Origin of the sequence: Rhodococcus sp. NPDC057297, from assembly GCF_042667435.1 — a bacterium.
In the GTDB taxonomy this organism is placed as follows: Bacteria; Actinomycetota; Actinomycetes; order Mycobacteriales; family Mycobacteriaceae; genus Rhodococcoides.
In genome coordinates, this window is the sequence record NZ_JBHUZE010000004.1 from 371490 (window position 1) to 429160 (window position 57671).

Sequence of the window (57671 nt, forward strand, 5' to 3'; positions counted from 1 at the left end):
AGCGCCCGAGCCGTAGCGGCTCGGGCTGTCGGAGAGGCGGGCGTCGGATGATCGCATCCATCCGCGGGGAAGTACTGGACATCGCGCTCGACCACGCAGTCCTCGAAGCGTCCGGGGTCGGCTATCGAGTCAACGCGACACCCTCGACACTTGCGTCGTTGACTCGGGGAGCCGAGTCGAGACTGCTGACGACCATGATCGTCCGCGAGGACTCGATGACCCTCTACGGGTTCTCGGACACCGAGTCACGGGACCTGTTCGTACTGTTGCTGACGGTGTCCGGTGTCGGGCCTCGTATCGCGATGGCCACCCTCGCCGTGCTCGATCCGGCGGCATTGCGGACCGCGTTGGCGGACGGCAACGTCACCGCGTTGACGCGTGTACCCGGAATCGGAAAACGCGGTGCCGAGCGGATGGTCGTCGAACTGCGGGACAAGGTCGACGCCATCGTCGGTGGAGGGGGAGCGTCCGCGACGCCGACCGCAGGCGCGAGCGGCGGCGCAGTGCACGACCAAATCGTCGAAGCCCTCACCGGACTCGGGTTCGCGGTCAAACAAGCCGAGGACGCGACAACATCTGTGCTGGCCGCTCAGCCCGATGCGTCGACGTCGGCTGCTCTACGCTCCGCGCTCGCGTACCTGGGTAAGACGAGATGACCGACGACGCCGACCTCGAGGAGTCGCAGGTGACTGCCGAGGTCACCGCGGACGACGTCGACGTCGAGACCAGTCTGCGTCCGAAATCGCTGACGGACTTCATCGGTCAGCCGCGAGTGCGCGAGCAACTCCAACTCGTCCTGACCGGTGCGAAGCTTCGTGGCGGCACACCCGATCACATCCTGATGTCGGGCCCACCCGGACTCGGCAAGACATCGATGGCGATGATCATCGCCCAGGAACTGGGTACGTCGCTGCGGCTGACGTCGGGGCCTGCGCTCGAACGGGCAGGTGATCTCGCCGCCATGCTCAGCAACCTCGTCGAGGGCGACGTTCTGTTCATCGACGAGATCCACCGCATCGCGCGCCCGGCGGAGGAAATGCTGTACCTCGCCATGGAGGACTTTCGAGTCGACGTTGTGGTGGGCAAGGGGCCGGGCGCAACCTCGATTCCACTCGAAGTCGCGCCGTTCACACTGGTCGGAGCCACCACCCGATCGGGCGCTCTGACCGGACCGCTGCGGGATCGCTTCGGTTTCGTCGCGCACATGGATTTCTACGAACCCGAGGAACTTCAGCGGATACTCGTGCGCTCGGCAGGCATCCTCGGCGTACCGATCGACGCGGCAGGATGCGCCGAGATCGCCGGACGCTCGCGCGGCACCCCTCGTATCGCCAACCGTCTGCTTCGCCGTGTGCGTGACTACGCCGAGGTGCGCGGGGACGGCACCGTGACCAAACAGACGGCGCAGGAAGCACTCGTCGTGTACGACGTCGACCAGTTGGGTCTCGACAGGCTGGACCGTGCAGTTCTCAGCGCACTGATCAGGAGTTTCGGCGGCGGGCCCGTCGGGGTGTCGACACTCGCAGTCGCCGTCGGCGAGGAACCGTCGACGGTCGAAGAGGTCTGCGAACCGTTCCTGGTCCGCGCGGGCATGGTCGCACGGACTCCCCGGGGACGGGTCGCGACCGCCGCAGCGTGGCAGCATCTCGGTCTCGTACCGCCGCCGGACCTCGCCATCGGCGGCATTTCCGTCCGGACGAACGAAGCTCAGCAGGGATTATTCGAATAATTGCGCGGCAAAGCTCAGGAGCCGGACAAGTCGGCGGTGAGGTAATGGCACACTGGACCCGACGCACGGCACTTCGACGGTGAGCGACGAACTCTCTGTCGGACGCCGACACGACAAGAACAACGACACCTCTTAGGACTGACGTAGAAGATGGAACTGCTATTTCCGCTGCTGATCGTGGCGCTGCTCGTACCGATGTTCCTCAACGTGCGCAAGCAGAAGAAGGTCCTCGCCGACACCCAGGCTCTGCAGGACTCGCTGAAGGTCGGTGACGAGGTCGTGACGACCGCAGGCCTCTACGCCCGCGTCGCATTGGTGGAAGAAGACACCGTCGACCTCGAGATCGCCGACGGCATCATCACCACTTGGTCGCGGGCAGTCGTCCGTGAGGTTCTCCCACCGGAGACCGACGACGAGTTCGACAATCATCCAGGCGACGCGATCACCGCACCCGACGACCTGTCCGGTGTGGAGGGCGCAGGTCCGTCGCTCGACAAGACCGTCTCGTCGCAGCCCTCCGCCGACGAAACCGTGGAACAGAGCACGCGTCGCCTCGACAAGGAGTGACTTCGCGATGATCGCAGCCGCTGTCGGACACGGTCCGGCAGCGGTTTCGCGTGCGAGGGTCCAGGCGTCCGGTATGCCCTGAACCTCCCGCGAGTTACTTTTCGTCACTCACCCTCAAACGCCAAGAGGAGAATCACACACCGTGGCACCTTCAAGCGGATCGGTGCATCCATCCCGCTATCTCGCCGTGTTCGGCGTCCTGATGGCCGTTGTGTACGCCTTGGTCTTCTTCACCGGAGACAAGTCGCCCGAGCCAAAGCTCGGTATCGATCTCGAAGGCGGCACCCGTGTCACGCTGACGGCGCGAACACCGGACGGCAGCGCGCCGAGCCGTGAGAGCCTGATCCATGCCCAGCAGATCATCACCACTCGCGTCGACGGTCTCGGTGTCGCGGGCTCGGAGGTGCTCATCGACGGCGAGAACCTCGTGATCACTGTTCCCGGTGACGACAGCTCGCAGGCACGCACTCTTGGCCAGACCGCGCGGTTGTTCATTCGCCCGGTGATTCAAGCTGCACAGCCCGCGGCAGGCGCTCCCGCGGGGGGAACCGAGCAGGCCCCGGCAGGCGGAACACCGGCCGAGACACCTGCTGCCGACACTCCTGCGCCGTCCGGAGATGCGGTGCCTCAGGGTCGCCCGTTCCCGGCACAGGAACCCAGCGCGGTCGATCCGACACCCGCGCCCACTCCCGCGGCGCCGGCGGCCGACCCCGCAGGCGATCCTGCTGCTGAGGACCCGGCTGCGGACGAGCCCGCGGGCACCGAAGCCGAGCAGGCTGCGGACCAGATCGCCGAAGCGAAGGCGCTTCGTCAGAGCGAGGACCCTCAGGTCCAGCAGGCTGCGCTCGCGACGATCGACTGCAACGCTCCCGACCCGTTGCAGGGCAACGACGACCCGGCCTTGCCGTTGGTCGCATGTTCCACCGACGGTGCCGCCGTGTACGTCCTCGGGCCGAGCATCATCGACGGCCAGCAGATCTCCGATGCGACCTCCGGATTCAACTCCCAGCAGTCACGTCACGAGGTCAGCCTGAGCTTCGATTCCGAAGGCAGCAACACGTGGGCGCAGTTCACCGGAGCCAACATCGGCAGCCAGGCTGCGTTCACACTCGACTCCAAGGTCGTCAGCGCACCGGTGATCCAGGGCGCGACGCCCGCCGGTAGCGCGACGTCCATCACCGGGCAGTTCACCGCCCAAGGTGCGTCGGATCTCGCGAACACCTTGAAGTACGGATCGCTTCCGTTGTCCTTCGCATCGTCGGAAGCAGAAACGGTGTCCGCGACGCTGGGGCTGGCTTCGCTCGAGGCGGGTCTGCTCGCCGGAGCGATCGGCCTCGCTCTCGTGCTGGTCTACTGCCTCGTCTACTACCGTGCGCTCGGATTCCTCACCGCGTTGTCGCTCGTGCTCGCGGGTGCGATGGTCTACGGGATTCTCGTTCTGCTCGGCCGATGGATCAACTTCACCCTCGATCTCGCCGGGATCGCCGGTCTGATCATCGGCATCGGCATGACGGCCGACTCGTTCGTCGTGTTCTTCGAGCGCATCAAGGACGAAATCCGGGAGGGCAGAAGCTTCCGATCCGCCGTTCCACGAGGCTGGACGCGTGCCCGCAAGACAATTCTGTCCGGTAATGCCGTGAGTTTCATCGCCGCAGCGGTGCTCTACGCACTGGCCGTGGGGCAGGTGCAGGGCTTCGCGTTCACGCTCGGCCTCACCACGATCCTCGACGTCATGGTGGTAGTCCTGGTCACCTGGCCATTGGTGTACCTGGCGTCGAAGTCCAAGTTCTGGTCCAAGCCCGGTGTGAACGGGCTCGGCGCCGTCGCGCAGATCGCGCAGGAACGCAAGCGTGCCGCCGCACGTGCCATGGCAAGCAAGTCCGCATCCGATGCTGCGACGAAGGGGGCCTGAGATGTCCGATTCATCAGAGAACACCGAGGGCACCGGCTCGGTCCTGCTGCAGGACTCCGGCGTCGATCAGAGCGCGCAACCCACGCGTAGCTGGCTCTCGCGGCTGTACACCGGAACGGGCGCGTTCGAGGTCGTCGGTAGGCGCCGGTTCTACTACATCCTCACCGCAGCGATCGTTTTGGTGTGCCTGCTCAGCATGGTCTTCCGTGGGTTCACCCTCGGGATCGACTTCGAGGGCGGCACCAAGATTCAAGTACCCGCCGACGGCGGTGTCACCTCCGAGCAGGTGGAGACGGTGTTCACCGACACGCTCGGCTTCGGTCCGGAAGCGGTGCAGACCGTCGGCTCCGGAGCGGCTGCCACGGTGCAGGTGCGTTCCGAGGCACTCGACGCAGGACAGGTCGACCAGGTACGTCTTGCACTGTTCGACGCCTTCCAGCCGGTGGACAGCACAGGAACGGCGAGCCCCAACGCCATCAGTTTCTCCGACGTCAGCGAGACGTGGGGCGGGCAGATCACGCAGAAGGCACTGATCGCGCTCGTCGTGTTCCTGGTCATCGTCAGTATCTACATCGCGATCCGATACGAGAGGGACATGGCGATAGCTGCACTCGCCGCGTTGTTCTTCGACCTGCTGGTCACCGCCGGTGTGTACTCGCTCGTCGGGTTCGAGGTCACGCCCGCGACGGTCATCGGCCTGCTCACCATCCTCGGGTTCTCGCTGTACGACTCCGTCGTGGTCTTCGACAAGGTCGAGGAGAACACGCGCGGAATCCTGCACCTGGGCCGCAAGACCTACGCCGAGCAGGCCAACCTGGCCGTCAACCAGACCCTGATGCGGTCGATCAACACCACCGTCATCGGCGTTCTGCCGGTGTTGGCGCTGATGATCGTCGCCGTCTGGCTGCTCGGTGTCGGCACTCTCAAAGACCTCGCGCTCGTGCAGCTCGTCGGCATGATCGTCGGCGCGTACTCGTCGATCTTCTTCGCGACGCCGTTGCTGGTGTCCATCAAGGAGAAGTGGGGTCCCGTCGCGGCCCACACCAAGAAGGTGCTGGGCAAGCGTGCCGAAGCTGCGAAGCGCGTAGGGTCGGACACCCCGGTCGTGGCAGGGTCGGGCACTGTCCCCGACGCGCCGGTGACCCCTCGGGTGGGCTCGCGGCCTACCGGAAAGCGTGCCAAGAAGAGGCGTTGATGAACGTGCGAGTCCAGAGGTCGCGGACGACGGCAGCCGTGGCGGTCGTCGCCGTCGCGGCAGGCGCTCTCGTCGCGTGCTCGACGGCAGAGGACCAGGTTCCGTCCATCGGATACGCTGTCGATACGGTGTTGACCACGTACAACGCCAATACGGTCGACGGCGCAGCGTCGGCGGCCCGGCAGGCTTTTCCTCGGGTCCAGACCGGCTTCGGCTACGTCGGACCCGAAGGCGAAGCGCTGGCCGACAACGACGTCGGAGGGATGTCGGTCGTACCGGGCGACGTCCTCACGGTGTCGTACACGATCGCGCCACAGGCCACCTATTCCGACGGCGTTCCGATGACCTGCGACGACCTGGTTCTGACCTGGGCGGCGAACAGCGGACGCTTCGTGGCGGGGGAGAACGACCTGCCCCTGTTCGATGCTGCGTCGAGCGCGGGATACCGAGACATCGAACGCGTCGACTGCGTCCCGGGAAGCAAGGACGCCACGGTCGTCTACCGCGCGGGTCGCAACTACGACGGCTGGCGGTCCTTGTTCGGCGCAACCGACCTACTGCCCTCCCACGTTGCAGCTCGCGTCGCCGGGGTCCCCAACGTCGTCGACCCGATCCTGTCCGGCGACCTCGCGGCCGTCGGGAGGATCGCCGAGTTCTGGAACACGGGATGGAACCTCGTCCCTGGACAGATCGACACGTCCCTGCTGCCATCGAACGGCCCGTACCGAGTCGACTCGTACACCCAGGAAGACGGTCTGGTACTCGTCGCCAACGAGTCGTGGTGGGGAGTCCCGCCCGAGACCGAACGCATCGTCGTGTGGCCGAAGGGAACCGACGTCGCCGCACGCGCAACCGAAGGTGACCTCGAGGTCGTCGATCACGGTGCAGGCGGCGACATCCCGTCGGACGGCTTCGAGCGCACCGACTTTCCGTCCCACGGCGTGGAGCAACTGACGTTCGCGACCAGCGGTTCGCTCGCGTCGTCCGCAGCGCGCCGCGCACTTGCCGCCTGTGTGCCGCGGGAGCAACTGTTCGAGGGCGTCGGCCACCCGGGATACGACGAGTCCGCAGGCATCGGCTCGGCCGTCGTCGATTCCCGGCTCGTCCGTCCGAGCGCGCTGCTCTACGGACCGGTGGCCGCTACCGCGGACGGCCGCTACCGGCAAGCGGACGTCGCGGCGTCGACGACCGAGCGAAACAACGCCGATCTGGACAGCCTCGCCGTTCGAGTCGGCTACCTCGCTCCCGATCCGCGCCGCGCACAGATCGTCGCCGACATTGCGGCCGCATGCGAGCCGGCCGGAATCACCGTCACCGATGCAGGGTCTCCGGACTTCTCGCCGAGTGCACTACGCACCGGGGCGGTCGACGCCGTTCTCGGAGCCACTGCGTCTGCCTCGGGACCGTCGGGAGCGGTGTCCGAGGAAGCGGCGCGTTACAGCGTGCACAGTGGGAACGGCAGCAACGTCGGTGGATACACCAACGGCAGAATCGATGCGATCGTCGACGAGCTGGCCACAGCGCCGTCGGATGGGACCGTGCTTTCTCTCGCGACCGAGGGGGAGCGGATCCTTTGGAACGAGATGCCCTCGCTTCCACTGTTCAACCAGCCGCGAACACTGGCCGTGGCGGACGGCATGACCAACGTCGTCGCGAATCCGACGGTGGCGGGTGCGGGATGGAACATGGATCGTTGGATACTGCACAGGTGAACAGAGTTTCGGAAGAGAGAGCGTCGATCGCGTCGGACCACATCGACCGGCTCACCCGTTGGGCCGATGATTTCCCGGTCGACGGGGTGCGGTTCGCCGATCTGACGCCGGTGTTCGCAGATCCGGACGGTCTGAAGGCCGTGGTTGCGGCACTGGCCGAAGCCGGTTCGGGGGCTGACCTCGTTGCGGGAATCGATGCGCGCGGCTTCTTGCTGGGCGCGGGTGTCGCGTTGGAACTCGGCACCGGCATTCTCGCGGTCCGCAAGGCAGGCAAGCTCCCGCCACCCGTGGTGGCGCAGAGCTACGAATTGGAGTACGGGTCGGCGGAACTCGAAATCCCGGCCGACGTCGACATCTCGGGCCGGAAGGTCCTGATAGTCGACGACGTTCTCGCCACCGGTGGCACCATCGCGGCCACCGCGGAGTTGTTGCGAGCGTGCGGTGCCGAGATCGTCGGTGCCGCGGTCGCGCTCGAGATCGCGGTCCTCGCGGGTCGAGGCAAGTGCGAGGGCTACCCGCTTGTCTGCCTTCGACAGGTCTGAGGACTAAAGTTGGTGAACACTGCTGTTGTCGAAGATCCGTAACCGAGGTCGATGCCAGTCGACCGAGGGGCCATGAGCCAAGCGAACGAGAGCAGACCACGCGGCAGGAGGCGAACATTGTGACCCGTTACCTCGACCAACCCTTGCCGGATCGACCCGCGTCCGAACCGGAATCGGGTAAGGCGGCTACTGCGGAGACGCCGCAAGCAACACCGGACTCTGCTCCACCGGTCGTCGGAAAGGGCTCGGCACCTGCCGTCCCGACGTCCGCGTCCCGACGCGTCCGCGCCCGCTTGGCCAGGCGCATCACGGCCGGCCGCAACGCCGCAGTCAAGCCTGTCCTCGAACCTCTGGTGAGTCTGCACCGCGAGCTGTATCCCAAAGCGGATCTCGCGTTGCTTCAGCGGGCGTACGACGTCGCCGACGAGCGCCACGCCACTCAGATGCGCAAATCCGGGGACCCGTACATCACGCACCCATTGGCGGTCGCGAACATTCTCGCCGAGCTGGGCATGGACACCACGACTCTGGTCGCGGCTCTCCTGCACGACACCGTCGAGGACACCGGGTACTCGCTGAAGCAGCTCACCGAGGAGTTCGGTGAGGAAGTAGCGCACCTCGTCGACGGGGTGACCAAGCTCGACAAGGTGGTTCTCGGCACCGCGGCCGAGGGCGAGACCATTCGCAAGATGATCATCGCCATGGCCCGCGATCCTCGCGTTCTGGTCATCAAGGTGGCCGACCGCCTGCACAACATGCGCACCATGCGCTTCCTGCCGCCCGAGAAACAAGCGCGCAAGGCGAAGGAAACCCTCGAGGTCATCGCGCCGCTCGCACACCGTCTCGGCATGGCGACGGTCAAGTGGGAACTCGAAGATCTCGCATTCGCGATTCTTCACCCCAAGAAGTACGACGAGATCGTTCGACTCGTCGCCGATCGTGCACCCTCCCGCGACACGTACCTCGAGAAAGTGCGCGCCGAGATCAATGCGTCGCTGTCGGCGTCCCGCATCAGTGCGGCCGTCGAAGGACGCCCCAAGCACTATTGGTCGATCTATCAGAAGATGATCGTCAAGGGTCGCGACTTCGACGACATCCACGATCTGGTGGGCGTACGCATCCTGTGCGACGAGATCCGCGATTGTTACGCCGCCGTGGGCGTCGTGCACTCGCTGTGGCAGCCGATGGCAGGCCGGTTCAAGGACTACATCGCGCAGCCCCGGTACGGCGTCTACCAGTCGCTGCACACCACGGTCGTCGGCCCCGAAGGCAAGCCGCTCGAGGTGCAGATCCGCACGAGGGACATGCATCGCACGGCCGAATTCGGCATCGCCGCGCACTGGCGGTACAAGGAGACGCGCGGCAAACACGGCAACGACAACGCCGAGGTCGACGACATGGCGTGGATGCGCCAGTTGCTCGACTGGCAGCGTGAGGCAGCGGATCCGGGCGAATTCCTGGAATCGTTGCGCTACGACCTGGCCGTCAAGGAAATCTTCGTCTTCACTCCGAAAGGTGACGTCGTCACGCTGCCTGCGGGTTCGTGTCCCGTCGACTTCGCGTATGCCGTGCACACCGAGGTGGGCCACCGCTGTATCGGAGCCCGTGTGAACGGTCGACTGGTGGCGCTCGAACGCACGCTCGAGAACGGCGAGGTCGTCGAGGTGTTCACCTCGAAAGCCGTCACCGCCGGTCCGAGCCGCGATTGGCAGGGCTTCGTCGTCTCGCCCCGCGCGAAGACGAAGATCCGCCAGTGGTTCGCCAAGGAACGTCGCGAGGAAGCGCTCGAAGCAGGCAAGGACGCCATCGCGAAAGAAGTGCGCCGCGGTGGACTACCGCTGCAACGGTTGATGAACGCCGAGTCGATGTCCACGATCGCGCACGAACTGCGTTACGTCGACGTCTCGGCGCTGTACACCGCGGTCGGCGAGAGTCACGTGTCCGCGCAGCACGTGGTGCAGCGGTTGGTTGCTCACCTCGGCGGCGTCGGCGACGTGGAAGAAGAACTGGCGGAGCGGTCGACACCGTCCACCATCCCGACTCGTCCGCGTCAGGTCGGTGACGCCGGTGTACTCGTGTCGGGCACCGAGGGGGTCGTCGCGAAGCTGGCCAAGTGCTGCACCCCGGTTCCCGGCGACGAAATCCTCGGGTTCGTCACCCGCGGGGGGTCGGTCAGTGTGCACCGAACCGACTGCACCAACGCGAAATCGCTGGGCGAGCAGTCGGAACGGTTCATCGACGTCGAATGGGCCCCGTCGGCGTCGTCGGTGTTTCTGGTCGCGATTCAGATCGAGGCACTGGACCGGCATCGCCTGCTTTCGGACGTCACCAAAGCACTCGCGGACGAGAAGGTCAACATTCTGTCCGCGTCGGTGGCTACGTCGGGGGACCGTGTGGCGATCAGCAAGTTCACGTTCGAGATGGGCGACCCGAAGCACCTGGGCCACGTCCTGAACGTCGTGCGCAACGTCGAAGGGGTGTACGACGTCTATCGCCTGACGTCCGCTGCCTGACCACCCTACGTGAGTGGAAATGTAGGTCGGGACCTACATTTCCACTCACGGTCACTGAGCGGCGACGACCGACTGAACGGTGACCTCGGCGTTGGGTGGTCCGTCGTTGCCGGGTGTGGAGACTCCGGCCTCTGCCACCGCGTCGAGCGTCGCCAGCCCGGCCTCGTCGATCGTTCCGAACACGGTGTACTGCGGCGGAAGGACGGAATCCTCGTACACCAGGAAGAACTGGCTTCCATTGGTGTCGGGTCCGGCGTTCGCCATGGCGACGGTCCCGCGGGGGTAGACGACGGGGCTCGACAGTGCCGGGTCGCCGGCCGGGAACGCCGTCGTGGGGTACTCGTTGGCGAACTCGTAACCGGGACCACGGTTTCCCTGTCCGGAAGGATCACCGCACTGCAGGACCTGCAGGCCCTCGGTGGTGGTCAGCCGGTGACAGACGGTGTCGTCGAAGTAGCCCTGCGTGGCAAGCGACGTGAAACTGTTGACGGTGCAGGGAGCTTCGGTGCGGTCGAGCGACAGGCCGACGGGGCCCTGGCTCGTCGTCACGGCAACGTCGACGAGTCCGACGGTGGACACCCCGTACTGCTGCGGCGCGGTGTTCTCGCGAATCGCAGGCGTCGCTTCCGGGTACTCGCAGGTGGTGGTCGACACTTCCTGCGCAGGAACCGGGGGAAGGACCCCGAACAGGCTGAGATCCAGCGGCGGCTGAGTGGTCGGGGCCGCGGCACTCGTAGTCGCCGTCGGTGACTCGGTCGTCGCCGCAGTCTCGGAGTTATCCGACGAACAGCCTGCCGCGAGGAGAACGGCCGCGCTCGACACGGCGAGCACCGCTAGCGTGCGCTTCACAGGTCACTCACGAGACTGGTGATGTCCACCGGAAGCGCAGGCTTGCCGTCTGCAGCGCCACCTTCGACGCCTGCCGCGGCGACCTTGTCCAGTGTCTGCAGACCGGTCTCGTCGATGGTGCCGAACACCGTGTACGCGGGCGGCAGCGTGGAGTCGCCGTAGACGAGGAAGAACTGGCTGCCGTTGGTGCCGGGGCCCGCGTTGGCCATCGCGATCGTTCCGCGCGGGTAACTGATCGGCTGCTCGGCGGCCGGGTCGTCTTCTGCGTATTGATCGGCCGGGAACTCGTCGGCGAACTGGTAGCCAGGCCCGCCCATGCCGGTGCCCGCGGGATCGCCGCACTGCAGAACCTGCAGACCCGCGCCCGTGGTGAGGCGGTGGCATTGCGTGCCGTCGAAGTAGCCCTGGTTGGCGAGCGAGACGAAACTGTTCACAGTGCACGGCGACTGCGGATTGTTCAGCGTCAGGCCGATGTTGCCCTGGGTCGTCTCCATGCTGTAACTGAGTGCTTCGTCACTCGTCGGCACGCCATCGGTGCGCGGCGGAGTGTTTTCCTTCGCAGCGGGCTGCGCGGCCGCGGGGTAGCTGCAGTCGACGGTCTCGGGCAGTGCCTCGGCCCGACCGTCGGCGATCAGTGTGTCGCCGTTGGGCGTCGACGACGCCGTCGTCTCGGGTTCGTCTCCGCCGCGAGTGAGGGCGAACACGACGGCAACCGCGCCGACCACGACCACCACACCCAGCACCGAACCGGCGATGGTCAGCTGTTTACGCTTCTTCGCTCGTTCGGCTCGGCGTTCGAGTTGTCGCTCGAGCTTCCTCTTCGCTGCCTCGCGCCGCTGCTCGTTGCTGGGCAATTGCGTGTCCTCCCGCTTGTGTCGTCCACCGGCTCGGCCTACGTGTCTTCCTGCCGGTCGGCGAGCCGAAACCGACCGTGAGTGAGTGTGCCATCACTACCTGAGAAGTTCCCGACCGGCATGGCGGCGTCGCACGGTCGGCCGACTGCACACGCGCAGGTGAACACGGTCCAACTAGGGTGGAACGGACCTTGGCGTACGACAACTAGGAGCGGCAGCTGTGCTCGTCACCGGATTCCCGGCGGGAATGTTTCAGACGAACTGTTACGTGCTCGCGCAGGAGGGCTCGTCGGACTGTGTCGTGGTCGACCCGGGACAGGATGCGACGGAACCGCTTCTGCGGTTCCTGAGCGAATCCAGCCTGACTCCCCAGGCGGTGTTACTGACGCACGGTCATCTGGACCACACGTGGTCTGTGGAACCGGTGTGCGAGAAGTTCGGTATACCCGCTTACATCCACGACGAGGACAGATTCATGCTGTCCGATCCACTGCGCGGCACCGGACCGACCCTCGCCGCCCTGCTCGGCGACGCGGAGTTCCACGAGCCCGAACGTGTGGTCGACCTGAGCGGCGAGACCTCGCTCGAACTGGCCGGAATCCATTTCGGTGTGCTTCACACTCCCGGCCACACGCAGGGGTCGGTCGTGTTCTCCATCGACGTCGAGACACCGGACGGCACACTGGCGATCGCGTTGACCGGCGACACGCTGTTCGCAGGGTCCATCGGGAGAACCGACCTTCCCGGTGGAGACCACGAACAGTTGCTTCGCTCGATCGCGACGACGCTGCTGCCGCTCGACGACGCCACCGTGGTGTTGCCGGGACACGGCGGGCAGAGCACCATCGGCCAGGAACGCGCCTCCAATCCCTTTCTCGTTGGACTCGCAGGCCCCGAACAAGGAAAACTGTGACCGTGAGCAAGCCGAGTACCTTTTCTGCGCCCAAGGGCATTCCCGACTACGTCCCCCCGAACTCCGCGGAGTTCGTCGCCGTCCGTGAGGGGTTGCTGACCGCGGCTCGCAACGCTGGGTACGGGCACATCGAACTGCCCATTTTCGAGGACACCGGGCTGTTCGCCCGCGGTGTCGGCGAGTCGACGGACGTGGTGAGCAAGGAGATGTACACCTTCGCCGATCGGGGCGACAGATCCGTCACCCTGCGCCCGGAGGGCACGGCAGGCGTCATGCGCGCCGTCATCGAACACGGCCTCGACCGGGGAGCTCTCCCTGTGAAACTCGCGTACGCGGGACCGTTCTTCCGCTACGAACGCCCGCAGGCGGGACGCTATCGGCAGCTGCAGCAAGTCGGAGTCGAAGCCATCGGAATGGATGATCCCGCGCTCGACGCCGAGGTCGTCGCTGTGGCGGACAACGGATTTCGGTCACTCGGTCTGACGGACTTCAGGTTGGAGATCACGTCGCTGGGGGACGACACGTGCCGCCCGCAGTATCGAGAATTGTTGCAGGAGTTCCTCTTCGGCCTTCCGCTCGACGAGGCCACCCACACGCGCGCACGCATCAACCCGCTTCGAGTCCTCGACGACAAACGGCCGGAGGTGCGCGAGATGACAGCGGACGCCCCGCTGATGCTCGACCACCTGTCCGACACCGCACGGGCGCACTTCGACGAGGTGCTCGCACACCTCGACGCGTTGAAGGTTCCGTACGTCGTGAACCCACGGATGGTCCGCGGACTCGACTACTACACGAAGACGACGTTCGAGTTCGTGCACGACGGACTGGGCGCGCAATCCGGAATCGGCGGCGGTGGCCGATACGACGGGCTGATGGCGCAACTGGGCGGCCAGGAACTGTCCGGCATCGGATTCGGGCTCGGGGTCGACCGAACCATGCTGGCGCTCGCAGCCGAAGGAAAGTCGGCCGGATCTCCCGCGCGCTGCGCCGTGTTCGGCGTACCGCTGGGAGCCGACGCGAAAGCGCGCATCGTGGCGATCGCAGGCGAACTGCGCAGCAAGGGAGTCAGCGTCGATCTCGCCTACGGCAACCGTGGAGTCAAGGGCGCGATGAAAGCCGCCGACCGTTCCGGCGCACAGTTCGCCCTGGTCCTCGGCGACAAGGAACTGGCCGACGGCAACGTCGTCGTCAAGGAACTGGCGACGGGAGAGCAGCACGACGTGGCGTTGTCCGAGATCGTGTCGCACCTGGAGGCTCGACTTGGCCGGTGACGAGCTCGTCGACCTGGATCTGATACCTACCGAGCTGATCGTACCGCGGCTCAGGAAGGTAGCGATCGGTTCGCTGGTGGTCGGCATCCTCGTCGCCGTGATCAGCTCGTTCTTTCTGCCCACCGCCGTTGCAGTCGTCCTCGGCGTCGTCGTCGGGTTACCAGCCACGGCGTCGGCGTGGGTGGGCATCCGACGTCGAACATGGCTCGACGGCAACATCGTTCACGCCCGCGGTGGACTGCGCACACGCGCTCTGTCGGTGCCCGACTTGGTGTCGGCGGAGCTGCAGGTCAGAACGGCGAGGATAGATCAGATTTCGCTGCGGTTGTACGACGGCAACGTGAAACTGACTCTCGCGTTGGCGCTGTACACGAACGGCGGGGGCCGTGAGCTCCCCATTCTGTCGCTCCGCAAGCTCGCCGACGCATTGTGGACGAGCGAACTGGTGCCGGCTGCAGCGATTGCCTCGCTCCTCGTCGACCAGTTGAAAGCCGAGGCCCGCGACGCTGGGCTGGGGGAGCGGCCGCTCTATCGAGCGGCGGAGCTCGTCAAGGCGGCGGGCAGAACCCCTCTCGCCACACTGACCGACCGCGAGGTCGCCGAGTTGGGCAACTAGCGGCTACGTGACCAGGAAAGCATCGAGGACGATCGATTCTGCGGAGCGAGTGCCCGAGGTGACGACCAGGGCGCGGTTCAGATAGGTGAATTGCGGTACCGCGGTGGAAATTTCGAGGGTGCCGCGGAAGTAGTACGTGGCGGGGTCGACCTCTTCGGTTCCGGCGAGCGACTCGACGACTTCAGCAGGGCCGAACTGAAATCCGCGGAACGACAGAGCGAGATGCCCGCCCTCGGCGAGTTCGAGGACGATGTCGGCAGTGAACTCGGTGCGGCCGTCGGCGCGCGTCACCCCGGCGAGGGACGTCGAAACAGCAACCGTGCCTTCGATGTCCGGTCCTGGAGCGGCGCCGCCGAGGATGGGCGTCACCACTCGTTCTCCGTCGGGTACCGTGCCGACGTCGATGGCGCTACCCAGGCTGAGTCCGAGGCGGAGAATCGGTTCGAGTGTCGGGGCGATGGGTGCGGTCACAGCTCTACCGTAGCGGCAGGGTCGACAGGTGTAGCAGCGGCTGACGTGAGCCGGGTGTCGCCTTGACACCGATATAGAACACATGTTCGACTGTATGCATGCGATGGGCGGGACAGACACTCGACGCCGCGGACGACGGCGCACTGCCGGGGCTCGAACGCGCCGGTCTGGTTCGCAGCGTACAGACCCCCGAGTTCGAGGGCATCACGTTTCACGAGGTGCTGTGCAAGAGCGCGCTCAACAAGATCGATGGTGATTCGCTGCCGTTCTCGTGGACGGTCAATCCTGCGCGGGGGTGTTCGCACGCATGCACGTACTGTTTCGCCAGGCCCACCCACGAGTATCTCGACCTCGATGCGGGTAGCGACTTCGATTCGCAGATCGTCATGAAGACGAACATCGCTGCAGTGCTGCGTAAGGAGCTCGCCCGTAAGTCCTGGAAGAGGGAACCGGTTGCGTTGGGCACCAACACCGATCCTTATCAGCGTGCCGAGGGGCGCTATCGCCTGATGCCGGGAATCATCGGCGCGCTTGCGGAATCCGGCACGCCGTTCTCGATTCTGACCAAGGGAACGCTCCTGCGCCGGGATCTGCCTCTGCTAGCCCTTGCCTCCCGTCAGGTGGACGTGCACATCAATATCAGTCTCGCTATCCACGACGCCGGTTTGCAGAAGCAGATCGAGCCCGGTACGCCGAGCCCCAAGGCTCGTCTCGACCTGATCCGAGCAGTCCGCGACGTCGGGTTGCCGTGCGGCGTTCTGGTGGCGCCGGTGATTCCGTTCCTCACCGACGGGGCGCGGCAGCTCGAATCTCTGATCCAAGCGCTCGCCGATGCGGGAGCAACCTCGGTGTCCGCGATGCCGATGCACCTGAGGTCGTCGACGAAGGACTGGTTCATGTCTTGGTTGGCGGAACAGCATCCCGCGTTGGTTCGTCGCTACCGGCAGCTGTACGGCCACGGCGCTTACGTGACGCCCGAGTACAAGACGTGGCTGCGAGGACGGATCGATCCCATGCTGGAGCGCCACGGGTTCGACGTCGGCGACGAGCGTTCCATGCCCAAGAATTTTCCCGCTGAATCGAGTTCATCCACGTCGAAAGCGAGCGATCCCGCCCTCACCCTCTTCTGAGATCGCGCCGTTCGTGGGTCAGCGGGTCAGTGCAGATGGAGTGTTCAGATCGCGAGCCGCGAATGTGTCGCAGGCGCTTACCTGCCCGGTCCTGTAACCAGCCACGAACCACGCCTGGCGTTGGTCCGAGGAACCATGAGTCCAGCCCTCCGGGTTCACTCGACCACTCGATGCTTGCTGGATCCGATCGTCACCCACCGACGACGCCGCCGAGAGTGCGTCGCGAATGTCGTTGTCCGTCAGCGGTTCGAGGAAGGGTTCACCGGTGTTCGGGTCGGGGATGAGGGCGGCGTGGTGCGCCCAGATGCCGGCGTAACAGTCGGCCTGCAGCTCCACCCGCACCGCACCGGATTCGGCGCCCTGCGGATCGGCTTGTGCTCGTCCGATGTCGCCCAACTGATTCTGGATGTGATGGCCGACCTCGTGGGCGACGACGTATTCCTGCGCCAGCGGACCGCCGCTGGATCCGAACCGATCGACGAGGACCTGGAAGAAACTCGTGTCGAAGTATGCTGACGAATCTGCGGGGCAGTAGAACGGTCCGACCGCACTGGTCGCGTTGCCGCAGCCGGTGTTGATCGAGCCACTGAACAGCTGAACTGCGGGCTCGACGTACGCCACACCAGTTTGGGCGCCGAGCTCGGACTGCCAGACATCGTCGAGGCTCCCGACCGTTCCCACGATGCGGCAATCGACGTCCCTGTTGGCGTCGGCTCCTGTCTGGCACTTGTCGAGCACGCCGTCGGTCCCGGTGGATTGCGACGAACTGTCCGTTCCGTCGGTCAACTGCCCCAGGATCGATCCCGGGTCTCCGCCGAACAGCAGCGCCAGCACCAGAATCACCAGGCCGCCCGCACCTCCTCCGAGCGCGATCTTGCCGCCTCGTCCACCGCCACCGGAGGACACACGCTTCGAGTCGAGTCGAGCGCCTTCTCTGAACGTCATGCCTCGTCATCCTTCCAGGAAGAACGTCCCCCCGGGCGAGTTGCGCGGCCCGATCCGACGTTTGTCGATCAGCAGCTTCCCATGCCTAGGCGGTATCGCGTTTCCTGTCCGGGGGTCGCCTCCGTAGGATTGGTGACCGACGAACACGCTTTGTTTCATTTTTGTGAAAGGACACCAGTGCTGCGCACCCACCTCGCCGGCTCACTTCGATCCGAGCACGTCGACCGAACAGTCACCCTGACGGGTTGGGTTGCGCGTCGCCGCGATCATGGCGGTGTCATCTTCATCGACCTGCGTGACGCGTCGGGCGTCGCCCAGGTCGTGTTCCGCGAGGGCGACGTGGCCGAGAAGGCGCATCGTCTGCGCGCCGAGTACGTCGTGAAGGTCACCGGCAAGGTCGAGGGTCGCCCCGAAGGCAACCAGAACTACGAAATCCCCACCGGTGCGGTCGAGGTCGATGCCACCGACATCGAGGTTCTGTCGGAAAGCGCGCCGCTTCCTTTCCAGCTCGACGATCAGCCGGGTGAGGAAGCGAGGCTGAAGTACCGCTACTTGGACCTGCGTCGGGAAGGCCCCGGTCATGCGATCCGGCTGCGATCGCAGGTCAATGCGGCGGCGCGTGGTGTCCTGGCGCATCACGAGTTCGTCGAGGTGGAAACACCGACGCTGACGCGGTCGACGCCAGAAGGTGCCCGCGACTTCCTGGTCCCTGCGCGTCTGCAGCCCGGCAGTTTCTACGCGTTGCCGCAGAGCCCCCAGCTGTTCAAGCAGCTGCTGATGGTCGGCGGTATCGAGCGGTACTACCAGATCGCGCGCTGCTACCGCGACGAGGACTTCCGCGCCGACCGTCAGCCGGAGTTCACTCAGCTCGACGTCGAGATGAGCTTCGTGACCCAGGACGATGTCATTCTGCTTGCCGAGGAGATCCTCGCCGCGCTGTGGAAGCTCGTCGGACATGACATCACGTCGCCCATTGCGCGCATCACCTATGCCGACGCGATGCGTCGCTACGGGTCCGACAAGCCCGACCTGCGGTTCGACATCGAACTTGTCGAATGCACGGACTTCTTCTCCGCCACGGAGTTCCGCGTGTTCCAGGCGCCGTACGTCGGTGCCGTCGTCATGCCGGGCGGGGCGTCGCAGCCACGTAAGCAGTTGGACAAGTGGCAGGAGTTCGCGAAGCAGCGTGGACACAAGGGTCTGGCCTACGTTCTGGTCGCCGAAGACGGAACGCTGGGTGGGCCCGTCGCGAAGAACCTCACGGATGCCGAGCGGGACGGAATCGCTGCCCATGTGGGCGCGAAGCCCGGTGACGCGATCTTCTTCTCCGCCGGTGCCGTCAAGTCTTCGCGAGCTCTCCTCGGCGCTGTACGAGGCGAGATCGCTCGCAAGCTCGACCTCATCGACCCGAAAGCATGGGCGTTCGTGTGGGTGGTCGACGCACCGCTCTTCGAGCCGACGTCCGACGCCACCGCGAGCGGCGACGTCGCGGTCGGCTCGGGTGCCTGGACCGCGGTCCACCATGCGTTCACATCCCCGAAGCCGGAATCGATCGATTCCTTCGATACCGATCCGGGTTCGGCACTGGCGTACGCGTACGACATCGTGTGCAACGGAAACGAGATCGGCGGCGGAAGCATTCGTATCCACCGCAAGGACATTCAGGAGCGAGTGTTCGCGATCATGGGCATCGGCCACGAGGAAGCGCAGGAGAAGTTCGGCTTCCTGCTCGACGCGTTCAGCTACGGCGCGCCTCCGCACGGCGGAATCGCGTTCGGGTGGGACCGCATCACCGCGCTGCTGGCAGGTGTCGACTCGATTCGCGAGGTCATCGCCTTCCCGAAGTCCGGCGGTGGCGTGGACCCGTTGACGGATGCCCCGGCACCGATCACCCCGTTGCAGCGCAAGGAATCCGGCATCGATGCCAAGCCGGAGAAGGTCGCACAGGAGAAGAAGGACGACACTGCGGACGCGCCTTCCGCGGAATAGAAGCCCAGCGCAGCAGAAACCCCCGCAGAAGAAACCCCCGCAGCCGCCGGAGCTGCGGGGGTTCTTTGTTCGAAGGCCTACGCCGGCGAGACAGCTCCCGCGGACAGAACGCGGTACGCGTAGGTCACCGCGATCACGCTCGCGGGAATGGTGAACAGAAGTCCCAGCCCACAGGGTACTGCTCCGACGATGTTGATTCCGGCCACCGCCAGGTACAGCAGGACGAGCTTGCCCGGGCTGACACCGAGCAACCTGATGTTGGCGGTCAACGCGATCACCGCCGATGCGCCACGGTCGATGATGAAATGCGGACCGAACCAGATCAAAATACCGAGTAGCAGACTGATCGACAGGGATGCCAGGGTGGGCAGCGACGGGGCCACTGCGCTGATCAACGAGACGACGACTCCGAACAGGGTCAGCTGCACCAGGTTGGGCAGACGCCAGAACTCGCCGAAGCCGGGCTTCGCACCGTCCAATTCCAGCAGCGCACCCCGGATGAGCAGGGCTCCCGCATAGAACCCGATGAGGCCGGCCACGAAGGTGACCACGATCAGGGCGAACGACAACTCACCGTCGCCGGCCGCAGCGAACATGGTGTCCTCGAACTCGGTCGAGCTCGAGGTACCGGCGATGATGACGGCGAAGAACACGACATATCCCAAGACGGTCACCGCCGCGAAGAGCCCCATGACGCCGAGCCACACACCGATGTTGGCGCCGAACTTCTTCCAGCCGTAGCTCAGAGCCGCACCGACACTCAGTGACGTCGGTGGCGTGTAGTGCTGTTGTGGATACTGCTGGTGCGAGTACGGCTGTGGAAACGGGGGGCCACCCCAGGGCTGCGCCGACGGGTACGAGGGATACCCACCGCCGGACGGTCCGTAGCCAGGCTGTTGGCCGTACGCGGGTGGCGGCCCGGAACCCGGTTGCGACTGGTAGTACTCAGGCTGTCCTGGGTACTGGGGCTGTCCTGGGTATTGGGGCTGTCCTGGGTACTGTGGCTGGCCCGGATACGTGGGCTGGCCCGGATACGTGGGCTGGCCTTGATACGGGGGCGGCGTCGGATGTACGGGCTGCTGAGGGTAGCCGCCGATGCCTTGCTGCCGGGCGTCGTACGGTTGCTGGGTGTACTCCTCTTGCGGGTTCTGATCCTGCGGTGCGCCCTGCTCTGGATCCGGTCCGCCGCCCCCGGTGTTGCTCGTACCGCCGCCGTCGTGGTCGTTCAACATCTCCCTCTCGCCGGAATCTACTTGTGTGTCGTCGCCTGGACCGGCCCGTTCTCGGACGGTGGACCCAGGCGACGACAGAACAATACGGCGAGTGACCGACGATTTCGATACCGAGCAGTCTGATGCTCGGTACAGCGCCGGGATCTAGACCGCAGCCGTGCGGGACACGATGCGATACGCGTAGGTCGACGCGATGGCCGAGATCGGAATGGTCACGAGCAACCCGAGGAAGCAGGGGATGGCTCCGAGGATGTTGATTCCGATGATTGCGAGGGCCAGGAGGAACAGTTGTCCTGCGTTCGAGGAGATCGCTCGGAAACTGGACTTGATGGCGGTGACGGCGTCCTCGTTGCGGTCGATGACGAATTGCAGTGTCCACCACGACAGGAAGGTGAGGACGAGTCCCGGGATGACAAGCAGGACGAACCCGACCAAAACCATGATGGCGACGAGAACACTGGCGATGATTATCGAGGCGACGTTGGCGAACTGGAAGAAGGACCCGATGGCGGGCTTGTTGCCATCGACCTCGTGCAGTGCGCCGCGGATGAACGCCGCATTGATGATGTACCCCACGATCGCGGAGACGACGGTACCGATGATCGACCAGATTCCGAACAAGGCGGACACGTCACCCGAACTCCCCGAGCGGCCGAAAACGAGGTTCAGGATCACCTGAATGACTGCGGCGATGACGACGATGCCGATCCAGACGCCTGCATTGTCCTTGAACTTGTTCCAACCGAACGAGAGTGCGTCACCGACGTTCAGCGTCGGCGGCAGGCCGACGCCGTGTCCGCCGTAACCCTGTCCGCCGTAACCCTGTCCGCCGAAACCCTGTCCGCCGAAACCCGGTCCGCCGAAACCCGGGGGCGGTGGGTAGTTGCCGGGCGGCGGGGGATAGCTGCCCGGAGGTGGCGGGTAGTTTCCGGGCGGTGGCGGGTAGTTTCCGGGCGGTGGGGGGTAGCCGCCGGACGGTGGTGGGTAGTTGCCGGGCGGCGGGGGATAGCTGCCCGGAGGTGGCGGGTAGTTGCCGGGTGGTGTTTTGCCCGGGTCTCCGGACTGCTCGGGATTCGTGTCCTTGCCGTCCTGGGGTCCGTTCGGTGGGTTCTCGCTCACGATTCTCCTCATCAGTGGTTGATCGATTGTGCCGCACCGATCCGCGTCCGCGGACCGAACCGGCAGGTGAATCGAAGGGTGAAACGCAGCGAGCGGGCCCGCCGATGTGTAGGCGGGCCCGCTCGCTGATCGTTCAGCAGGTCATCACCTGGCGGTGATGACCTGGGTTCCGCCGGCGATCTCGTCGTGCTTGCCCTGCTTCGTGGGGCTGGAGTTGATGGTCACCGCGATGACGATCCATGCGATGAACACCAGCACGCTGCCGATCAGGAACGGAATGACGCTGAGGAGTACGAAGGCGTTGCGTCGCGCCGCTTCCGCCTGAGTGGGGTTGCCGCCTGCGGCACCGACGGTGCGTAGGCCGAGCAACTGCTTGCCCAGCGTCTGACCGCGGGACGATTCGAGGTAGACGAAGTATCCGAACGTGGCGGCGGCCGAGAGAACGCCGTAGACGAACGTTCCGACGAAACCGGAGGGCAGGAACAGCCCGATGATCAGGACTGGGATCGCGACGATGATGCCGTCGATGAGACGTGCGCCGAAACGTAATCCGAGGCTTCCGGGTTGTCCGCCTCCGGGCAGCTGCGAACCGGACCCGTATGCGGCGTTAGCGCCGACCGGCGGCGGCGGGTAGTTGCCCGGAGGTGGTGGGTAGTTGCCGGGGGGAGGGTAGTTACCGGGAGGCGGGTATCCGCCGGCGTTTCCGGGAGGCGGGTACCCACCGGCGGGGTTCTGGGGATACTGAGGCTGATTCGGATCCGAACCGTACTGCGGTCCGTTAGGCGGGTTCTCGCTCACTGATGTTCCCCTCGACTGACGTGATGTTGAGTCGTTGACAAATGTCTGGATTTCGACGCTGAGCGAACCGCACCCGGGGGTGCGTGTCAAGCACTACGCGCTCACCGCGCATTTCGTTCCGTGGCCGTTTCTCCACCGAGCGGGCACAGCTGGGGACCTCTAAGGTTGGTAGTTCTTACCGATTCGAGATTTGTGAGGGGCTCGCCGTGGGCATCAAGGTCGCTCTGGAACATCGAACAAGTTACTCGTTCGACCGCACCGTCCAAGTGTTTCCGCACGAGATCCGGCTGCGGCCTGCGCCGCATTCTCGGACACCCATCGAAGCGTATTCGCTGAAGATCGAACCTGCCGAACATTTCGTGAATTGGCAGCAGGACGTATTCGGAAACTTTTTGGCACGCGTCGTTTTTCCGGAACGAACCGACCACATGTCGATCACTGTCGGGCTCGTCGCCGACATGGCCGTCATCAACCCGCTCGATTTCTTCGTCGAGGACTGGGCGGAGCATTTCGGTTTTCGGTACGACAAGGCCGACCTGCCGGATCTGGAGCCGTATCTGCGGCCCGTCGACGAGGACGAAGAAGGAAGTGGCCCAGGGCCGGTCGTGTCCACCTGGGTGGAAAAGCTGGAGGCGGCGGTACGCGAACGCGGGGACACACTGCGCACCATCGATTTTCTGGTGATGGCGAATCAAGCCGTCCTCGGCGACGTCGGTTACTCGGTGCGGATGGAACCGGGTGTGCAGAGCCCGGACCACACGTTGACCACGGCGGTCGGTTCGTGTCGAGACTCGGCGTGGTTGCTGGTATCCGTTCTGCGCCAGATGGGATTGGCCGCGCGGTTCGTCTCCGGGTACCTCGTGCAACTCGCGTCCGACGTGAAGTCTCTCGACGGTCCGTCCGGGCCTGCAGCCGACTTCACCGACCTCCACGCATGGACAGAGGTCTACCTCCCTGGTGCAGGGTGGGTCGGGATGGACCCGACCTCCGGATTGTTCGCGGGCGAAGGCCACATCCCACTGTCCGCGACACCCCACCCGTCCACGGCGGCAGCCATTTCCGGCGCCACGAGCAAGTGCACTGCAGAGCTGGACTTCTCCAACACCGTGGTTCGGGTACACGAGGACCCACGCACGACGTTGCCGTACACCCGAGAACAGTGGGACGCCATCCGGCGGACCGCATCGACGCTCGATGCGCGAATGAGTGCGCAGGACATTCGATTGACGGTGGGAGGTGAGCCGACGTTCGTCGCCATCGAGAATCAGGATGCGCCCGAATGGAACACCACCGCCGACGGCCCGCACAAACGCATATTGGCCAGCGCACTCGCCGAGCGTCTGCGCAGCATCTACGCACCCGACGGGTTGGTCCAACGCAGCCAGGGCAAGTGGTACCCCGGTGAGCCTCTGCCGAGGTGGCAGGTCGGTCTGTATTGGCGGACCGATGGTGAATCGCTGTGGAGCGATTCCGATCTCATCGCCGATCCGTGGCTTCCCGCCGACGAGCGGCCCGCCGATGTCGACAACTCTGCGTCGCGGGCTCTGGTGGAAAAACTGGTGGAAGGCCTGGGGTTACCGGCCGAGCAGGCACGACCGGCGTTCGAGGATCCGTTGGTGCGGCTGCTCGACTACGTCCGGCAGCCGTACGGTGATCCACCCGTCGACGCCGACATCGAACCCGGCACCGACACCCCGGACGCCCGTGCGGCGTTGCTGGCGAAGCTCGAGTCCAGTACCGACGAACCAGCGGCGTTCGTTCTGCCCATCGGCAGGACGCCCGACGGAACGGGGTGGCGCAGCGCCGATTGGACTCTCCGCCGTGGTCGCATCGTGCTTCTGGAGGGCGACTCGCCTGCAGGCTTGCGGCTTCCGCTCAGTGCCATCTCGTGGACCGGTGGTCCGCCGGAGAATCCGTCGGACCCGACCGACCGCAAGGATCCGTTGCCCGCGCGTCAGATGACGCAGCGCCCGCCTCGGCCCGTCGACCCGGCCGAGGCGCGATACGCGCGACTCGCACAGGCGAACGAGTCGAATCGGGGCGTCGTCGGCGGCAACGGCGTGACGGCGCTCGTCGCCGAAGTGCGGGAGGGCGTCCTGCACGTGTTCATGCCTCCCGTGGACCGGTTGGAGGACTTCGTCGATCTGGTGGCTCGGGTGGAGGACGCCGCGTCGGCGATCGAGACTCCCGTCGTCATCGAGGGCTACGGGCCTCCGTCGGACCCACGCGTGCAGACATTGACCGTCACCCCCGATCCCGGCGTCATCGAGGTGAACGTTCAGCCGTCGTCGTCCTGGGCGGAACAGAACGAGCTGATGGAGACGCTGTACCGCGAAGCACGCCGATCACGGCTGAGCACGGAAGGATTCGACAACGACGGCACGACGCGGGGGACCGGCGGCGGAAACCACATCACTCTGGGCGGCGTCACACCGTCGGATTCGCCGATTCTGCGCCGGCCGGACCTCCTGGTGTCGCTCCTGACCCACTGGCAGCGGCACCCGTCGTTGTCGTATCTGTTCTCGGGTCGCTTCATCGGAACGACGTCGCAGGCGCCGCGCGCCGACGAAGGCCGCGAAGAGGCGCTGTACGAACTGGAGGTCGCATTCAGCGAAATCCGAAGGTTGACGGGGTCGGACCGAACGGCATCGCCGTGGGTGGTGGATCGCGCGCTTCGCCACCTCCTGACCGATATCACCGGGAACACTCATCGTGCGGAGTTCTGCATCGACAAGCTCTACAGCCCGGACAGCACACGCGGGCGGTTGGGTCTGCTGGAACTGCGCGGATTCGAGATGCCGCCGCACCACCAGATGGCGATGGTGCAGTCACTGCTCGTGCGGTCGATGGTGTCGAGGTTCTGGGACACGCCGCTCGACGCACCGCTGATTCGGCACGGGTCGAACCTGCACGGCCGATACATGTTGCCGCACTTCGTGATCAGCGACATCGGCCGAGTCGCGGAGGACCTGCGAGAGCACGATATCGAATTCGACACCAGCTGGTTGGACCCCTTCACCGAATTCCGGTTCCCGCGGCTGGGGACCACCGTGATCGGTGATGCGGAATTGGAACTGCGCGGCGCGATCGAGCCGTGGAACACACTCGGTGAGGAGTCGACGTCGTCCGGCACCGCACGGTACGTCGACTCGTCCGTCGAGCGACTTCAGGTGAAGATCGCCGGCGCGGACGAGGGCAGATACATGGTCACGTGCAACGGCGTTCCGGTGCCGATGCTGCGAACCGAACGGCAGGACGTTCAGGTCGCCGGCGTCCGCTACCGCGCGTGGCAGCCACCGAGTGCACTGCACCCGACCATCGAGGTACAGAGTCCACTTCGGTTCGACCTCGTGGAAAAGCAAACGGGACGAGCAGTCGGTGGCTGCACGTACCACGTGGTCCACCCAGGTGGACGGTCGTACGACGGGCCGCCGGTGAACTCCGTCGAGGCCGAGGCGCGTCGCAACGGTCGTTTCGAGGAGGGTGGGTTCACCTCCGGCAAGGTGGACGTAGCAAGATTGCTCGAGTTGCAGGCGCGCCAATCGATCGACGTGACGGCGCCTGGGATGCTCGATCTCCGGCGTACGGGTGTCTACGCCGGCTAGTGGCCCGCGTGGCCACCCGCGACGCCCGACGGAAGGAATGACGACTCGATGGTGCCCGTGGATGCGACACCGAGCAGCGCGGCCCCGGTCGGCTCGTCGTCCGGTTCGTCGACAACGCCAGTTCAGCCCGGTTCGGCGGACGAGTTCGGTTCGATGGAAGCGATCGAGGCCTATCGGACCCGTCGACGTGAGCTTCCGGGAACGGAGGGACGGTACGACGAACTGCTGAGCGACGCCGGCGGCGAAGAACATACGCACGTTGCGGGTCTTCGGCGGCAGTGGTCGGAACTGATCGCCGGTCTCGACCGGGCCGGTCGCGGAGGCGAACGCGCTCTGCAGAATCGAGTTCGCAGTCTCGTCGACGAACACGGGATCACGTACAACCCAGTTTCGGTCGGCGGTTCCGAGGCCCTCACGACTCCGGTCAGGTGGGGCCTCGACGGGATTCCCCTTGTGCTGGCCGCAGGGGACTGGGACGTTCTCGAAGCCGGTCTGATTCAGCGTGCACGTCTGCTCGATGCGGTTCTCACCGATCTCTACGGCGACATGCGCACAGTCACCGGCGGGGTGATTCCTCCACAATTGGTGTTCGGCGACCCGGGGTACGTCCGCGAGGCGCACGGCATCACCGTTCCCGGTCCACGGCAGCTTTTCTTCCACGCAGCCGACGTAGGTAGGGCGTCCGACGGCCGGTTCCGAGTGATCGCCGATCGGACCCAAGCGCCTTCGGGAATCGGGTATGCGCTCGCGGATCGACGTGTGATGTCGCGAGCGACGCCCGAGCTGTTCCAGGACACGAATCCGCGCCCGTTGTCGACGTTCGCTCGCGCTGTCCGGTCTGCGCTCATCGACGCGGCTCCGGCGGCGGCCGAGGACCCCGTCGTCGTGGTTCTCAGTCCTGGATCGCACTCGGAGACTGCCTTCGACCAGGCATATCTCGCGACTGTACTCGGATTCCCGTTGGTGGAGAACGCGGATTTGGTGGTGCGCGACGGATGCTTGTGGATGCGCTCGCTCGGCAAACTTCGTCGGGTGGACGTCGTATTGCGGCGCGTCGACGCCGAATTCACCGACCCGTTGGATCTGCGCCCCGATTCACGGTTGGGTGTCGTGGGTCTGGTGGAGGTTCTGCGTCGCGGTGCGGTCACGGTAGTCAACACTCTCGGCAGTGGCGTGCTCGAGAATCCGGCACTTCCTTCCCTTCTGCCCGCGCTGAGTCGTGCGTTGCTCGACGAGGACCTGCTGCTCGAGTCGACGCCGTCGATCTGGGGAGGCGAGCATCACGGAGTCTCGCGCCTGACGGCGGGCGTTCGCTCGATGATCTTCCGGTCGGTGACTACTCGCGAAACCGTCGTCGGCCACGACCTGACCGATGTCGCTGCGGCCGAATTCGTCGAACGCCTGCGCGCACAGCCGTGGGCGTGGGCCGGGCAGGAAGTCCCGGAGTTCTCCATCGCGCCCGCAGGGTCGGGTTTCGGCGGCACGATCGGGGCCGCCGAAGTGGGGATGAGGCTGTTCAGCGTCGCCCAGCGCACCGGGTACACGCCGATGACGGGCGGCCTGGGTCAGGTCCTCGTCACGTCGCCGGTGGCAGACCCCCTGATCACCGTGGCGTCGAAGGACGTGTGGGTGCGTTCTGCCGAGCGGGTGACGACGGCAGATTCGGCTGCCCACACGCCGCCCGCCTCGGTGGAGGAGCTTCCGCAATACGCGGCGACGGAGAACGTCGACGTGGTCAGTTCGCCTCGTGTGCTCGGTGATCTCTTCTGGTTCGGTCGCTACAGCGAACGCGCCGAGGACATGACACGCCTGTTGATCGCGGCGCGCGAACGACACCAGGATTACCGCTCGATGCCGTGGCTCGACGGCAGTGACAGCCTGCCGATCCTGCTGCAGGCCGTGACCAAGGTGTCTCGTACCGGCCCTGGGTTCTTCGACGAGGACGTGTGCGCCGACGCGGTCACCGAGCTTCGGTCTCTGATGCTCGCCGTGGACCGACTCGGCTCGGTCGCGCAGTCGGTGGATCGTCTCCAGCAAGCCGCGAGAGGCGTCAGGGATCAGCTGTCCAACGACACGTGGGCTGTTCTGAGCCGGATCGAGACGGCGCTCGACGATCTGTCGGACGCCGACGGTTCCGACGGTGCGCAACTGGCGGCGTCGCAGTCGTCGGTGCTGCGTGGTCTGCTGTCGCTGTCCGGTCTGGCGTCGGAGTCGATGGTCCGTGACGCGGGCTGGTACCTGATGGACTGCGGCCGACGGATCGAGCGAGGGCTGCAATTGACTGCGCTACTGTCAGCGACGCTGAGCCACGCACTGACACCGTCGACGGAGCAGGCGGTGATCGATTCCGTGCTCAGCGCAGCCGAATCGTCGGTGATCTATCGTCGTCGCAATCGGGGACGTGCGCGCCCCGCTGCAGTCGCTCAATTGCTGTTGTTCGACGAGCACAACCCACGTTCGCTGGTCTACCAATTGGATCGGGTCAAGGACGATCTCGGGGCGCTGCCCGACGCGTCGGGCACGTCACGCGCGGAACAACTCGTCGAACAGATTGCAGTGCGGCTGCGTCGCGTCGACCCGGGCGACCTCGAAAGCGTCGACGCTTCGGGCAGGCGCGTGGACCTCGTCGAACTGGTCGACGGCATCCACGACCAGCTCGAGGAGCTCTCTCGGGTGGTGCTGGCGACGCACATGGTGCTTCCCGGTGGCACGCAGCCGTTGTGGGGGACCGTCCGCGGCAACCGCACGCAGCGTCAGACGACGGGAAGCGGTGACTTCCGATGAGCAGGCAGTATCGAATCCGCCACATCACCACCTACACGTACTCGGATCGCGTGACGTCCTCCTACGGACGGGGATTTCTCGCTCCGCGGGAGTTCGACGGCCAGCGTTGCCTCGAGAAGTCGGTGGAGGTGCAGCCGGCGCCGACGGATCAGTCCTACGGTGTCGACGTGTTCGGCAACGAGGACGTCTACTTCCATGTGACGAGCGACCACGACAAGTTGATCGTCACGGCCGATTCACTCGTGGAGGTCGACGAGCCGTCTCCGAGAGACCTTCGGCTGGGTGCGGCGGAGGCGTGGGAGACAGCGAGACCACTGGCTCCGGGGGAGTACACCGCCTCCGGTGCCCGTGCCTCGGCAGTGGAGTTCGTTCTCGACCTCGACACCCCGGAGGTGACCGACGGGGTCGTGGCGTACGCGGACGCGAGCTTTCCGGCAGGTCGACCGCTCAGGGAGGCGATCGTCGACCTGACGCACCGCATCTTCACCGATTTCACCTACCAGTCCGGGTCGACGACCGTGTCGACGAAGGTTGCCGACGTGCTCGAGGCACGATCGGGAGTGTGCCAGGACTTCGCTCGCCTGGCGATCGCGTGTCTGCGTGCGAAAGGTCTTGCTGCTCGGTACGTGTCCGGTTATCTCGCCACCGAACCCCCACCGGGCAAGGAACGAATGATCGGGGTGGACGCGACCCATGCCTGGGCCGCGGTGTGGACTGGCGCGAGTGGGTGGCTGGCTTTCGATCCGACCAACGACCAACTCGTCGACGAGCGATACACGACGGTGGCATGGGGCCGTGACTACGCCGACGTCCCGCCTCTGCGCGGCGTCATCTACACCGAGGCAGAGGAAAGCAGCATCTCGGTGTCCGTGGACGTGGCTCCGGTCGATTTCCCTGCGTCGTGACGAAATCGGTACGTAGGTTCCTCCAGTAGGTGCCGTCAGGCGCCACAGTCTGTCGGAAGTACCGGGTATCTTGGTACCCGATGACCGCAACATTGGCAGACCCTGTATCCGAGGTGGTGGCCGCCGCTCAGCACTTGCTGACGAGGCGCACCGGCGCACCTGTCAGGCTGGTGGACCCAGTCGATCTCGGAGGCAGTGGTCAAGCAACCGTTCTCCGAGTTCGGGTGGCGGAAAATCCGTTTCAACTACCGCGCACTCTGGTGATCAAGCAGGTCAGGGAAGCGTCGGCGGAATCCGGTTCCGAGGTCGACTCGGCGTCCGATTCTGCGTCCGATTCGGAGTCCGGCGGACACTCCGCTTTTCTTCGTGAGGCTGCGTCGTACCAATTCGCTACTGCGCTGGCCACCGACAGCAGGCCGGGTCCGGACCTGCTTGCCTACGATCTGGGTGCGCGCTTGCTGATTCTCAGCGACCTCGGCGACGCGAGTCCGATCACGGCGTTGTTGAAGCACTCCGACGCAGCGTCGGTCACCAACTCGCTCATGGCCATGGCTCAAGCGCTCGGGCGAATGCATGCTGCAACAGTGGGCCGGGAGGACGATTTCGCGGCACTGTTGCGTCGGGCCGGTGTGCCGAACAGCGCCGACGGTATCTCGGCGCAGATCCCCGACGCTCTCGTCGCCGTCCCCCGGATGCTCGAGGAGGACCTCGGCATCACCGACACTCCGGACGCCGTGCGTGAACGTGTCGAGCGCAGCGGCCGTCTGTTCGCACACGGTGCGTTTCGTGCGTTCAGTCCGTCCGACCTCTGCCCGGACAACATCCTCGTCAACGACGAAGGCGTCCGTTTCCTGGACTACGAGTGGGGCGGCTTCCGCGACGCCACACTGGACATCACGTACGCGCTGGCGTCGTTCCCCGGCTGCCTGTGCCACTTCGAGCTGTCGGCAGACCGGGCGCAGGCCATGATCGACGCGTGGCGTGCAGAGGTCGTCGGCATCTGGCCGCATCTGGCCGACGACGGTGTTCTGGCGTCGAAGATTCTGGACGCACAGCTCATCTGGGTCTGGTTGACGACGTACTGGTTCCTCCCGAACGACCACACGCGTATCGCTGCTGCACGCGCGCATCATCTGTCCGTGCCTCGCTCGGACGCGCTGATCTCGCGGTGGAACGTCCTCGTCGACCAAGCAACTCGGACGGGCGACACCGATGTCGCCGCGTTCGCCCTCCGCGTCGTCACGGCGCTGGAGAGCAAGTGGGATCGCTGATCGGGGAATGAACGCGAGTTTCGGCTCCGGGTTGGACGACAACGACGAACACGGTTTGTTCGACGCGCCGACCGACGAGCCAACCACGACGGGTGAACTGGATTCGGTGCCCGAACAGTCGTTTCAGACGCGTCCGTACACGCCACCCGAGGCGCCCTTGGCGGTGCGCATGCGGCCCGTCACGCTCGACGAGGTCGTCGGCCAGAGTCATCTGCTCAAGCCGGGAGCTCCGCTGCGGCGGCTCGTCGACGGTTCGGGCGCGTCGTCGGTCATGCTCTACGGACCTCCGGGGACGGGCAAGACCACGCTCGCCTCGCTCATCTCGGGTGCGACCGGACGCAAGTTCGAGGCACTGTCCGCGTTGTCGGCCGGCGTGAAGGAGGTCCGTGGGGTCATCGATCTCGCGCGACGTCGACTGACTGCGGGTGAACAGACCGTCCTGTTCATCGACGAGGTGCACCGGTTCTCCAAGACACAGCAGGACGCGTTGCTCGCCGCAGTGGAGAACCGCATCGTGCTTCTGGTCGCCGCGACAACGGAGAATCCCTCGTTCTCGGTGGTGTCGCCGTTGCTGTCGAGGTCGCTCGTGCTGCAGTTGCAGCCTCTGGCGTCGTCGGACATCGAGATGTTGCTGACCCGCGCGGCGAACGATCCACGCGGACTCGACGGTGCCGTGTCCATCGACGAGGACGCGATGGAACATCTTGTCCGGCTCGCTGCAGGCGATGCCCGACGCGCACTGACCGCGCTGGAGGCCGCGGCGGGTGCGGCTACCGGTCCGGTGCTGGATCTGGCGACGGTCGAAGCCAGCGTGGACAAGGCGGCGGTCAGGTACGACCGTGACGGAGATCAGCACTACGATGTCATCAGCGCGTTCATCAAGTCGATTCGTGGTTCCGATGTCGATGCGGCACTGCATTATCTGGCGCGGATGATCACGGCAGGCGAGGATCCTCGGTTCATCGCCAGGCGACTCGTCGTTCACGCAAGCGAGGACGTCGGTATGGCGGACCCCACTGCGCTCCAGACCGCGACGGCCGCAGCGACTGCGGTGCAATTGATCGGTATGCCGGAGGCGCGGCTGGCGCTGGCTCAGGCCACCATTCATCTGGCGACGGCGCCCAAATCGGGAGCAGTGATCGCTGCGCTCGGTGCAGCCATGTCCGACGTCTCGGCAGGCAAGTCCGGGACTGTCCCTCCGCATCTACGTGATGGCCATTACAAGGGCGCCGAGGCGCTCGGCAACGCGGTTGGATACAAGTACCCGCACAACGATCCCGGTGGGGTACTTCGCCAGCAGTACCCACCCGACGAGCTGGTCGGGGTGAACTACTACGAACCCACCGATCATGGAGTCGAACGGGAGATCGGTACACGCGTCGGCAAGCTCCGCAGGATCGTGCGCGGTGGATGACGCGCAGGTCGCGGCGCATGCACGGGCGCCGTGGCTCTCCGGTTAACCTGTACCAGTGCAAACCCATGACATTCGCAGGCGTTTCCTCGACCACTTCGTGAAGGCAGGGCACACCGAAGTGCCCAGTGCCTCGCTCGTGCTCGACGACCCCAACCTGCTGTTCGTCAATGCGGGCATGGTGCAGTTCGTTCCGTACTTCCTCGGTCAGCAGACTCCGCCGTACGCGACGGCCACCAGCGTCCAGAAGTGCGTCCGCACACTGGATATCGAGAACGTCGGGATAACGACGCGCCACAACACCTTCTTCCAGATGGCAGGCAACTTCTCGTTCGGCAACTACTTCAAGCGTGACGCCATCAAGTTCGCGTGGTCGCTGCTGACGGGACGCGTCGAGGACGGTGGCTACGGGTTCGATCCCGAGCGCATCTGGGTGACGGCATACCTCGACGACGACGAGGCCATTGCGCTGTGGAAGGAACTCGCCGGAATTCCGGACGAGCGGATCCAGCGCCGCGGGATGGCGGACAACTACTGGTCGATGGGCATCCCCGGGCCGTGTGGTCCGTGCTCGGAGATCTACTACGACCGTGGGCCCGAGTACGGAGTCGATGGCGGCCCCGAGGCCGACGAGGATCGCTACATCGAGATCTGGAACCTCGTCTTCATGCAGAACGAGCGCGGCCAGGGAATCAGCAAGGACGACTTCGAGATCCTCGGTCCGTTGCCGAAGCAGAACATCGACACCGGTATGGGCGTCGAGCGTGTCGCGTTCCTGCTGCAGGGTGTCGACAACGTGTACGAGACCGATTTGGTGCGTCCGGTCATCGCCAAGGCCGAGGAGCTCAGCGGACGCAAGTACGGCGTCGACCACACCGACGATGTTCGGTTCCGTGTCATCGCGGACCACGCGCGCACGGCAGCACTGCTGATCTCGGACGGCGTCAACCCCGGCAACGACGGACGCGGCTACGTTCTGCGGCGTCTGTTGCGCCGAATCGTGCGGTCCGCACGCCTGCTCGGTGCGCCGGATCAAACGATGGCTCAGTTGATCACCGTCGTCCGTGACACGATGGCCGAGTCGTACCCCGAACTGGTCACCGGGTTCGACCGCATCCTCAATGTCTCGGTCGGCGAGGAGACGGCGTTCCTGAAGACCCTGACGTCGGGGTCCAAGCTGTTCGACACAGCCGCGGAGACGGTCAAGTCCTCGGGCCGGAAGACGATCGGCGGCGCCGAAGCGTTCGCGTTGCACGACACCTACGGATTCCCGATCGACCTGACTCTCGAGATGGCGTCGGAGGCAGGGCTGACCGTCGACGAGGACGGGTTCCGGTCGCTCATGGCCGAGCAGCGTCAACGCGCCAAGGACGACGCTCGGGCCCGCAAGCACGCGCACACCGACCTGTCGGTGTACAAGGATTTCGTCGATCGTGGACCGACCGAGTTCACCGGCTTCGACGAATTGTCCTCCGAGGCGAACGTTCTGGCCTTGATCTCCGGCGGCGTCCGAGTCCCGACGGCTACTGCCGGAGAATCGGTCGAGGTGATCCTCGACCGGAGCCCGCTGTATGCGGAGTCCGGTGGTCAGATCGCGGACATCGGCTCCATCACGGCGCCTGGACTGTCCGTGAAGGTCGACGATGTGCAGAAGATCGCCAAGAAGGTGTGGACGCACAAGGTGACGGTCGAGACAGGGCAGATCACCGAAGGCGATGTGGTGCGCGTGTCCGTCGATCCGGCGTGGCGCAAGGGCGCGACGCAGGGCCACTCGGGTACGCACATGGTGCATGCCGCGCTCCGACAGATTCTGGGCCCCAATGCAACTCAAGCCGGGTCGCTCAACAAGCCAGGATATCTGCGGTTCGACTTCTCGTGGCAGGGTGCACTGACGGAATCGCAGCGAAGCGACATCGAAGCCGTCGCGAACGATGCGATCGGCGCCGACTTCCAGGTCAACACGTCGGTGACGGATCTCGCGAGCGCAAAGGCCATGGGGGCAATGGCACTGTTCGGTGAGAACTACGGCGACGAGGTGCGTGTCGTCGAGATCGGCGGGCCGTTCTCGATGGAGCTGTGCGGCGGCACGCACGTCGAGCATTCCTCGCAGATCGGGCCCGTCACCTTGCTGGGTGAGTCATCGGTCGGGTCGGGTGTGCGCCGCGTGGAGGCATTCGTCGGACTCGACTCGTACCGGTATTTGGCCAAGGAACGTGCACTTCTCGCGGGGGTCGCGTCATCGCTGAAGGTTCCGAGCGAGGAAGTGCCGGCCCGGATCGAGACGCTGGTGGAGAAGCTCCGCGTCGCGGAGAAGGAGCTCGAGGCAGTCAAAGCCGCTGCGGTTCTGTCCTCGGCCGGAGATCTGGCCGTCGGCGCGGAGCGGATCGGCAGCGTTCGAGCGGTCATCTCCCGTGCACCGGACGGTGTGGGCGGAAACGACCTGCGGACCCTCGCAACCGACGTACGCGGCAGGCTGGGCAGCGATCCGGCTGTCGTCGTACTGTTCGGCTCCGTGGACGGCAAGGTCCCGTTCGTCGTCGTCACCAACAAGGCCGCTCAGGACGCAGGCGTGAAGGCCGGAGAGCTCGTCGGCAGCTTCGGTCCGGCGATCGGTGGACGCGGTGGCGGAAAAGCCGATTCCGCGCAGGGCTCCGGATCCGATCCGGACGGCATCGCCCAGGCTCTGGTGGCCGTCCGTGCCCGCATCGCCGAAGCAGTCGACGCCTGATCGTGAGTGAATCCACAGCCCGATCCGGCACTGGTCGGACGCCGGATCGGCCAGGGTTCGACGACCCGGGACCCGGCAGACGGCTCGGCATCGACGTCGGCAGTGTTCGTATCGGGGTCGCGTCGAGCGACCCGGGGTGCGTACTGGCCACACCGGTGGAGACCGTCGCCAGATCCAAGGCCAAGGGCGCCGACGCGTCCGATGTCGCTCGTGTCGTCGAGCTCGCCCGCGAGTACGACGTCGTCGAGATCGTCGTCGGGTTGCCGCGGACCTTGCGCGGCGAGAGCGGCTCGGCCGTGAAGGCGGCTCAGGGTTTCGCTCGCGTGCTCGCACGGCACATACCGGACGTTCCGATCCGCATGGCCGACGAACGCCTCACTACGGTGACCGCGTCGCGTGCGCTGCGCGAGAGCGGCGTTCGAGCGAAAGCTCAACGCGGAGTGATCGATCAGGCTGCGGCTGTCGCGATCCTCCAGGGATGGTTGGACGAACGTTCGGCGCATCTCGCTCGGCAAGAACACCCAATTTCCACCCCGTCGGAAGAGCAGAGTCGCATCCCGGAGGTCGGCGAGTGAACTACAGGCAGCACGAGGACGAGGCCCACACCGACCCGATCGGCTACCCGACAGGGGAGGGCAGCGAGTTCCACCGCGCCGTACACGAGGGCGCTGCCCCCAGGGGCGTGCCGCGGGAGGTCGGCCGGAGCAGGGCGCTTACCAGGCACGCACGCAAAGCCGGTAGTCGGCGCAAGCGTGGTCGCATCGTCGGGGCCACACTCGGCCTCATTCTGATTCTCGTGCTCGCAGGCGGAGGTTACTTCGTGTACGACAAGTTCTCCGGCGGCGCCGTCGTCGCGGAGGACTACCCGGCCGGCTCCCGAGGTGACTCCGTCGTCGTCCGGGTCCACCCCGGTGACACGGCGCAGCAGATCGGCGGCGAGGCCGTCGCCAAGGGCGTCGTCGCCAGCGAGGGCGCGTTCATGGGCGCCGCAGTCCAGAACTCCGCAATGGCATCGGTGCAGCCGGGCTACTACCTGCTACCCAGCAACGTGCCGGCATCCGAAGCCGTCGCCACTCTGGTGGACCCGGCGTCGCGCGTCGGAAGTCTGGTGATCTCCGAGGGACGTCAGCTGCACGATTCACGTGACGTCAACACCGACGCGGTCAAGAAGGGCATCTACACGCTGTTGTCCGAGGCCAGCTGCGTCGACGCGACGGGAAGCGGAACCCCGACGTGCATCTCCTACGAGGACTTCAACGCCGCGGGTGGCGTCGACGACCCGACTGCGCTCGGGGTCCCGGCGTGGGCGACCGATCAGGTACGCGGGGTGCCCGATCGTGACCGTCAGCTCGAAGGCTTGATCGCGGCAGGCAGCTGGGACATCGATCCCACCGCCACGCCGGGCGAGATCCTGAATCAACTCGTGTCCGAGAGCGCCACGACGTACGAGAGCACCGGAATCCTGACCGCCGGAACCAATTCCGGCCTCGACCCTTACCAGACGCTGGTCGCCGCATCCCTCGTCGAACGTGAGTCGCTGCCTGCGGACTTCAGCAAGGTTGCACGTGTGATCATCAACCGACTGGCCGAGCCCCAGAAGTTGGAGTTCGACTCGACGGTGAACTACGCGCTCGACACCACCGAGGTCGCGACGACCGATCTCGACCGAGCGACCGTCACTCCGTGGAACACCTACGCCATGGAAGGGCTTCCGGCGACTCCGATCGCCGCGCCGAGTGTCGCGGCAGTCGAGGCGGTCGAAGCGCCCGCCGACGGTGACTGGCTGTACTTCGTCACCATCAACGCTGCAGGTGACACCCTGTTCACACGCAGCTACGACGAGCACCTCGCGAACATCGGACTGGTCGAGGACGGGTTCCTCGAGAGCGGTCGCTGACCGGTGCACGCCGCGGTTCTGGGGAGCCCTATCGGGCACTCGAAATCTCCGCTTCTCCACCGTGCCGCGTACGACGCGCTCGGGTTGACCGACTGGACGTACGAGAAGATCGAATGCACGGGCGAGCAGCTTCCCGGACTCGTCGACGGGCTCGCCTCGGACTGGATCGGTCTGTCGGTGACGATGCCGGGCAAGGTCGCCGCCCTCACCTACGCCGACGAACGCACAGAACGTGCCGTGCTCGCTGGATCGGCCAACACTCTCGTTCGTGTCGACGGGCACTGGCGAGCGGACTGCACCGATGTCGACGGAGTGCTCGGCGCGCTGCGAGAAGCCGGGACCCTCGATCTGACGGGGACGGCCGTCACCGTCGTCGGAGCAGGTGGCACGTCGAGGCCGGCGATCGTCGCCTTGGCCGAATTGGGTGCGGTGTCCGTCACCGTCGTCGCACGGTCGCGCGAGAGGGCACAGGACACACTCGACTGTGCGGTGGCGTCGGGAGTCCGCGCGAATTTTCTGGCCGTCGACGATCCGAAACTCGCCGACACTGCGGCCGCCTCGTCGGTCCTGGTCAGTACCGTCCCGGCGAACGGCGCTGCACCTTACGCGCGTGCGATGGCGCAGGCTCCCGTCGTGCTCGACGCGATCTACGACCCGTGGCCGACCCCGCTGGCCGACGCAGTCCGCGGCGCAGGCGGCACGGTCGTCTCCGGTCTGGCCATGCTGCTGAACCAGGCGTACGGGCAGGTCGAGCAATTCACCGGCATGCCCGCACCCAAGGAAGAGATGCGCGCAGCGCTCGTCGCGCCGTAGCGCCCTCGTCCGAACGGTGTGCACGTGATCCACAGGGCGTCGGTTGTGCACAGGGCGTCGGTTGTGCACAGGGCAATGTCCGAGCAGGGATGTTGCGTCGGCTCCGTGGTGTGCCCGGTCCAGAGTGATGCCCGTGACGTGGTGTGCTTTGTTCGTCCTGTGGTGCGTGGGGTCCAGCGCGGTCGACCTCGCGACTCGTAGGCTCCCGAACCTCCTTACCGGTGTCGGGGCAGTCGGGCTGATCGGATGGACGCTCACCGGTGACGAGTACGGGGCGACGGTCGCAGGCGCCGGTGCCTTGTTCGGGTGCTATCTGGCGGTGCATCTGGCGGTGCCACGCGCGTTCGGTGCCGGTGACGTCAAGTTGGCGTTCACGGTCGGAGGCGTTGCCGGGCAGTTCGGTATGGACGCATGGGCCATGGCGGCCGTGACGGCGCCGCTGCTCACCGGGGCGGCAGGGATAGCCTGTGTCCTTGCTGGACGACGTCATCTCGCGGTACCCCACGGCCCGGCGATGTGCGCGGCGACCCTGCTGGCGATCACCGTGGCCCCGACGTGAAAAGATGGGCGCTGTGCTGCGCTGGATAACTGCCGGAGAATCCCACGGTCCCGCTCTCGTATCCATTCTCGAAGGAATGGTGGCGGGTGTCGAGGTGAACTCCGAGGACATTGCCACTCAACTCGCTCGTCGCCGTCTCGGGTACGGCCGAGGTGCGCGGATGAAGTTCGAGGCGGACAAGGTCACCATCACCGGTGGTGTGCGGCACGGTCGCACCCTCGGTGGTCCCATCGCCATCGAGGTGGGCAACACGGAGTGGCCGAAGTGGGAGCAGGTCATGTCGGCCGATCCCATCGATCAGAGCGTGCTGTCCGACCTCGCACGCAACACACCGCTGACACGCCCGCGGCCGGGCCACGCCGACTACTCCGGCATGCTCAAGTACGGATTCGACGACGCCCGCCCGGTCCTTGAGCGCGCGAGTGCGCGCGAGACCGCGGCCCGCGTCGCGATCGGCACCGTCGCCCGTCGATTCCTGAAGCAGGCCTTCGGTGTCGACGTCGTCTCGCACGTCGTCTCCATCGGTGCATCCGACCCTTACGTCGGCCCGCCGCCGCACGGTGACGACCTCGACGCCATCGACGCAAGTCCGGTGCGGGCGTTCGACAAGGCGGCCGAGGAATCGATGATCGCCGAGATCGAAGCAGCCAAGCGAGACGGCGACACCCTCGGCGGCATCGTCGAGGTCGTCGTGCACGGGTTGCCCGTGGGTCTCGGGTCGTTCGTCAGTGGCGAGAGGCGGCTCGACGCGCGACTCGCCGCCGCGCTCATGGGGATTCAGGCCATCAAAGGTGTCGAGGTCGGCGACGGATTCGAGACTGCCCGACGACGCGGCAGCGCCGCGCACGACGAGATGACACCCGGGCCCGACGGCATTCTCCGTTCCACCAACCGGGCCGGTGGCCTCGAGGGCGGCATGACCAACGGTGAAGCCATCCGCGTCCGTGCGGCGATGAAGCCCATCTCCACGGTGCCTCGTGCTCTCGCGACGGTCGACATGAGCACCGGCGACGAAGCCGTTGCCATTCACCAGCGTTCCGACGTGTGCGCCGTGCCCGCCGCGGGGGTCGTCGCCGAGACCATGGTGGCTCTCGTCGTCGCGCAGGCAGCGTTGGAGAAGTTCGGTGGAGATTCGTTGGCGGAGACGGTCAGCAACGTCGATCATTACGTGAAGGGCACAGCTGCCCGACCTCCGCGATGACTCCGTACGCGGTGCTGGTCGGCCCGCCCGGCGCCGGCAAGTCCACGATCGGTCGACGGGTCGCCGCGGCGCTCGAGCTCGAGCTCCTGGACACCGACGTGGCCATCGAACGGACCACGGGGCGCACGATCGCGGACATCTTCTCGCAGGATGGGGAACCGGCCTTCCGGAGCATCGAGGAGACCGTCGTCGCGGAGGCACTGGCGACGCACTCCGGCGTCGTCTCCCTCGGAGGTGGTTCGGTGTTGTCCGAACGGACCAGAGCACTTCTGGCGCCGTTGCCTGTCGTGTACCTCGAGATCAGTGTCGCCGAGGGTTTGCGACGCACCGGCGCCAACACCGCTCGGCCTCTGTTGGCCGGGCCCGATCCCCGCGCGAAATACCAGCATCTGATGCGGACACGACGACCTCTCTACCGCGGAGTCGCGTCCATACGTGTACGCACCGACGGTCGAAGTCCGGCGCGGGTCGTCGGACAGGTCGTCTCCAAACTGACCCAGTACCACGAGCAGAAAAGTGTGAGGTGACCGATATGACCGAACCTGTGCGCGTCATGGTCGAAACGGCTGCTCCCTACCCGGTGATCATCGGACGGGGATTGTTGAACGATCTGGTCGACGAACTCGCCGGTGTGGCGACCGTTGCCATCTTCCATCAACCTCCTCTGGCCGAGACCGCCGAAGTGGTACGCGAATCGTTGGCGGCGAAGGGAATCGATGCTCACCGCATCGAGATTCCCGATGCCGAGGACGGTAAGGAGCTGGCCGTGGCCGGCTTCTGCTGGGAGGTTCTCGGGCGCATCGGACTGACGAGATCCGACGCCGTGGTGAGCCTCGGCGGCGGTGCGGCCACAGATCTGGCGGGTTTCGTCGCCGCGACCTGGATGCGCGGCGTGAAGATCGTCCACGTCCCGACGACTCTGCTTGCGATGGTCGACGCTGCCGTCGGCGGCAAGACGGGCATCAACACCGATGCGGGCAAGAACCTCGTCGGGTCGTTCCACGAGCCGTCGGCGGTCCTGGTCGACCTGGCCACCCTCGAAACGGTTCCGCGCAACGAGATAGTGGCGGGTCTCGCCGAGGTCATCAAGACTGGCTTCATCGCCGACCCGGTGATCCTCGACCTGATCGAGGCCGACCCGGAGGCCGCGCTCGACCCGTCGGGCGCCGTGTTGCCCGAGCTGATTCGGCGTTCCGTCGAGGTGAAAGCACGTGTGGTGGCCGCGGACCTCAAGGAGTCCAACCTGCGCGAGATCCTCAATTACGGACACACACTCGGCCATGCGATCGAGCGTCGTGAACGGTATCGCTGGCGCCACGGCGCAGCTGTCGCAGTGGGCCTGGTGTTCGCAGCCGAACTGGGCCGGCTCGCGGGCCGTCTGGACGACGCGACCGCGGACCGTCATCGCAGTGTGCTCGAATCGGTGGGACTTCCCGTGGGGTACGACGGCGACGCATTCGGCGACCTGCTCAAGGGAATGCAGTCCGACAAGAAGAACCGTGCGGGGCTGCTGCGTTTCGTCGTGCTCGACGGGTTGGCCAAGCCTGGTCGTCTGGAAGGCCCGGACCCGTCCTTGCTGGTGGCGGCCTACTCGGCCATCGCGAAGGACAACTCGGGTTCGTCGTCTACCGGCGTCCTGCTCTGACCCTCCTGCACTGGCCACCCGCACCGACCACTGTGGGCATGCGTGCACGTGCACGCATGCCCACAGGCCGTTGCCCGGGTACTACTTGTCCTTCTCGACCGCCGGGAATACCTCGGTGTCGGAATTGTCACCCGACCACTGCGTTTGATCGCGATCGGACTGATCGCGACCGGACTGATCGCGACCGGACTGATGCCGTCCGGACTGCTGAGAAGCGCCCGCGGTGCTGTCCACCGGATGGCGGTCGTGACGTTCCTTGGCGTGCTCCGCGTCCGCGGCCGCGAGTTTCTTGTTGGCTTCTCGTCCTGCCAGAAGCCGGCCCAGGAAGACCGCGATGGTGGCAGGGATGAAGATGACCAGCACCGTGAACGCGGCACCGGAGGTCAATTCGAAGAAGAGGGTGTTCTGGCCGACGCTGAAGTCGACGATGAGCTGGACCAGCCAGGTCACCAGGCCCGCAGCCAGGCCGCCCAAGGCCGCGGCCTTGAGCCAGACCATGGTCAGGTCCTCGCCGTAATCCGGATCAGGGTTCTTCCGTCGGTCCCGTATACCGTCCAACCCCGCCCAGACGACGACGGCGATCAACACGACCGCGATGCCCAGCCATCGGAGTTGCGATCCGTGCAGCGGCCACTGAGTCACAGTGACGCCGAGAACAATTCGCACCCCCACGTTGATCAAGCACATGCCGATTCCGCGTACCACCCACCCTGTCATGGGGGACAGCCTAGCCCTACGCACCAGTAGGTGTGTCCGACCCCACAGAACTGTCCGGCGGTAGTTTGTAGGAATGCCTGTAGATCACAGCGGCAGACGCGCCGCTCTCCGGCGAAGCATGGAAGCGAACGATCTCGAATCCCTGCTCGTCACCGACCTTCTCAACATCCGCTACCTCACCGGGTTCACCGGGTCCAACGCCGCGCTGATCGTGTCGGTTCACGATTCGCCGGGCCGCGAGGACAACACGGTCGTCTGCACGGACGGGCGTTACGTGACCCAGGTCGCCGATCAGGTGCCGGATCTGCGAGCCGTGATCGACCGTGCGTCCGCGTCGTACCTCCTCGGCGGCGAACTCGCGCCCAGGAACGCACCGATCGGGTTCGAATCCCACGTCGTCACCGTCGACCAGCATCGGGCGTGGACGGGCCTCGACTCCGCCCTGAATCTCGTTCGTAGTCCCGGTCTGGTGGAGGACCTGCGGATGGTCAAGGACGAGTACGAGGTGGGCCTGCTGCGCGATGCATGCCGGGCAGCCGACGACGCGTTCGCGGTGCTGCTGGGGCGTGGATCCGTCGCTGCTGGACGTACCGAACTCGAGGTTGCCCGAGAACTGGAATCGCTGATGGTCGAGCACGGAGCCGACGGGATCTCGTTCGAGACCATCGTGGCTGCCGGGCCCAACTCCGCCGTTCCGCATCACCGTCCGACCCCGGCGGTTCTGGCGGCCGGTGACTTCGTGAAGTTCGACTTCGGAGCACTGGTCGGTGGCTACCACTCGGACATGACGCGCACAGTCGTCCTCGGCGCTCCGCAGGACTGGCAGAAGGATCTGTACGCGTTGGTGTTGCAGTCCCAGACGGCAGGCAGGGACGCTCTCGCACCCGGTGTGAGCACGGCGTCCGTCGACGCTGCGTCGCGTTCGGTGATCGAGGACGCCGGTTACGGCGAGTTCTTCCTCCACGGGCTCGGCCACGGCGTCGGACTGGAAATCCACGAAGCGCCGGGAATTGCCCGCACCAGCACCGGTACACTGCTGAGCGGTGCAGCTGTGACCGTCGAGCCGGGAGTGTATTTCTCGGGACGCGGTGGCGTCCGGATCGAAGACACGCTCATCGTCCGTGACGGCGGTCCCGAGCTGCTGACCATGACCAGCAAGGAACTTACTCTCGTGTGACGCACGGCAGTTCCTGAACACGAGAAACACGAGGAGACGTAAGAGCCAGTGGCTTCCACAAGCGATTTCAAGAACGGTCTTGTCCTCAGCATCGAGAACCAGCTGTGGTCGATCATCGAGTTCCAGCACGTCAAGCCGGGCAAGGGCCCCGCGTTCGTGCGCACCAAGCTCAAGAACGTCCTGTCGGGCAAGGTCGTCGACAAGACCTTCAACGCGGGCGTCAAGGTGGACACCGCGACCGTCGACCGCCGCGACATGACGTACCTGTACCACGACGGTTCGGACTTCGTGTTCATGGACGGCGACACGTTCGACCAGATCTCCATCAGCGAGGCCACCGTCGGCGAGAGTTCGCGTTTCCTCCTGGAGAACATGAAGGTCCAGGTCGCGACGCACGAGGGCGCACCGCTGTACGTCGAGCTGCCCGTCACGGTCGAGCTCGAGGTCAAGCACACCGATCCCGGCCTCCAGGGAGATCGCTCCACCGGCGGCACCAAGCCCGCCACCCTCGAGACCGGTGCCGAGGTGTCGGTTCCGCTGTTCGTCAACACCGGCGACAAGCTGAAGATCGATTCGCGTGACGGCAACTACCTCGGGCGTGTGAATTCCTGACGTGTCGTCGAAGAAGAACCATTCGGCCGGCAAAGGTGAGCCGGTGAAAAAGCTCGGTGCACGCCACAAAGCCCGCAAGCGGGCCGTGGACTTCCTGTTCGAAGCCGAGGCTCGGGACACCGATCCCGTCAACTTGGCAAAGGAACGCGTCGAACTCGCTCGCGGCGACGACTCGATCGCGCCGGTCAGCGAGTACACCGAGACGCTCGTCGGCGGAGTTGCGGAGAACCTGGATCGGCTGGACAGTGTGATTTCCGATCACCTGACCGACTGGACACTGAACAGGCTTCCCGCGGTGGATCGGGCAATCCTGCGTGTGGCGGTATGGGAACTGTTCCACGCCACCGACGTGCCTCCGGTCGTCGCCGTGGACGAGGCGGTCGAGTTGGCCAAGCAGCTGTCCACCGACGATTCACCGTCGTTCGTCAACGGTGTACTCGGACAGATCGTTCTCGTCGCCCCACAGGTCCGCGCAGCTGCCGCTGCGGTGTCCTCCCGGGACGACGCGAACAGCCGCACCGACAGCGAGTAATACCGCTCACGCGACGCTCCCCGAATTACGCCGTCGGGGAGCGTCGTTGCTAGGCTGTTACACCGTCAGACATCCTTTAACGATCCGTCCAGAGAGGCGGAGAAGGAGGTCGTAGTTTGCCTGCGCCCGTTGTGCCCCCTGATCCCTCGACGCCTGGTCCCACGACGCCTGATTCGTCGTCACCCAGCTCGTCGCGTGAGCTTCTCTCCGCCGCCGACGTGGGTCGGACCGTGTCTCGAATGGCACACCAGATCATCGAGAAGACGGCACTCGACTCCGCGGACGCGCCCCGCGTTGTTCTACTCGGAATTCCGACTCGCGGGACCACGTTGGCCGAGCGCCTCGCCGAGCGGATCGAAACGTTCACCGGCGTCCGCCCGCCCGTCGGTTCGCTGGACATCACCCTCTACCGCGACGATCTTCGCGGAAAGCCGCATCGCCCCCTCGAACGCACGTCCGTCCCCTCGGGCGGCGTCGACGACGCCCTCGTGGTCCTCGTCGACGACGTCCTCTTCTCCGGCCGCACGGTCCGCTCGGCCCTCGACGCACTGCGCGACCTCGGCCGGCCGCGTGCCGTTCAACTGGCGGTCCTGGTCGACCGTGGGCACCGCGAACTACCCCTCCGGGCGGACTACGTCGGCAAGAACGTGCCGACCGCACGTGCCGAGGACGTGTCGGTGCAGTTGATCGAGCACGACGGGCACGATCGCGTCAGCATTTCGGACGGGAGCGGAGCCCGCAGGAGTGACCCGGAATTAGACGGGAGCGGAGCCCGCAGGAGTGGCCTGGAGGAAGACGGGAAGGACGCTCGGTGAAGCATTTGTTGTCGGTTGCGGATCTGAGCCGTGAGAGCGCGACTGAATTGCTCGACGACGCGGATCGGTTCGAGCAGGCGTTGCTGGGCCGGGAGGTGAAGAAGCTTCCGACGTTGCGGGGACGCACTGTGATGACGGTGTTCTTCGAGAACTCGACTCGGACGCGGGTGTCGTTCGAGGTGGCGGGCAAGTGGATGAGTGCCGATGTCATCAATGTCAGCGCCAGCAGTTCTTCGGTGTCCAAGGGCGAGTCTCTTCGTGACACGGCGATGACGTTGCGGGCGGCGGGCGCGGATGCGTTGATCGTTCGTCACCCTGCGTCGGGTGCTGCGCATCAGATCGCGCAGTGGACGGCGGGGCAGGGAACCGGTGGATCCCTCGAAGACCCTGCAGCCTCCACGTCCGGCGGCCCGTCGGTCATCAATGCAGGCGATGGTACTCACGAACATCCGACGCAGGCGCTTCTGGACGCGTTGACGTTGCGGCAGCGACTCGGCGACATCGACGGCAAGCGCATCGGAATCGTCGGGGACATTCTGCACAGTCGTGTGGCGCGATCGAATGCGATTCTGCTGTCGACGCTCGGGGCCGAGGTCGTGCTCATCGCACCGCCCACGCTGCTCCCGGTCGGTGCGTCGACGTGGCCTGTTCGGGTGTCTCACAGCATCGACGCCGAATTACCCGCGCTCGATGCGGTGCTGATGTTGCGTGTACAGGCGGAGCGTATGAACGGTGGGTTCTTCCCGTCGGCGAAGGAGTACTCGATCACCTACGGGTTGTCGCAGAAACGGCTCGATCTTCTGCCCGAGCACGCTGTCGTTCTACATCCCGGTCCGATGCTGCGCGGCATGGAAATTGCGTCGTCGGTAGCGGATTCGCCGAGGACTGCTGTATTGCAACAGGTTACGAACGGAGTTCATGTGCGCATGGCGGTGCTGTTCCGATTGCTCGTCGGCTCGGACGGGGGTGCGTTGTGAGCGTGCTTCTGCGCAACGTGCTCGTCTACGGCGAGCAACCTGCCACCGACGTGCTCGTGTCCGACGGCCAGATCGCCGCGATCGGAACCGATCTCGACGCAGGGGATGCGGAGGTCGTCGAGGGGAGCGGTCAGATTCTGCTGCCCGGATTCGTGGATCTGCACACCCATCTGCGTGAGCCGGGTCGCGAGGACACCGAGACCATCGACAGCGGATCGGCTGCTGCGGCACTGGGCGGGTACACCGCGGTGTTCGCGATGGCCAACACGGCACCCGTCGCCGATTCGGTCGTCATCACCGACCACGTGTGGCGACGCGGGCAGGAAGTCGGCTTGGTCGACGTTCATCCCGTCGGGGCGGTGACTGTCGGACTCGGTGGTACGCAGCTCGCCGAGATGGCGACCATGGCCGGTGGCCTCGGCAAGGTGCGGATGTTCTCCGACGACGGCAAGTGCGTCGACGATCCGTTGCTCATGCGCCGGGCGCTCGAGTACTCGAGCTCTCTGGGTGTCCTCGTCGCACAGCATGCGGAGGAGCCGCGGTTGACCGTCGGAGCCGTCGCTCACGAGGGCCCGACTGCTGCTCGGCTCGGGTTGGCCGGCTGGCCGCGCGCTGCGGAGGAGTCCATCGTCGCCCGTGACGCGTTGTTGGCGCGTGACGCGGGTGCCAAGGTGCATATCTGCCACGCGTCCACCGCCGGAACGGTCGAGATCCTGAAGTGGGCACGGGGGCAGGGGATTTCGATCTCCGCCGAGGTGACGCCTCATCACCTGCTGCTCGACGATTCGCGGCTCGAGACGTATGACGCGATCAACAAGGTCAACCCACCGCTTCGCGAAGCATCGGACGTCGAGGCTCTCCGACGAGGACTGGCCGACGGCACGGTCGACTGCGTCGCGACCGACCATGCACCGCATGCGGAGCAGGAGAAGTGCTGCGAATTCTCCCAGGCACGTCCAGGAATGCTGGGGCTCGAGACCGCGCTTGCGATCGTCGCGCAGACGATGGTGGACACCGACCTGCTGGACTGGCGCGGCGTTGCCCGGGTGATGAGCGAGCGTCCGGCCGAGATCGTCGGTCTCCCGGATCAAGGACGGCCCGTGGAAGTGGGGGAGGTCGCCAACCTCGTCCTCGTCGATCCCGCTTCGCCGTGGACGGTGCGAGGCAAGGGCCTGGCCAGCCTGTCGCACAACACACCGTTCGAGGAGATGACCTTCTCCGCCAAGGCGACCACTACGCTGCTGCGCGGACGAATCACCGCCCGCGACGGTGTGGTTCGACGCCCCGATCGTCTCGGACTCGGCCGTGTCGAAGACCGGAAGGTGAGCGAGTAATGGACAGAGTTCTCATCGTCATCGCGTTCATCGTCTTCTGGATCGCGATGATCGGCCTCATCTTCTGGGGTTGGCGAGGCAGGCAGAAGCGTCAAGCCGACTCGATCGGCTCGTTCCCACCGGTTCCGGACGACCTCGGCGCGACTCTGATCGAACCCTCCACCGGGCTGTACGTGGGCAGCACCATCGCTCCCAGCTGGCAGGACCGCATCGCCGTCGGCGACATCGGCCACCGCGCGACCGGTGAGCTGTCCCGACACGAGCGCGGAATTCTGCTCGAGCGTTCCGGGGAGTCCACCATCTGGATCCCGCAGAAGTCGATCACGGCGATACGGACCGAACGCGGGCTCGCGGGCAAGGTCATGAGCAAGGACGGACTGCTCGTCATCCGCTGGACGCTTCCCACCGGCACCGAGATCGACACAGGCTTCCGCGCCGACGACAAACTTGTCTACCCCATCTGGGTGGACACCGATACCGATCGACACGATTCGAAGGAGACAACGGCGTGAGCAGCGCAGTTCTTGTTCTGGAGGACGGCCGGACCTTCCGCGGCACCACCTTCGGTGCACAGGGCCGGACGCTCGGAGAGGCCGTGTTCTGCACCGGCATGACCGGCTACCAGGAGACCCTGACCGACCCCAGCTACCACCGCCAGATCGTCGTCGCCACGGCGCCGCAGATCGGCAACACAGGCTGGAACCAGGAGGACGGCGAAGCGGCCAGCGCTCAGGATCCCAACAAGATCTGGGTTGCCGGCTACGTCGTTCGTGACCCGGCTCGGCGCACGTCGAGTTGGCGCGCGACCGGTTCCTTGCAGGACCAGCTCGAAGCGCAGAGCGTCGTGGGCATCGCGGGGATCGACACCAGGGCACTCGTGCGTCACCTGCGTACACGCGGATCCATGCGTGCGGGCGTCTTCTCGGGGGATGCTCTGGGCACCCAGGACGAGATGCTGCAGCAAGTCCTGGACCAGCCGTCCATGCTCGGCGCCGACCTGGCGGGTGAAGTCACCACGAAGTCCGGTTACGTCATCGAGCCGACGGTCGGCGAGGCCCGCTACACCGTCGTCGCGGTGGACCTGGGAATCAAGACCAACACCCCACGGATGTTCGCCGAGCGCGGTATCCGCGTGCACGTCGTCCCGTCGGCCACCTCGATCGAGCAGATCCTGGAACTGAAACCGGACGGGGTGTTCCTGTCCAACGGACCGGGCGACCCGGCAACGGCCGACGCCAACGTCGCACTCACTCGCGAGGTGCTGGCGAGGAAGCTGCCACTGTTCGGCATCTGTTTCGGTAACCAGATCCTCGGACGTGCGCTCGGGCGAAGCACGTACAAGATGAAGTTCGGCCACCGCGGCATGAACATCCCGGTCGTCGAACACACCACCGGACGCATCGCCATCACCGCCCAGAACCACGGGTTCGCCCTCGAAGGCGAAGCGGGCGAGGAATTCGACACCGACTTCGGTCGGGCTCGTATCAGCCACACCTGCGCCAACGACGGAACGGTCGAGGGCGTGGAACTGCTGAGCGGCACCGCGTTCTCGGTCCAATACCACCCGGAGGCAGCGGCAGGCCCGCACGACGCCGCCTACCTGTTCGATCGGTTCACATCCACCCTCGAGGGAGCTGACAAGTAATGCCACGCCGCTCAGATCTGGGACACGTCCTGGTCATCGGATCGGGACCGATCGTCATCGGACAGGCCTGCGAGTTCGACTACTCCGGAACCCAGGCATGCCGAGTGCTCCGCGAGGAAGGACTGCGCGTCAGCCTCGTCAATTCCAACCCGGCCACCATCATGACCGACCCCGAGTTCGCCGACGCCACCTACGTCGAGCCGATCACGGCCGACTTCATCGAGAAGATCTTCGCTCGCGAAGCCCTGCAGGGGAACCCGATCGACGCCGTGCTGGCGACGCTCGGCGGCCAGACGGCGCTCAACGCCGCGGTGGCACTGCACGAGCAGGGAATTCTCGAGAAGTACGACGTCGAGCTCATCGGCGCTGATTTCGACGCTATTCAGCGCGGTGAGGATCGGCAGAAGTTCAAGGACATCGTCGCCAAGGTCGGTGGAGAATCGGCTCGTTCGGCTGTCTGTTACACCATGGACGAGGTTCGCGCGACGGTTGCCGATCTCGGATTCCCGGTTGTCGTCCGCCCGTCCTTCACGATGGGTGGCCTCGGCTCGGGTATGGCCTACAACGACGAGGACCTTGCCCGCATCGCGGGCGGCGGGCTCGCCGCGTCGCCGACGGCCAACGTGCTGATCGAGGAATCCATCCTCGGATGGAAGGAATACGAGCTCGAACTGATGCGCGACGGCCGCGACAACGTGGTCATCGTCTGCTCGATCGAGAACGTCGACCCGGTCGGTGTGCACACCGGAGACTCGGTCACGGTCGCTCCCGCGATGACGCTCACCGACCGCGAATACCAGAAGATGCGCGACCTCTCGATCGACATCCTCCGTGAGGTCGGCGTCGACACCGGTGGCTGCAACATCCAGTTCGCCATGGATCCCACGGACGGACGCCTCGTCGTCATCGAGATGAACCCCCGCGTGTCGCGGTCGTCTGCCCTTGCCTCGAAGGCGACGGGATACCCGATCGCGAAGATGGCAGCCAAGCTCGCCATCGGCTACACGCTCGACGAGATCGTCAACGACATCACCAAGGAAACGCCGGCCTGCTTCGAGCCGACACTCGACTACGTCGTGGTCAAGGCACCTCGGTTCGCGTTCGAGAAGTTCCCCGGTGCCGACGGCACCCTGACGACGACGATGAAGTCCGTCGGCGAGGCCATGTCGATCGGCCGTAATTTCACCGAGGCGTTCGGCAAGGTCATGCGGTCGCTCGAGACCAAACGCGCAGGCTACTGGACCGGCCCCGAGGTCGAAGCCGTGAGCCTCGAGGCTTTGCTGGAGGACATCTCGGTCCCGAAGGACGGCCGGATGTACGGCATCGAGAAGGCCTTCGCGCTCGGTGCGACTCTCGAGCAGTTGTTCGACGCCACGAAGATCGATCCGTGGTTCCTCGATCAGTTCCAGCAGATCCACGAGCTGGGCAACGAACTGCGTGCCGCCGAGAAGTTCGACGAGACGCTGTTGCGACAGGCCAAGTACCACGGGCTGTCGGACCGCCAGATCGCTGCGCTGCGTCCGGAACTCGTGGACGAGGACGGTGTGCGCGCGCTGCGCGACGAGCTCGGCGTCCATCCCGTCTACAAGACGGTCGACACCTGTGCGGCGGAGTTCGAGGCGAAGACGCCGTACCACTACGGAACCTACGAACTCGACCCCGAGGCGGAGTCCGAGGTCGCCGAGCAGCGTGAACGTGAGAAGGTGCTCATTCTGGGCTCGGGCCCGAACCGAATCGGGCAGGGCATCGAGTTCGACTACTCGTGTGTTCATGCGGCACAGACGTTGTCGGAAGCCGGGTACGAGACCGTCATGGTCAACTGCAACCCCGAGACCGTCTCCACCGATTACGACACCGCCGATCGGCTCTATTTCGAACCGTTGACGTTCGAGGACGTACTCGAGGTCTACCGCGCCGAGGCTGCGTCGGGAACCGTGCGCGGCGTCATCGTGCAACTCGGCGGTCAGACGCCCCTGGGCCTCGCCAAGCGACTGAAGGCCGCCGGTGTGCCCATCGTCGGTACCAGTCCCGAGGCCATCGATCTCGCGGAGGACCGCGGTGAGTTCGGGCGCGTCCTCACCGAAGCAGGGTTGCCTGCACCGAAGTTCGGCACCGCGACCACGTTCGACGGTGCCCGCGACATCGCCGGTGGCATCGGATACCCCGTGCTGGTGCGTCCGTCGTACGTTCTCGGCGGACGCGGCATGGAGATCGTGTACGACGAGGCATCCCTCGCCGATTACATTTCGCGCGCCACCGAGATCTCGCACGACCGCCCCGTCCTCGTCGACCGCTTCCTCGAGGATGCCGTCGAAATCGATGTCGATGCGTTGTGCGATGGGACCGAGGTCTATCTCGGCGGCGTCATGGAACACATCGAGGAAGCCGGGATCCACTCCGGTGACTCGGCGTGTGCGTTGCCGCCGATCACGTTGGGTCGAGCGGACATCGAGAACGTGCGTCGCTCGACGGAGCTGCTCGCCAAGGGCATCGGCGTCAAAGGCCTCCTCAACGTCCAGTACGCCCTCAAGGACGACATCCTGTACGTGCTGGAGGCGAACCCCCGCGCGAGCCGCACGGTCCCGTTCGTGTCCAAGGCGACGGCAGTGCAGTTGGCGAAGGCATGTGCCCGCGTCATGCTCGGTGAGTCGATCGCGGACCTGCGTACCAGTGGCATGCTTCCGGCCGAAGGCGACGGAGGAACGACGCCGCTGGACGCGCCGATCGCAGTCAAGGAAGCCGTGCTCCCGTTCAACCGATTCCGCCGCGCCGACGGAACGGGCGTCGACACGCTGTTGAGCCCCGAGATGAAGTCCACCGGTGAGGTCATGGGCATCGATGCGGACTTCGGTACCGCGTTCGCGAAGAGCCAGACGGCGGCGTACGGCTCGCTTCCGGCCTCGGGCGCCGTGTTCGTCTCGGTGGCCAACAAGGACAAGCGTTCGTTGATCTTCCCGGTCAAACGACTCACGGACCTGGGCTTCACGATTCTGGCGACCGAAGGGACTGCAGAGGTGCTGCGACGCAACGGCATCGCGTGCGAACAGGTCTACAAGCAATCGGGCGAGGACGTCCCTGCGGGCGAATCGACCATCGTCGATCGCATTCTCGCCGGCGACGTGGCCATGGTGATCAACACTCCGTACGGCAATTCGGGCCCTCGCGTGGACGGGTACGAGATCCGAAGCGCGGCCGTTGCGCAGAACATTCCGTGCATCACCACCGTGCAGGGCGCGTCCGCTGCGGTGCTGGGGATCGAGGCAGGTATCGCGGGCGGTATCGGCGTGCGTTCGCTGCAGGATCTGCATACGGCGCTCGCGGGCGGTGCCGGGGCGTCATGAGCCGTGACGGGTGGCTCGGACGGCTCCGTCGTGCGATCGAGCACCGCGGTCGACTGTGCGTGGGGATAGATCCTCACCCTGCACTGCTCGAGCAGTGGGGACTGTCGGTGGATGCCGAAGGGCTCGAGGTGTTCGCGGAGAAGTGCGTGGAGGCGTTCGTCGGCGAGGTCGCTGTCGTGAAGCCTCAGGTCGCATTCTTCGAGGCCTACGGGAGTGCGGGGTACGCAGTCCTCGAGCGCACCATCTCGGTGCTGCGGGATGCCGGGACTCTCGTGATCGCCGACGCGAAACGAGGCGACATCGGCACGACGATGAGTGCGTACGCACAGACGTGGCTCGGGGACGGCACCGACCTGTCGTCGGATGCGGTGACCGTCTCGCCGTACCTCGGGTTCGAATCCCTCCAGGACACGATCTCCCTGGCCCGCGGGGGAGGCCGGGGAGTGTTCGTTCTGGCCCGCACCTCGAACCCCGAAGGCGCAACGTTGCAGAACGCCGCGGCGGGTTCGACGACGGTTGCGCAGTCGATCGTCGACGGTGCGGCCGCGGCCGACGCAGACGGAACGGCGACCGTCGGCCTCGTCGTCGGCGCCACCCGTGATCACGGACTGGACCTGTCTGCCTTCGACGGACCGATTCTCGCGCCCGGGCTCGGCGCGCAGGGCGCAACGGTGGCCGATCTGGCACAGATATTCGACGGGTCCACCGAACTGCTTCTTCCCAGCTCGTCGCGTGGTGTTCTCGCCGCCGGTCCGTCGGTTGCGGCGCTCCGCGGCGCCGCGGCGGCGCTCCGCGACGAAGTCGAGGCGGGGTTGTCATAGCCGATACTGCGGATCCCGTCGGCCACGGGGTGAGTTAGCGGCGAGGCTTGCGCGTCGGTACCGTCGCTTTCGTTGCTGGTTACCGCTGGTCTGTCAGCAGCGACGTGCACCAGGAGACCGCAGGTGCACGGTTCACCGACGAACGAGTTACGGAGGAATCGTGGCGCTTCCCCAATTGACGCCGGAGCAGCGTGCCGCCGCTCTAGAGAAGGCGGCTGCAGCCCGAAAAGTACGTGCCGAGCTCAAGGAACGGCTCAAGCGAGGTGGGACCGATCTGAAGCAGGTGCTCGCGGATGCGGAGACCGACGAGATTCTCGGCAAGATGAAGGTCTCGGCTCTGCTGGAGGCATTGCCGAAGGTGGGTAAGGTCAAGGCTCAAGAATTGATGACCGAACTGGAGATCGCTCCGTCGAGGCGGATTCGCGGCCTCGGCGATCGTCAGCGTAAAGCGTTGTTGACCAAATTCGATTTCGAAGCGTGATCTACGGAGGTACGGCACGTGTCCGACAGTGACGCGTCACCGCACGGGAGGGGCCGGCTGATCGTTCTGGCCGGTCCCTCCGGTGTCGGCAAATCCAGCGTCGTTCGCGTGTTGCGACGTGAACTCCCCGAGTTGTGGTTCAGCGTGTCGGTGACGACGCGGGATCCACGCCCCGGTGAGGTCGACGGTGAGGACTACCACTTCGTGACCGCGGCCGAGTTCGACCGCATGATCGAGGCGGGCGAACTGCTCGAGTGGGCGAGCGTGCACAGTGGTCTGCACCGTTCCGGTACGCCTGCGGCGCCGGTGGAGGCAGCGTTGGAGGACGGCAAGCCTGTTCTCCTCGAACTGGATCTTGCGGGCGCGCGCGCGGTACGTGTGTCGAAGCCGGAGGCGACGCTCGTGTTCATGGCTCCGCCGACGTGGGAAGACCTGGTGCAGCGCCTGACCTCGCGTGCGACCGAAGATCCGGCTGTCACCGAACGTAGACTCGAGACGGCGAAGGTCGAACTGGCCGCACAGGAAGAGTTCGACACGGTGGTTGTCAATACCGATGTCGACCATTCTTGCGCTCAGTTGGTATCCTTGTTGGTCGGTAGGTCGTCGGTCGGTTGACTGCGCCCTGCAATCGACGAAAGCGCTCCGCAGCACACACGATGTACAACTCAGGAGATTCATAGTGAGCAGTAGTTCTCTGGCCGGTTCCGACTTCGACGCGCGTAGCGCACTTCCGGCTTACGACACGCCGCTCGGAATCACCAATCCTCCCATCGACGAGCTCCTCGCTCGCACGTCGTCGAAGTACGCACTGGTGATCTACGCGGCCAAGCGTGCGCGTCAGATCAACGACTACTACAACCAGCTCGGTGACGGCATTCTCGAGTACGTCGGCCCGCTCGTCGAGCCCGGTCTTCAGGAGAAGCCGCTGTCGATCGCGCTTCGCGAGATCCACGAAGACCTGCTCGAGCACACCGAAGGCGAATGAGAATCGGATAGGGCCGGGTCCGTTGCGCGTAGTCGTCGGGGTAGGCGGGGGAATCGCCGCCTACAAGAGCTGTTCCATCATCCGTAGCTTCACCGAGGCCGGCCACCACGTTCGCGTGGTCCCGACGGAGTCCGCGCTGGAGTTCGTCGGACGCGCGACGTTCGAAGCGCTGTCCGGTAGCCCGGTGCACACCGGTGTTTTCGCCGACGTGCCCGAGGTTCCGCACGTCCGGCTCGGCAAGGAAGCGGACCTAGTCGTCGTCGCACCTGCAACGGCGGACCTGATGGCCCGACTCGCCGGGGGCCGCGCGGACGATCTCCTGACTGCAACGCTTCTCACCGCTCGGTGTCCCGTGCTGCTCGCTCCGGCGATGCACACCGAGATGTGGGAACACCCGGCGACCGTTGCCAACGTCGAGACACTGCGCAGTCGCGGCGTCACCGTTCTCGAACCCGCGTCCGGTCGGTTGACCGGTCGCGACACGGGGGCAGGCAGACTGCCCGACCCCGACGAGATCTACGGTCTCGCGCTGTTGCTCGCCGAGCGCGCGGACGCGCTTCCGCGTGATCTGACCGGTCGGAAGCTCGTCGTCACGGCCGGCGGTACGCGCGAGCCGTTGGATCCGGTTCGATTCCTCGGAAATCGGAGTTCCGGGAAGCAGGGGTACGCGCTGGCCCGAGTAGCCGCACAGCGTGGTGCCGATGTGACCTTGATCTCGGGATACACCGCAAGTTTGGCGGACCCGGCGGCCGTCGATGTCGTCGAGGTGAAGACGGCACAGCAGATGCAGGCCGCAGTCCGCAAGTTCGCACCCGACGCTGATGCGATCGTCATGGCTGCGGCCGTTGCAGACTTCCGTCCCTCCAGCGTCGCGGGAAGCAAGATCAAGAAGGGTGCGAACGAGCCGAATTCGATTCCCCTCGTCAAGAACGACGACATTCTCGCGGGGCTCGTCGACGCGCGGCGAGCGGGTGAGATCCCCGCTGCCACCGTCATCGTCGGGTTCGCTGCCGAGACGGGTGACGAGAACGGCGATGTACTGACCTATGCCAGGGCCAAGTTGGCTCGCAAGGGTTGCGATCTCTTGGTGGTGAACGCCGTCGGTGAAGGCAAAGCCTTCGAGGTCGACCACAACGACGGATGGTTGCTCGGCGCCGACGGATCCGAGTCCGCTCTGGGTGAGGGATCGAAGGCACTACTGGCAGGCCGCGTCCTCGATGCGGTCGGCGCCATACTGTCCAGCGGTTCGACACTGTCCAGCGGTTCGACACTGTCCAGCGGTTCGACACTGTCCAGCGGTTCGACACTGTCCAGCGGTTCGACACTGCCCAGCGGTTCGACACTGCCCAGCGGTTCGACACTGCCCAGGGGTTCGAATCAGCCGTGATTGCAAGGGTGCACAGGCATCCCGTGCACGGCTAGTGTCGAATATTTGTAGAAAGCTTGGCTGAAGTGAACGATTTCGACACGTCGAGAGGAAACACGTGAGCAAGTCCGGTAGTCGGCTCTTCACCAGTGAGTCGGTAACAGAGGGCCACCCCGACAAGATCTGTGACGCGATCAGCGACTCGATTCTCGACGCGCTACTGACAGAGGATCCACGTGCACGCGTGGCCGTCGAGACGCTCGTGACAACGGGCCAGGTTCACGTCGCCGGTGAGGTCAACACGACGGCGTGGGCGGACATCCCGAAGATCGTGCGCGACAAGGTGCTCGAGATCGGATACGACTCGTCGGCGAAGGGCTTCGACGGCAACTCCTGCGGAGTCAATGTCGCAATCGGTGCCCAGTCTCCCGAGATCGCGCAGGGCGTCGATCATTCGCACGAGGCGCGCGTCGAGGGATTGTCCGACGACGAGATCGATCGTCAGGGCGCGGGCGACCAGGGATTGATGTTCGGGTACGCCAACACCGACACTCCTGAGCTCATGCCGCTGCCGATTGCGTTGGCGCACAGGCTTTCTCGACGTCTCACCGAGGTGCGGAAGACTGGAGTGCTGCCGTACCTGCGTCCCGACGGCAAAACTCAGGTCACCATCGAATACGACGGTGACAACGCGGTCCGGCTCGACACGGTGGTCGTCTCCACTCAGCACGCCGCGGACATCGATCTGGACAATCTGCTGACGCCGGACATCCGTGAAAAGGTGCTCGGATCGGTCCTGGCGGAACTGAACGTCCCGTCCCTCGACACGTCCGACGTCCGCCTCCTGGTCAACCCCACCGGTAAATTCGTTCTCGGCGGGCCCATGGGTGACGCGGGACTGACCGGCCGCAAGATCATCGTCGACACCTACGGCGGTATGGCCAGGCACGGTGGCGGCGCGTTCTCGGGCAAGGACCCGTCCAAGGTCGACCGCAGCGCCGCGTACGCGATGCGTTGGGTAGCCAAGAACGCGGTCGCGGCAGGTCTCGCGGACCGCATCGAGGTCCAGGTCGCGTACGCCATCGGCAAGGCTGCACCCGTCGGACTGTTCGTGGAGACCTTCGGAACCGAGAAGGCCGATCCCGCTCGTATCCAGGCCGCGATCTCCGAGGTCTTCGACTTGCGTCCGGGCGCCATCATCCGCGATCTCGATCTACTCCGCCCCATCTACGCGCAGACCGCCGCGTACGGCCACTTCGGCCGGACCGACATCGACCTGCCGTGGGAGTCGACGGATCGCGCAGACAAGCTCCGCGCAGCAGCGGGACTCGCCTGAGCAGCGCACCGAAAGCGGCAGCACCCGAGTTACCCGTAGCTCGGGTGCTGCCGCTTCTCCCACTCCCGCATCTCGACCGCGAGTTCGACTACCTCGTTCCGGCGGAGCTCTCGGAGGATGCGAATCCCGGTGTGCGAGTGCGCATCCGATTCGCCGGCCGACTGGTCGACGGGTACATCGTGGAACGTGTCGCCACGAGCGACCACACCGGCAAACTCGGCTTTCTCGATCGTGTCGTCTCACCCGAACGGGTCCTCACCGCCGAGATCGCGACGCTGGTCGATGCTGTTGCGCATCGCTACGCGGGCACGCGTGCCGACGTACTGAGGCTGGCCGTTCCGCCGCGTCACGCC

50 protein-coding genes and 1 pseudogene (2 of these 51 cut by a window edge) are annotated in these 57671 nt (G+C 65.5%); 43 read left to right on the plus strand and 8 right to left on the minus strand.

The genetic code is table 11. From position 1 onward, the window contains the following. From ruvC to ACFULT_RS15260, 9 genes are all read left to right on the plus strand, one after another. On the plus strand, positions 1–51 hold the end of the coding sequence (gene ruvC / locus ACFULT_RS15220) for a crossover junction endodeoxyribonuclease RuvC (RefSeq protein ID WP_037113096.1). 579 nt of this gene lie to the left of the window's left edge; only the last 51 of its 630 coding nucleotides appear in the window; its start codon lies off the left edge, out of view; its stop codon occupies positions 49–51. Next, positions 48–656 carry a Holliday junction branch migration protein RuvA gene (ruvA, locus tag ACFULT_RS15225; protein WP_037113097.1) on the plus strand — a complete coding sequence of 203 codons (609 nt, stop codon included), beginning with the start codon at positions 48–50 and terminating at the stop codon, positions 654–656. The genes ruvC and ruvA overlap by 4 nt, the downstream gene beginning before the upstream one ends. Continuing rightward, positions 653–1729 (plus strand): Holliday junction branch migration DNA helicase RuvB, encoded by a 1077-nt coding sequence (gene ruvB, locus ACFULT_RS15230; protein WP_037113098.1) that lies wholly within the window; start codon positions 653–655, stop codon positions 1727–1729. The genes ruvA and ruvB overlap by 4 nt, the downstream gene beginning before the upstream one ends. A 150-nt stretch (positions 1730–1879) precedes the next feature. Next, positions 1880–2296: a preprotein translocase subunit YajC gene (yajC, locus tag ACFULT_RS15235; RefSeq protein WP_037113099.1), complete on the plus strand. Its 417-nt coding sequence runs from the start codon at positions 1880–1882 to the stop codon at positions 2294–2296. Between the two features lie 142 nt (positions 2297–2438). Beyond that, on the plus strand, positions 2439–4208 hold the full coding sequence (gene secD, locus ACFULT_RS15240; protein ID WP_378481816.1) for a protein translocase subunit SecD: 1770 nt from the start codon (positions 2439–2441) through the stop codon (positions 4206–4208). Position 4209: 1 nt separating this feature from the next. Beyond that, the gene (secF, locus tag ACFULT_RS15245; RefSeq protein WP_037113102.1) at positions 4210–5403 is read left to right on the plus strand and encodes a protein translocase subunit SecF; all 1194 of its coding nucleotides are present in this window, start codon (positions 4210–4212) and stop codon (positions 5401–5403) included. Next, complete coding sequence (locus tag ACFULT_RS15250) at positions 5403–7115, plus strand: ABC transporter substrate-binding protein (RefSeq protein WP_378481817.1); 1713 nt, start codon at positions 5403–5405, stop codon at positions 7113–7115. Before secF ends, ACFULT_RS15250 begins: the two co-directional genes overlap by 1 nt. Continuing rightward, positions 7082–7657 carry an adenine phosphoribosyltransferase gene (locus tag ACFULT_RS15255; RefSeq protein ID WP_378481818.1) on the plus strand — a complete coding sequence of 192 codons (576 nt, stop codon included), beginning with the start codon at positions 7082–7084 and terminating at the stop codon, positions 7655–7657. Before ACFULT_RS15250 ends, ACFULT_RS15255 begins: the two co-directional genes overlap by 34 nt. 143 nt (positions 7658–7800) lie before the next feature. After that, complete coding sequence (locus ACFULT_RS15260; protein ID WP_378481909.1) at positions 7801–10170, plus strand: RelA/SpoT family protein; 2370 nt, start codon at positions 7801–7803, stop codon at positions 10168–10170. 51 nt (positions 10171–10221) lie between these two features. Here ACFULT_RS15260 and ACFULT_RS15265 read toward each other — a convergent pair whose 3' ends face one another. Further along, positions 10222–11019 carry a peptidylprolyl isomerase gene (locus ACFULT_RS15265; RefSeq protein WP_378481819.1) on the minus strand — a complete coding sequence of 266 codons (798 nt, stop codon included), beginning with the start codon at positions 11017–11019 and terminating at the stop codon, positions 10222–10224. After that, on the minus strand, positions 11016–11873 hold the full coding sequence (locus tag ACFULT_RS15270; RefSeq protein WP_378481820.1) for a peptidylprolyl isomerase: 858 nt from the start codon (positions 11871–11873) through the stop codon (positions 11016–11018). Before ACFULT_RS15270 ends, ACFULT_RS15265 begins: the two co-directional genes overlap by 4 nt. A gap of 220 nt (positions 11874–12093) precedes the next feature. On the opposite strand from ACFULT_RS15270, the gene ACFULT_RS15275 reads away from it, so the two are divergent. The 3 genes from ACFULT_RS15275 to ACFULT_RS15285 are packed head-to-tail and all read left to right on the plus strand — an operon-like array spanning position 12094 to position 14676. Continuing rightward, on the plus strand, positions 12094–12786 hold the full coding sequence (locus ACFULT_RS15275; protein ID WP_037113112.1) for an MBL fold metallo-hydrolase: 693 nt from the start codon (positions 12094–12096) through the stop codon (positions 12784–12786). Between the two features lie 2 nt (positions 12787–12788). After that, a complete protein-coding gene (gene hisS / locus ACFULT_RS15280; protein WP_378481821.1) occupies positions 12789–14060 on the plus strand; it encodes a histidine--tRNA ligase in 1272 nt (423 codons plus the stop codon). Further along, positions 14050–14676: a hypothetical protein gene (locus ACFULT_RS15285; protein WP_037113114.1), complete on the plus strand. Its 627-nt coding sequence runs from the start codon at positions 14050–14052 to the stop codon at positions 14674–14676. The genes hisS and ACFULT_RS15285 overlap by 11 nt, the downstream gene beginning before the upstream one ends. A 3-nt stretch (positions 14677–14679) precedes the next feature. On the opposite strand, the gene ACFULT_RS15290 is transcribed toward ACFULT_RS15285, so the two are convergent. Next, on the minus strand, positions 14680–15147 hold the full coding sequence (locus tag ACFULT_RS15290) for a DUF3237 family protein (protein ID WP_378481822.1): 468 nt from the start codon (positions 15145–15147) through the stop codon (positions 14680–14682). Positions 15148–15245: 98 nt separating this feature from the next. Here ACFULT_RS15290 and ACFULT_RS15295 point away from each other — a divergent pair, with 98 nt between their 5' ends. Continuing rightward, a complete protein-coding gene (locus tag ACFULT_RS15295) occupies positions 15246–16277 on the plus strand; it encodes an Rv2578c family radical SAM protein (protein WP_378481823.1) in 1032 nt (343 codons plus the stop codon). A gap of 18 nt (positions 16278–16295) precedes the next feature. Here ACFULT_RS15295 and ACFULT_RS15300 read toward each other — a convergent pair whose 3' ends face one another. Then, a complete protein-coding gene (locus tag ACFULT_RS15300) occupies positions 16296–17222 on the minus strand; it encodes a neutral zinc metallopeptidase (RefSeq protein WP_037113121.1) in 927 nt (308 codons plus the stop codon). 177 nt (positions 17223–17399) lie between these two features. Between ACFULT_RS15300 and aspS the strand changes: the two genes are divergently transcribed. Beyond that, entirely contained in the window at positions 17400–19211 is a 1812-nt protein-coding gene (gene aspS / locus ACFULT_RS15305) for an aspartate--tRNA ligase (RefSeq protein ID WP_037113122.1), read from the plus strand. A 77-nt stretch (positions 19212–19288) separates the two neighbouring features. Here aspS and ACFULT_RS15310 read toward each other — a convergent pair whose 3' ends face one another. The 3 genes from ACFULT_RS15310 to ACFULT_RS15320 all read right to left on the minus strand — a co-directional run bounded on the left by ACFULT_RS15310 (position 19289) and on the right by ACFULT_RS15320 (position 22360). After that, positions 19289–20443, minus strand: coding sequence for a hypothetical protein (locus ACFULT_RS15310; protein ID WP_378481824.1), 1155 nt, complete (start codon positions 20441–20443; stop codon positions 19289–19291). 144 nt (positions 20444–20587) lie between these two features. Beyond that, a complete protein-coding gene (locus tag ACFULT_RS15315; protein ID WP_378481825.1) occupies positions 20588–21562 on the minus strand; it encodes a hypothetical protein in 975 nt (324 codons plus the stop codon). A 144-nt stretch (positions 21563–21706) separates the two neighbouring features. Then, complete coding sequence (locus ACFULT_RS15320) at positions 21707–22360, minus strand: RDD family protein (protein ID WP_378481826.1); 654 nt, start codon at positions 22358–22360, stop codon at positions 21707–21709. 206 nt (positions 22361–22566) lie between these two features. On the opposite strand from ACFULT_RS15320, the gene ACFULT_RS15325 reads away from it, so the two are divergent. From ACFULT_RS15325 to aroB, 13 genes are all read left to right on the plus strand, one after another. Further along, positions 22567–25965 carry a DUF2126 domain-containing protein gene (locus ACFULT_RS15325; RefSeq protein ID WP_378481827.1) on the plus strand — a complete coding sequence of 1133 codons (3399 nt, stop codon included), beginning with the start codon at positions 22567–22569 and terminating at the stop codon, positions 25963–25965. A gap of 48 nt (positions 25966–26013) precedes the next feature. Then, entirely contained in the window at positions 26014–28749 is a 2736-nt protein-coding gene (locus tag ACFULT_RS15330) for a circularly permuted type 2 ATP-grasp protein (protein ID WP_378481828.1), read from the plus strand. Next, positions 28746–29654, plus strand: a complete 909-nt coding sequence (locus ACFULT_RS15335; protein WP_037113131.1) for a transglutaminase family protein — start codon at positions 28746–28748, stop codon at positions 29652–29654. Before ACFULT_RS15330 ends, ACFULT_RS15335 begins: the two co-directional genes overlap by 4 nt. Before the next feature lie 80 nt (positions 29655–29734). Continuing rightward, the gene (locus ACFULT_RS15340) at positions 29735–30925 is read left to right on the plus strand and encodes a kinase (protein ID WP_094721695.1); all 1191 of its coding nucleotides are present in this window, start codon (positions 29735–29737) and stop codon (positions 30923–30925) included. Positions 30926–30932: 7 nt separating this feature from the next. Next, positions 30933–32339, plus strand: coding sequence for a replication-associated recombination protein A (locus ACFULT_RS15345; RefSeq protein WP_037113134.1), 1407 nt, complete (start codon positions 30933–30935; stop codon positions 32337–32339). Positions 32340–32394: 55 nt separating this feature from the next. Beyond that, positions 32395–35064, plus strand: a complete 2670-nt coding sequence (gene alaS / locus ACFULT_RS15350) for an alanine--tRNA ligase (RefSeq protein ID WP_378481829.1) — start codon at positions 32395–32397, stop codon at positions 35062–35064. A 2-nt stretch (positions 35065–35066) separates the two neighbouring features. Further along, on the plus strand, positions 35067–35639 hold the full coding sequence (gene ruvX / locus ACFULT_RS15355) for a Holliday junction resolvase RuvX (protein ID WP_094721693.1): 573 nt from the start codon (positions 35067–35069) through the stop codon (positions 35637–35639). Then, positions 35636–36961 carry an endolytic transglycosylase MltG gene (gene mltG / locus ACFULT_RS15360; RefSeq protein WP_378481830.1) on the plus strand — a complete coding sequence of 442 codons (1326 nt, stop codon included), beginning with the start codon at positions 35636–35638 and terminating at the stop codon, positions 36959–36961. The genes ruvX and mltG overlap by 4 nt, the downstream gene beginning before the upstream one ends. A gap of 3 nt (positions 36962–36964) precedes the next feature. After that, the gene (locus ACFULT_RS15365) at positions 36965–37774 is read left to right on the plus strand and encodes a shikimate dehydrogenase (protein WP_037113139.1); all 810 of its coding nucleotides are present in this window, start codon (positions 36965–36967) and stop codon (positions 37772–37774) included. A gap of 127 nt (positions 37775–37901) precedes the next feature. Further along, a complete protein-coding gene (locus ACFULT_RS15370) occupies positions 37902–38333 on the plus strand; it encodes a prepilin peptidase (RefSeq protein WP_378481831.1) in 432 nt (143 codons plus the stop codon). Between the two features lie 13 nt (positions 38334–38346). Then, positions 38347–39534 (plus strand): chorismate synthase, encoded by a 1188-nt coding sequence (gene aroC / locus ACFULT_RS15375; RefSeq protein WP_037113412.1) that lies wholly within the window; start codon positions 38347–38349, stop codon positions 39532–39534. Next, positions 39531–40061 (plus strand): shikimate kinase, encoded by a 531-nt coding sequence (locus ACFULT_RS15380; RefSeq protein ID WP_019666396.1) that lies wholly within the window; start codon positions 39531–39533, stop codon positions 40059–40061. The genes aroC and ACFULT_RS15380 overlap by 4 nt, the downstream gene beginning before the upstream one ends. A gap of 5 nt (positions 40062–40066) precedes the next feature. Beyond that, the gene (gene aroB, locus ACFULT_RS15385) at positions 40067–41179 is read left to right on the plus strand and encodes a 3-dehydroquinate synthase (protein ID WP_378481832.1); all 1113 of its coding nucleotides are present in this window, start codon (positions 40067–40069) and stop codon (positions 41177–41179) included. 81 nt (positions 41180–41260) lie between these two features. On the opposite strand, the gene ACFULT_RS15390 is transcribed toward aroB, so the two are convergent. Continuing rightward, the gene (locus ACFULT_RS15390) at positions 41261–41896 is read right to left on the minus strand and encodes a B-4DMT family transporter (RefSeq protein WP_378481833.1); all 636 of its coding nucleotides are present in this window, start codon (positions 41894–41896) and stop codon (positions 41261–41263) included. A 73-nt stretch (positions 41897–41969) separates the two neighbouring features. Between ACFULT_RS15390 and ACFULT_RS15395 the strand changes: the two genes are divergently transcribed. The 16 genes and pseudogenes from ACFULT_RS15395 to ACFULT_RS15470 form a co-directional block, all read left to right on the plus strand. Continuing rightward, positions 41970–43073: a Xaa-Pro peptidase family protein gene (locus tag ACFULT_RS15395; protein ID WP_094721691.1), complete on the plus strand. Its 1104-nt coding sequence runs from the start codon at positions 41970–41972 to the stop codon at positions 43071–43073. 48 nt (positions 43074–43121) lie between these two features. Further along, positions 43122–43685, plus strand: coding sequence for an elongation factor P (efp, locus tag ACFULT_RS15400; protein ID WP_019666392.1), 564 nt, complete (start codon positions 43122–43124; stop codon positions 43683–43685). A gap of 43 nt (positions 43686–43728) precedes the next feature. Further along, a complete protein-coding gene (nusB, locus tag ACFULT_RS15405; RefSeq protein ID WP_037113414.1) occupies positions 43729–44217 on the plus strand; it encodes a transcription antitermination factor NusB in 489 nt (162 codons plus the stop codon). Between the two features lie 131 nt (positions 44218–44348). Then, positions 44349–44945 (plus strand): annotated as a pseudogene (pyrR, locus tag ACFULT_RS15410) (bifunctional pyr operon transcriptional regulator/uracil phosphoribosyltransferase PyrR); the annotation flags it as partial. Between the two features lie 83 nt (positions 44946–45028). Beyond that, entirely contained in the window at positions 45029–46009 is a 981-nt protein-coding gene (locus tag ACFULT_RS15415; RefSeq protein ID WP_094721689.1) for an aspartate carbamoyltransferase catalytic subunit, read from the plus strand. Beyond that, positions 46006–47343: a dihydroorotase gene (locus tag ACFULT_RS15420; RefSeq protein WP_378481834.1), complete on the plus strand. Its 1338-nt coding sequence runs from the start codon at positions 46006–46008 to the stop codon at positions 47341–47343. Before ACFULT_RS15415 ends, ACFULT_RS15420 begins: the two co-directional genes overlap by 4 nt. Then, positions 47343–47855 (plus strand): transporter, encoded by a 513-nt coding sequence (locus ACFULT_RS15425; RefSeq protein WP_094721687.1) that lies wholly within the window; start codon positions 47343–47345, stop codon positions 47853–47855. The genes ACFULT_RS15420 and ACFULT_RS15425 overlap by 1 nt, the downstream gene beginning before the upstream one ends. Then, positions 47852–48988, plus strand: a complete 1137-nt coding sequence (gene carA, locus ACFULT_RS15430) for a glutamine-hydrolyzing carbamoyl-phosphate synthase small subunit (RefSeq protein WP_378481835.1) — start codon at positions 47852–47854, stop codon at positions 48986–48988. The genes ACFULT_RS15425 and carA overlap by 4 nt, the downstream gene beginning before the upstream one ends. Further along, positions 48988–52329 (plus strand): carbamoyl-phosphate synthase large subunit, encoded by a 3342-nt coding sequence (gene carB, locus ACFULT_RS15435; protein ID WP_378481836.1) that lies wholly within the window; start codon positions 48988–48990, stop codon positions 52327–52329. Before carA ends, carB begins: the two co-directional genes overlap by 1 nt. Further along, a complete protein-coding gene (pyrF, locus tag ACFULT_RS15440) occupies positions 52326–53150 on the plus strand; it encodes an orotidine-5'-phosphate decarboxylase (protein WP_170945339.1) in 825 nt (274 codons plus the stop codon). The genes carB and pyrF overlap by 4 nt, the downstream gene beginning before the upstream one ends. Positions 53151–53310: 160 nt before the next feature. Beyond that, entirely contained in the window at positions 53311–53631 is a 321-nt protein-coding gene (mihF, locus tag ACFULT_RS15445; RefSeq protein WP_019666383.1) for an integration host factor, actinobacterial type, read from the plus strand. 18 nt (positions 53632–53649) lie between these two features. After that, entirely contained in the window at positions 53650–54246 is a 597-nt protein-coding gene (gene gmk / locus ACFULT_RS15450; protein ID WP_037113157.1) for a guanylate kinase, read from the plus strand. 64 nt (positions 54247–54310) lie between these two features. Beyond that, a complete protein-coding gene (gene rpoZ, locus ACFULT_RS15455; protein WP_019666381.1) occupies positions 54311–54616 on the plus strand; it encodes a DNA-directed RNA polymerase subunit omega in 306 nt (101 codons plus the stop codon). Between the two features lie 22 nt (positions 54617–54638). Continuing rightward, complete coding sequence (gene coaBC / locus ACFULT_RS15460) at positions 54639–56003, plus strand: bifunctional phosphopantothenoylcysteine decarboxylase/phosphopantothenate--cysteine ligase CoaBC (protein WP_378481837.1); 1365 nt, start codon at positions 54639–54641, stop codon at positions 56001–56003. A gap of 97 nt (positions 56004–56100) precedes the next feature. Further along, positions 56101–57318 carry a methionine adenosyltransferase gene (metK, locus tag ACFULT_RS15465; RefSeq protein ID WP_094721683.1) on the plus strand — a complete coding sequence of 406 codons (1218 nt, stop codon included), beginning with the start codon at positions 56101–56103 and terminating at the stop codon, positions 57316–57318. After that, positions 57315–57671, plus strand: partial view of a primosomal protein N' gene (locus ACFULT_RS15470; RefSeq protein ID WP_378481910.1) — the beginning only. The gene runs 1680 nt beyond the window's last position; only the first 357 of its 2037 coding nucleotides appear in the window; its start codon is at positions 57315–57317; the stop codon falls past the right edge of the window. The genes metK and ACFULT_RS15470 overlap by 4 nt, the downstream gene beginning before the upstream one ends.

Bases quoted from the DNA above. Each gene is read 5' to 3' on its own strand.
- ACFULT_RS15335 (WP_037113131.1), top strand. From the start codon at position 28,746: ATGAGCAGGCAGTATCGAATCCGCCACATCACCACCTACACGTACTCG.
- ruvB (WP_037113098.1), top strand. From the start codon at position 653: ATGACCGACGACGCCGACCTCGAGGAGTCGCAGGTGACTGCCGAGGTC.
- yajC (WP_037113099.1), top strand. From the start codon at position 1,880: ATGGAACTGCTATTTCCGCTGCTGATCGTGGCGCTGCTCGTACCGATG.
- ACFULT_RS15310 (WP_378481824.1), bottom strand. From the start codon at position 20,443: ATGTTGAACGACCACGACGGCGGCGGTACGAGCAACACCGGGGGCGGC.
- ACFULT_RS15345 (WP_037113134.1), top strand. From the start codon at position 30,933: ATGAACGCGAGTTTCGGCTCCGGGTTGGACGACAACGACGAACACGGT.
- ACFULT_RS15300 (WP_037113121.1), bottom strand. From the start codon at position 17,222: ATGACGTTCAGAGAAGGCGCTCGACTCGACTCGAAGCGTGTGTCCTCC.
- ACFULT_RS15295 (WP_378481823.1), top strand. From the start codon at position 15,246: ATGCGATGGGCGGGACAGACACTCGACGCCGCGGACGACGGCGCACTG.
- ACFULT_RS15255 (WP_378481818.1), top strand. From the start codon at position 7,082: ATGGAACATGGATCGTTGGATACTGCACAGGTGAACAGAGTTTCGGAA.
- secF (WP_037113102.1), top strand. From the start codon at position 4,210: ATGTCCGATTCATCAGAGAACACCGAGGGCACCGGCTCGGTCCTGCTG.
- ACFULT_RS15380 (WP_019666396.1), top strand. From the start codon at position 39,531: ATGACTCCGTACGCGGTGCTGGTCGGCCCGCCCGGCGCCGGCAAGTCC.
- ruvA (WP_037113097.1), top strand. From the start codon at position 48: ATGATCGCATCCATCCGCGGGGAAGTACTGGACATCGCGCTCGACCAC.
- ACFULT_RS15395 (WP_094721691.1), top strand. From the start codon at position 41,970: ATGCCTGTAGATCACAGCGGCAGACGCGCCGCTCTCCGGCGAAGCATG.
- ACFULT_RS15370 (WP_378481831.1), top strand. From the start codon at position 37,902: ATGCCCGTGACGTGGTGTGCTTTGTTCGTCCTGTGGTGCGTGGGGTCC.
- ACFULT_RS15425 (WP_094721687.1), top strand. From the start codon at position 47,343: ATGGACAGAGTTCTCATCGTCATCGCGTTCATCGTCTTCTGGATCGCG.
- ACFULT_RS15340 (WP_094721695.1), top strand. From the start codon at position 29,735: ATGACCGCAACATTGGCAGACCCTGTATCCGAGGTGGTGGCCGCCGCT.
- ACFULT_RS15330 (WP_378481828.1), top strand. From the start codon at position 26,014: ATGGTGCCCGTGGATGCGACACCGAGCAGCGCGGCCCCGGTCGGCTCG.
- carB (WP_378481836.1), top strand. From the start codon at position 48,988: ATGCCACGCCGCTCAGATCTGGGACACGTCCTGGTCATCGGATCGGGA.
- ACFULT_RS15390 (WP_378481833.1), bottom strand. From the start codon at position 41,896: ATGACAGGGTGGGTGGTACGCGGAATCGGCATGTGCTTGATCAACGTG.
- aroB (WP_378481832.1), top strand. From the start codon at position 40,067: ATGACCGAACCTGTGCGCGTCATGGTCGAAACGGCTGCTCCCTACCCG.
- pyrF (WP_170945339.1), top strand. From the start codon at position 52,326: ATGAGCCGTGACGGGTGGCTCGGACGGCTCCGTCGTGCGATCGAGCAC.
- ACFULT_RS15250 (WP_378481817.1), top strand. From the start codon at position 5,403: ATGAACGTGCGAGTCCAGAGGTCGCGGACGACGGCAGCCGTGGCGGTC.